This window comes from Billgrantia hypersalina (assembly GCF_052584175.1).
On record NZ_JBMIQI010000018.1, the window covers coordinates 291,875 to 349,545 of the forward strand.

Annotated in this window: 45 protein-coding genes (1 of these 45 cut by a window edge); 19 read left to right on the top strand and 26 right to left on the bottom strand. The window is 63.6% G+C overall.

Features of this window, described 5'->3' with window-relative positions:
• The 5 genes from ACOJCM_RS15920 to ACOJCM_RS15940 form a co-directional block, all read right to left on the bottom strand.
• Positions 1-2,137: retention module-containing protein (locus ACOJCM_RS15920; protein WP_445213050.1), on the bottom strand; the 2,137-nt coding region annotated here is incomplete at its 3' end.
• Between the two features lie 199 nt (positions 2,138-2,336).
• Positions 2,337-2,951, bottom strand: a complete 615-nt coding sequence (locus tag ACOJCM_RS15925) for a LuxR C-terminal-related transcriptional regulator (RefSeq protein ID WP_445213051.1) — start codon at positions 2,949-2,951, stop codon at positions 2,337-2,339.
• Complete coding sequence (locus ACOJCM_RS15930) at positions 2,948-4,390, bottom strand: HlyD family type I secretion periplasmic adaptor subunit (protein ID WP_445213052.1); 1,443 nt, start codon at positions 4,388-4,390, stop codon at positions 2,948-2,950. The genes ACOJCM_RS15925 and ACOJCM_RS15930 overlap by 4 nt, the downstream gene beginning before the upstream one ends.
• Positions 4,390-6,561: a type I secretion system permease/ATPase gene (locus tag ACOJCM_RS15935; RefSeq protein ID WP_445213053.1), complete on the bottom strand. Its 2,172-nt coding sequence runs from the start codon at positions 6,559-6,561 to the stop codon at positions 4,390-4,392. The genes ACOJCM_RS15930 and ACOJCM_RS15935 overlap by 1 nt, the downstream gene beginning before the upstream one ends.
• Positions 6,562-6,672: 111 nt before the next feature.
• A complete protein-coding gene (locus ACOJCM_RS15940) occupies positions 6,673-8,907 on the bottom strand; it encodes a TolC family outer membrane protein (protein ID WP_445213054.1) in 2,235 nt (744 codons plus the stop codon).
• A 424-nt stretch (positions 8,908-9,331) separates the two neighbouring features.
• On the opposite strand from ACOJCM_RS15940, the gene ACOJCM_RS15945 reads away from it, so the two are divergent.
• The 3 genes from ACOJCM_RS15945 (at position 9,332) to ACOJCM_RS15955 (ending at position 14,558) form a co-directional block, all read left to right on the top strand.
• Positions 9,332-9,616: a hypothetical protein gene (locus ACOJCM_RS15945; RefSeq protein WP_445213055.1), complete on the top strand. Its 285-nt coding sequence runs from the start codon at positions 9,332-9,334 to the stop codon at positions 9,614-9,616.
• Positions 9,617-9,748: 132 nt separating this feature from the next.
• On the top strand, positions 9,749-11,236 hold the full coding sequence (gene thiI, locus ACOJCM_RS15950; RefSeq protein WP_445213056.1) for a tRNA uracil 4-sulfurtransferase ThiI: 1,488 nt from the start codon (positions 9,749-9,751) through the stop codon (positions 11,234-11,236).
• A gap of 142 nt (positions 11,237-11,378) precedes the next feature.
• Positions 11,379-14,558, top strand: a complete 3,180-nt coding sequence (locus tag ACOJCM_RS15955) for a transglycosylase domain-containing protein (RefSeq protein ID WP_445213057.1) — start codon at positions 11,379-11,381, stop codon at positions 14,556-14,558.
• A 29-nt stretch (positions 14,559-14,587) separates the two neighbouring features.
• Here ACOJCM_RS15955 and ACOJCM_RS15960 read toward each other — a convergent pair whose 3' ends face one another.
• On the bottom strand, positions 14,588-17,632 hold the full coding sequence (locus ACOJCM_RS15960; RefSeq protein ID WP_445213058.1) for an efflux RND transporter permease subunit: 3,045 nt from the start codon (positions 17,630-17,632) through the stop codon (positions 14,588-14,590).
• Positions 17,633-17,647: 15 nt separating this feature from the next.
• Complete coding sequence (locus tag ACOJCM_RS15965) at positions 17,648-18,703, bottom strand: efflux RND transporter periplasmic adaptor subunit (protein ID WP_445213059.1); 1,056 nt, start codon at positions 18,701-18,703, stop codon at positions 17,648-17,650.
• A gap of 281 nt (positions 18,704-18,984) precedes the next feature.
• Here ACOJCM_RS15965 and ACOJCM_RS15970 point away from each other — a divergent pair, with 281 nt between their 5' ends.
• Entirely contained in the window at positions 18,985-20,142 is a 1,158-nt protein-coding gene (locus ACOJCM_RS15970) for an LBF_2804 family protein (protein ID WP_445213060.1), read from the top strand.
• Here the strand turns inward: ACOJCM_RS15970 and ACOJCM_RS15975 are convergent.
• From ACOJCM_RS15975 to ACOJCM_RS15990, 4 genes are all read right to left on the bottom strand, one after another.
• Positions 20,124-22,505 carry a DNA polymerase II gene (locus tag ACOJCM_RS15975; protein ID WP_445213061.1) on the bottom strand — a complete coding sequence of 794 codons (2,382 nt, stop codon included), beginning with the start codon at positions 22,503-22,505 and terminating at the stop codon, positions 20,124-20,126. The two genes, ACOJCM_RS15970 and ACOJCM_RS15975, sit on opposite strands and share 19 nt — an antisense overlap.
• A 70-nt stretch (positions 22,506-22,575) precedes the next feature.
• Positions 22,576-23,409 (bottom strand): penicillin-insensitive murein endopeptidase, encoded by an 834-nt coding sequence (gene mepA, locus ACOJCM_RS15980; protein ID WP_445213062.1) that lies wholly within the window; start codon positions 23,407-23,409, stop codon positions 22,576-22,578.
• A gap of 29 nt (positions 23,410-23,438) precedes the next feature.
• Positions 23,439-24,650: an alpha/beta hydrolase family protein gene (locus tag ACOJCM_RS15985; RefSeq protein ID WP_445213063.1), complete on the bottom strand. Its 1,212-nt coding sequence runs from the start codon at positions 24,648-24,650 to the stop codon at positions 23,439-23,441.
• Positions 24,651-24,737: 87 nt separating this feature from the next.
• The gene (locus ACOJCM_RS15990; RefSeq protein ID WP_445213064.1) at positions 24,738-25,292 is read right to left on the bottom strand and encodes a DUF421 domain-containing protein; all 555 of its coding nucleotides are present in this window, start codon (positions 25,290-25,292) and stop codon (positions 24,738-24,740) included.
• Between the two features lie 149 nt (positions 25,293-25,441).
• Between ACOJCM_RS15990 and metG the strand changes: the two genes are divergently transcribed.
• The 6 genes from metG (at position 25,442) to ACOJCM_RS16020 (ending at position 32,720) form a co-directional block, all read left to right on the top strand.
• Entirely contained in the window at positions 25,442-27,484 is a 2,043-nt protein-coding gene (gene metG, locus ACOJCM_RS15995) for a methionine--tRNA ligase (protein ID WP_445213065.1), read from the top strand.
• A 177-nt stretch (positions 27,485-27,661) separates the two neighbouring features.
• On the top strand, positions 27,662-29,248 hold the full coding sequence (locus ACOJCM_RS16000; protein ID WP_445213066.1) for a diguanylate cyclase domain-containing protein: 1,587 nt from the start codon (positions 27,662-27,664) through the stop codon (positions 29,246-29,248).
• 101 nt (positions 29,249-29,349) lie between these two features.
• Positions 29,350-30,150, top strand: a complete 801-nt coding sequence (locus ACOJCM_RS16005; protein WP_445213067.1) for an RnfABCDGE type electron transport complex subunit B — start codon at positions 29,350-29,352, stop codon at positions 30,148-30,150.
• 13 nt (positions 30,151-30,163) lie between these two features.
• On the top strand, positions 30,164-30,802 hold the full coding sequence (gene nth, locus ACOJCM_RS16010; RefSeq protein ID WP_445213068.1) for an endonuclease III: 639 nt from the start codon (positions 30,164-30,166) through the stop codon (positions 30,800-30,802).
• A gap of 101 nt (positions 30,803-30,903) precedes the next feature.
• Positions 30,904-31,965: a hypothetical protein gene (locus ACOJCM_RS16015; protein ID WP_445213069.1), complete on the top strand. Its 1,062-nt coding sequence runs from the start codon at positions 30,904-30,906 to the stop codon at positions 31,963-31,965.
• 11 nt (positions 31,966-31,976) lie between these two features.
• Positions 31,977-32,720, top strand: a complete 744-nt coding sequence (locus tag ACOJCM_RS16020) for a YdcF family protein (protein ID WP_445213070.1) — start codon at positions 31,977-31,979, stop codon at positions 32,718-32,720.
• 4 nt (positions 32,721-32,724) lie between these two features.
• On the opposite strand, the gene ACOJCM_RS16025 is transcribed toward ACOJCM_RS16020, so the two are convergent.
• From ACOJCM_RS16025 to ACOJCM_RS16035, 3 genes are read right to left on the bottom strand one after another with little or no spacing between them, the layout of a single operon-like run.
• Positions 32,725-33,732: an ArsA family ATPase gene (locus ACOJCM_RS16025; RefSeq protein ID WP_445213071.1), complete on the bottom strand. Its 1,008-nt coding sequence runs from the start codon at positions 33,730-33,732 to the stop codon at positions 32,725-32,727.
• A 45-nt stretch (positions 33,733-33,777) separates the two neighbouring features.
• Positions 33,778-34,080 (bottom strand): cory-CC-star protein, encoded by a 303-nt coding sequence (locus ACOJCM_RS16030; RefSeq protein WP_445213072.1) that lies wholly within the window; start codon positions 34,078-34,080, stop codon positions 33,778-33,780.
• Between the two features lie 14 nt (positions 34,081-34,094).
• Positions 34,095-35,768 (bottom strand): carbon starvation CstA family protein, encoded by a 1,674-nt coding sequence (locus tag ACOJCM_RS16035; protein ID WP_445213073.1) that lies wholly within the window; start codon positions 35,766-35,768, stop codon positions 34,095-34,097.
• 309 nt (positions 35,769-36,077) lie between these two features.
• Here ACOJCM_RS16035 and ACOJCM_RS16040 point away from each other — a divergent pair, with 309 nt between their 5' ends.
• The 5 genes from ACOJCM_RS16040 (at position 36,078) to ACOJCM_RS16060 (ending at position 41,884) form a co-directional block, all read left to right on the top strand.
• The gene (locus ACOJCM_RS16040; RefSeq protein WP_445213074.1) at positions 36,078-36,365 is read left to right on the top strand and encodes a hypothetical protein; all 288 of its coding nucleotides are present in this window, start codon (positions 36,078-36,080) and stop codon (positions 36,363-36,365) included.
• A gap of 132 nt (positions 36,366-36,497) precedes the next feature.
• Positions 36,498-36,869, top strand: coding sequence for a response regulator transcription factor (locus ACOJCM_RS16045; protein ID WP_445213075.1), 372 nt, complete (start codon positions 36,498-36,500; stop codon positions 36,867-36,869).
• On the top strand, positions 36,869-38,932 hold the full coding sequence (locus ACOJCM_RS16050) for an exonuclease domain-containing protein (protein ID WP_445213076.1): 2,064 nt from the start codon (positions 36,869-36,871) through the stop codon (positions 38,930-38,932). The genes ACOJCM_RS16045 and ACOJCM_RS16050 overlap by 1 nt, the downstream gene beginning before the upstream one ends.
• The gene (locus ACOJCM_RS16055) at positions 38,929-39,129 is read left to right on the top strand and encodes a hypothetical protein (RefSeq protein WP_445213077.1); all 201 of its coding nucleotides are present in this window, start codon (positions 38,929-38,931) and stop codon (positions 39,127-39,129) included. The genes ACOJCM_RS16050 and ACOJCM_RS16055 overlap by 4 nt, the downstream gene beginning before the upstream one ends.
• A gap of 4 nt (positions 39,130-39,133) precedes the next feature.
• On the top strand, positions 39,134-41,884 hold the full coding sequence (locus tag ACOJCM_RS16060) for an ATP-binding protein (protein WP_445213078.1): 2,751 nt from the start codon (positions 39,134-39,136) through the stop codon (positions 41,882-41,884).
• Between the two features lie 19 nt (positions 41,885-41,903).
• On the opposite strand, the gene ACOJCM_RS16065 is transcribed toward ACOJCM_RS16060, so the two are convergent.
• The 3 genes from ACOJCM_RS16065 to ACOJCM_RS16075 all read right to left on the bottom strand — a co-directional run bounded on the left by ACOJCM_RS16065 (position 41,904) and on the right by ACOJCM_RS16075 (position 44,861).
• Positions 41,904-43,031 (bottom strand): DUF294 nucleotidyltransferase-like domain-containing protein, encoded by a 1,128-nt coding sequence (locus tag ACOJCM_RS16065; protein ID WP_445213079.1) that lies wholly within the window; start codon positions 43,029-43,031, stop codon positions 41,904-41,906.
• Positions 43,032-43,040: 9 nt separating this feature from the next.
• Positions 43,041-43,340, bottom strand: a complete 300-nt coding sequence (locus ACOJCM_RS16070) for an HlyU family transcriptional regulator (protein ID WP_445213080.1) — start codon at positions 43,338-43,340, stop codon at positions 43,041-43,043.
• Positions 43,341-43,640: 300 nt separating this feature from the next.
• Positions 43,641-44,861, bottom strand: a complete 1,221-nt coding sequence (locus ACOJCM_RS16075; RefSeq protein ID WP_445213081.1) for an argininosuccinate synthase — start codon at positions 44,859-44,861, stop codon at positions 43,641-43,643.
• Between the two features lie 200 nt (positions 44,862-45,061).
• On the opposite strand from ACOJCM_RS16075, the gene rnt reads away from it, so the two are divergent.
• Positions 45,062-45,727, top strand: coding sequence for a ribonuclease T (rnt, locus tag ACOJCM_RS16080; protein ID WP_445213082.1), 666 nt, complete (start codon positions 45,062-45,064; stop codon positions 45,725-45,727).
• A 46-nt stretch (positions 45,728-45,773) separates the two neighbouring features.
• On the opposite strand, the gene ACOJCM_RS16085 is transcribed toward rnt, so the two are convergent.
• Both ACOJCM_RS16085 and ACOJCM_RS16090 read right to left on the bottom strand, forming a co-directional pair.
• Entirely contained in the window at positions 45,774-46,418 is a 645-nt protein-coding gene (locus ACOJCM_RS16085; protein WP_445213083.1) for an HPF/RaiA family ribosome-associated protein, read from the bottom strand.
• 211 nt (positions 46,419-46,629) lie between these two features.
• Positions 46,630-46,980, bottom strand: coding sequence for a Grx4 family monothiol glutaredoxin (locus ACOJCM_RS16090; protein WP_445213084.1), 351 nt, complete (start codon positions 46,978-46,980; stop codon positions 46,630-46,632).
• A 161-nt stretch (positions 46,981-47,141) separates the two neighbouring features.
• On the opposite strand from ACOJCM_RS16090, the gene argF reads away from it, so the two are divergent.
• Positions 47,142-48,062: an ornithine carbamoyltransferase gene (gene argF / locus ACOJCM_RS16095; protein ID WP_445213085.1), complete on the top strand. Its 921-nt coding sequence runs from the start codon at positions 47,142-47,144 to the stop codon at positions 48,060-48,062.
• Positions 48,063-48,089: 27 nt separating this feature from the next.
• Here the strand turns inward: argF and ACOJCM_RS16100 are convergent, their stop codons facing one another.
• The 3 genes from ACOJCM_RS16100 to ACOJCM_RS16110 are packed head-to-tail and all read right to left on the bottom strand — an operon-like array spanning position 48,090 to position 51,419.
• Entirely contained in the window at positions 48,090-49,892 is a 1,803-nt protein-coding gene (locus tag ACOJCM_RS16100; protein ID WP_445213086.1) for a putative bifunctional diguanylate cyclase/phosphodiesterase, read from the bottom strand.
• A gap of 41 nt (positions 49,893-49,933) precedes the next feature.
• Complete coding sequence (locus ACOJCM_RS16105; protein ID WP_445213087.1) at positions 49,934-50,608, bottom strand: OmpA/MotB family protein; 675 nt, start codon at positions 50,606-50,608, stop codon at positions 49,934-49,936.
• Positions 50,601-51,419 carry a motility protein A gene (locus tag ACOJCM_RS16110; RefSeq protein ID WP_445213088.1) on the bottom strand — a complete coding sequence of 273 codons (819 nt, stop codon included), beginning with the start codon at positions 51,417-51,419 and terminating at the stop codon, positions 50,601-50,603. The genes ACOJCM_RS16105 and ACOJCM_RS16110 overlap by 8 nt, the downstream gene beginning before the upstream one ends.
• Positions 51,420-51,646: 227 nt before the next feature.
• Between ACOJCM_RS16110 and ACOJCM_RS16115 the strand changes: the two genes are divergently transcribed.
• Positions 51,647-52,423: an EAL domain-containing protein gene (locus ACOJCM_RS16115; RefSeq protein WP_445213089.1), complete on the top strand. Its 777-nt coding sequence runs from the start codon at positions 51,647-51,649 to the stop codon at positions 52,421-52,423.
• Positions 52,424-52,510: 87 nt separating this feature from the next.
• Positions 52,511-53,713, top strand: coding sequence for an EAL and HDOD domain-containing protein (locus ACOJCM_RS16120; RefSeq protein ID WP_445213090.1), 1,203 nt, complete (start codon positions 52,511-52,513; stop codon positions 53,711-53,713).
• Here ACOJCM_RS16120 and ACOJCM_RS16125 read toward each other — a convergent pair.
• The 4 genes in view from ACOJCM_RS16125 to flhF are tightly spaced (at most 5 nt apart) and all read right to left on the bottom strand, a layout consistent with a single transcriptional unit that may run on beyond the window.
• Entirely contained in the window at positions 53,710-54,414 is a 705-nt protein-coding gene (locus ACOJCM_RS16125) for an RNA polymerase sigma factor FliA (protein ID WP_445213091.1), read from the bottom strand. The genes ACOJCM_RS16120 and ACOJCM_RS16125 overlap by 4 nt on opposite strands.
• Complete coding sequence (locus ACOJCM_RS16130; protein ID WP_445213092.1) at positions 54,389-54,883, bottom strand: flagellar protein FlhE; 495 nt, start codon at positions 54,881-54,883, stop codon at positions 54,389-54,391. The genes ACOJCM_RS16125 and ACOJCM_RS16130 overlap by 26 nt, the downstream gene beginning before the upstream one ends.
• Before the next feature lie 5 nt (positions 54,884-54,888).
• On the bottom strand, positions 54,889-55,482 hold the full coding sequence (locus ACOJCM_RS16135; RefSeq protein ID WP_445213093.1) for a hypothetical protein: 594 nt from the start codon (positions 55,480-55,482) through the stop codon (positions 54,889-54,891).
• Positions 55,483-57,671, bottom strand: partial view of a flagellar biosynthesis protein FlhF gene (flhF, locus tag ACOJCM_RS16140; protein ID WP_445213490.1) — the 3' portion only. 4 nt of this gene lie beyond the right edge of the window; the window shows 2,189 of its 2,193 coding nt (coding positions 5-2,193); the start codon falls outside the window, past its right edge; its stop codon occupies positions 55,483-55,485. It abuts the gene before it with no gap.

The following is a 57,671-nucleotide window of genomic DNA, read 5'->3' on the forward strand; positions in this document are numbered from 1 at the left end:
TGGTCTCGCCGGCAGTGGCCAGGTTCTCGAATTCGCTGCCGCTGTCGCTGAGCACGGCGTCGATGCTGTTGACCAGGGCGGCCTGTCCACCGGCGAAGGCGTCGTCGGCCGCGGTCACGGTGGTGCTGCCGCTGATTTCACCGGCGGCGATGGTAACGATGGAGCCGTCGGCCAGACGGAACTCGAGACCGTCGTGGCCAGTGAGGTCGGCGCCGTCCGGACCGGTCAGGGTCACGGTGTAGGTGACCGTGCCACCTTCGGCGACGCTGTCGGTGTTCGCGCTCAGCGTGGCGGTGACGGTGTCGATGGTGTCGACGATCTGGGCTTGTGCTGCCTCGCCCAGCGTGAGGTTCTCGAACGCGGTGCCGTCAGCGGCCGTGGCGCCTTCCAGCGCGACCGTGACGGTCTCGCCGTCCTTCAACACGTCGTCGCCTTGCGGCACACGGGTGTAGGTGGCTTCCGTCTCGCCCGCCTCGATGGTGACGGTGTTGCCGCCGTCCAGAGTGATGGTCACGTCGCGGTCCACTGCTTCGCTCAGGCTGACCTTGAAGGTCTGCTGCTGGGCTTCGGTGAACTGCTCCGAGGTCGCCGCGATGCTGACGGTGATCGGGTCGCCGCCGTTGGGCGTGCCCGGATTCCCCGGGGTACCTGGCTCGTCAGTCACGGTCACCGTGGTCTCGCCGGCAGTGGCCAGGTTCTCGAATTCGCTGCCGCTGTCGCTGAGCACGGCGTCGATGCTGTTGACCAGGGCGGCCTGTCCACCGGCGAAGGCGTCGTCGGCCGCGGTCACGGTGGTGCTGCCGCTGATTTCACCGGCGGCGATGGTAACGATGGAGCCGTCGGCCAGACGGAACTCGAGACCGTCGTGGCCAGTGAGGTCGGCGCCGTCCGGACCGGTCAGGGTCACGGTGTAGGTGACCTGGCCGCCTTCGGCGACACTGGTTACGTCGCTGCTCAGCGTGGCAGTGACGGTGTCGCTGTCGTCGACCACATCGACCGTGGCTGTGCTGCTGGTATCCAGGGCTTCGTAGTTGCCACCGTCAGTGTCGGTGATGCTCAGCTCGAGCGTACCGGTGCCTTGTGCGTAGGCATCATCGGCGCGGCTGTCGAAGCTCACGCTGCCGCTGGTCTCGCCCACGGCGATGGTGATCTGCTCGCCATTGGAGAGTTCGATTACCAGCGGACTGCCCTGCGGGGCGTTGTTCACCGTGGCGGTGACGCTGATCTGGCCGCCTTCGGTGACTTGCGATGGCGCGCTCAGGGTGATGGTGGTCGCGTCGCTGTCGTCAACGACAGTAACCGGGGAAATATCGCCTACTGTCAGCTCATCGTAGCCGCCACCCTCTGTGCCAATTACGGTAAGTGAAATCTGCTCCAGCCCCTGGACATGCGGGTCATCCGGGCGAGTCTCCAGTACGACCGAACCTGAAGTTTCCCCCTCGGGGATAATAATCACCTGCCCATTAGAAAGGATAATAGTTAATGGACCACCGACCGGGGGTGAACTGACTGTAGCAACGACAAGGAACGAGTTGCCTTCATAGAAGCGTCCTCCTTCACCCTCAACTTGACCGGGGTTCGGAGACTGCCCATCTTCAAGGAGCTGAATTTCAAATAGCACTTCGCCTCTGACCGGCTCTGGACTTGCTTCTTGAACGAGCAGAAAAGCAGCTCCATCTGCCTCAGGCAAACCACTCGAATCAGTCATGCCATACTCGAACGCCAGCGGATCCGTCTCTTCGGCAATCCGCGCCAGGCGCACGAAGGTATGCCCACCATCTGCCGCGCCACCAGGGCCGGCGCCGGCCGCTGTCGCATCGAGCACGTCGAGCAGGTCGGTGTCTTCATCGTCGAGGGCGGAGAGCAGCGCCTCGAGGTCCTCATCGAGCGCGGCGAACTCGGACGGGTCGGCAGGTTCATTGGCATCGAGCTCAGGCATCATGACCACCTGCTCGCCACCTTCGATAACCGCTGCTGCCAGCCCGTCTCCAAAGTCGAGCTGAGCGCTTCCGTTGTCGGAGGTAACCAGCACCTCGCCCTCCTGAAGCGTATCTCCCACGCGCAGCTCGCGTACGTTGCCTTCTTCGTCGCGCGCCCAAGCCCGACCAGTGATTGCGATAACGGTGGCGATGGCCATGTCCTGTCTCCCGGGGATGGTAATTCTTGTGTTGATGCCGCACGCGCCGCTGCGCCATTACGGTTCATGGCATCACAATAAGTTACCTGGGGATACGAAAAGTATTGTACCGATGGACAGGGTACGAACGAGCTACCGTCTAACTGAGAACGGCTTGCCATTTGCTGGCAAGCCGTTTGTTAAAAAAGCCACTCGTTACTCAGGCGAGGTTGACATATTGTTTCGCCAGCCGGAGCACCAACTGCATACGATCCCGTACGCCGAGCTTGCGAAATACCGCGCCGAGATGCGCCTTGACCGTGCGTTCGGTAATAGCGAGCTGACGGGCCACTTCCTTGTTGCTGTGGCCCTCCGCAACAGCCAGGGCAACGGCGCGTTCGCGCTCCGTCAGTGTCGCCAGGCTCTCGGGGGGCAGGCCCTCTCGCCCTCCCAGGGTCGTAAAGGCCACCCCGAGCACCTTGCCGAGCAGCTCGGCAGGCACCCAAATGCCCTGGTTGCCGGTCACCAGGGCCACCTGCCCCAGCATCTCGGGAGGCGAAAGCGCATGTACGTAACCCCGCGCACCGGCCTGCAGTGCCATGAGGGCTTCCGCTTCACTCGGCGCCAACGATAGCACCACGATGACGACGCCCTGGGCTGCCAAGGTAGCTGAAAGCGCCGGCCACTGGGGATGATCCGTCATTAGCCAGACGCGGTCGCCGCTGCACGCCATGAGGCGGGACTGCTCGGGCGTGATGCGCCGAATTTCGGGAAAGGCGCTACGCAACCGCGGTATCTCTGCACGCTTCTGACTGACGAACAGGATGGCCATCATCGTTCTCCCATGGAATCGCTCCATGCCCGCAGGACGGGTTTGAGCAGATACTGCATCACGGTGCGTTTACCGGTCATGATGTCGACCTGTGCCGTCATGCCGGGAATGACCTGGATTTCGCTGCCCAGGTCTTCGCCCGCAAGTGTTCGGACGCGCACCAGGTAGAAGGTGTTGTCGTTGTCATCGGTGATGGTATCGGCACTGATATGGTCGAGCTCGGCCGCAAGGCCGCCATAGATGGCGAAATCGTAGGCGGTCAGCTTGATCGTGGCGGGCTGTCCCGGGCGCAGGAAGGCGATATCCTGCGGCGCGATACGCGCCTCCACCAGCAATTGGTCATCGCTGGGAATGATGTCCACCACCTCCTGCCCGGGCTGCACCACGCCGCCTAGGGTATTGATGCTCAGACGCTGCACCACGCCATCCACCGGGGAGCGCACCTCCGCCAGGCGTACCCGGTCCTGGAGACCGGCGCTGGATTCGTCGAGGGCGCTGAGATCGCCCAGCGTCTGGGCCAGGTCATTGCGCCATTCGCTGCGGCGCTCGGCACCAAGCTCGCGCATCTGGGTGCGCGATTCTTCCACGGCTGCCTCGAGACGAGCGACAGCGGCCGATGCCTGGTTGCGCTCGCCAGTGGCACGTGAGACTTCCCGCTCGAGACGCAGGATATCCACCTCCGAGACGGCTCCCGACTGCAGCAGCGGCCGTGTCAGGTTCAGCTCCTGGCTAGCCATGTTGGCTTCACGCTGGGCGGTGTCGCGCCGAGCCTTGGCTTCGTTGAGCTCTTCTTCGCGCTGGCGGATGCGGTCGCGAAGAATGCTCTCCTGCTCGCGCAATTCTTCCCGCCGGCTCTCGTAGACTTCACGCTCCTGGGCAACAATCTCGGGCGCCTCGCTGCGTAGCGTGTCGTCAGGGTTGAAGGGCGTGTCGGTAACCAGGGCGCGAAGCCGCTCCGCCCGTGCGCGAAGCGCCAGCGCCTGCGCGCGGTTCTCGCGAAAATTGGCAATGAAGCGGGTAGGGTCGATACGCATCAGTACCTGCCCCGCCTCCACCAGCTCTCCTTCCCGCACCAGAATCTGCTGCACCACGCCACCGTCGAAGGACTGGACCTTTTGCAGCTGACTTGAAGGAATCACCCGGCCGGTGCCACGCGTCACCTCGTCGATCGACGCGAAGTAGGCCCAGGCGATCAGCGCGCCAAAGGCAAGCAGCACGACGTACAGGAACAGCCGCGCCCGGATCGGGTCCTGCTGCATGCGGGCCCAGTCGGCGTCGCTGGCCCAGTCGCGATTGAGGTGCGCGGAAGTCACACGCTTGGAGAACAACCGATCGATGAAGGGACGGAACGGTTTGCCGCCCACGTCGGAAAAACGCCCGATCGCTTCGAAGCCCTGCTGTTCGGCGCTCTTGCCCTTCGCCCTGGGACTGGAGACCGTCATCAGCTGGCCCTCCCGATCTGACCCTTGCGAAGGGCCTCGACCACCTTGTCGCGCGGACCATCGGCAACGATCTTGCCCGCGTCGATCACGATGATGCGGTCGACCAGCGACAGCAGCGAGGTACGGTGTGTCACCACGATCATCGTCTTGCCCTGGGCATATTCCTTGAGATTGGCCTTGAAGGCTTCTTCGCTAGCGTGGTCCATGGCGCTGGAGGGTTCGTCGAGCAGCAGGATCTGCGGGTCATGGACCAGCGCGCGGGCTATCGCCACGGCCTGGCGCTGGCCCCCCGAGAGCATCTGGCCGCGTTCGCCGACCTGGAGTTCGACGCCGTGCGGGTGGGTGTTGACCAGGCCTTCCAATCCGCTGAGCTTGATCGCGCGCAGCAGCGCCTCGTCGTCGACGCCATCGCTGCCGCCACCGGCGATGATATTGTCACGCAGCGAGCCGAAGAACAGGCTGACGTCCTGGGGCACGTAGCCGAGATGGCGCCGCAACTGGACCGGGTCGAACTGGCGCAGGTCGACGCCGTCGATCATCACCGCTCCCGCCGTGGGCGTGTATAGTCCCAACAGCAGCTTGTTGAGGGTGGTCTTGCCACAGCCGACCCGGCCGAGCAGGGCGACCCGCTCGCCCGGCTCGATCTTGAGCGAGATGTCGCGCAGTGCATCGCGCTCTTCGTCGGGGTAGCGCAGCGTGGCCTTGTCGAAGCGGATCTCGCCACGAATGACCGGGCGGGAGATGAACGATTGGCCTTCCGGCCGCTCCACCGGGCGCTGCATCACGCCGTCGAGTGATTGGAGTGCCGTCGAGGATTGATGATACTGAGCCAGCAACGCCGCTGCCTGGCTGACCGGCGCCATGGCGCGTGAAGACAGCATGTAGGCGGCGATCAGTCCGCCCTGGGTCAGATTGCCGTCGATGATCAAATAGACACCGATCAGAATCACGCCGACCGCTACGGTATGCTGGGCCCACATGGCAACGTTGGAAACCGAGGTGCTGACCAGGCGCAGCTGCGCCGACGTGCGGGAGAGGAAGGCCGTGGCCTTTTCCCAGCTTGCCTGGATGCGGCTCTCGGCGCGCAGGGTCTTGACTGTTTCCAGGCTCGACAGCGACTCGACCAGCGTGGCATTGCGCTGGGCGCCGACGCGCCACGTGGTTTCGGATAGCTCGTGAAGCTTGCCTTGTGCCGCCAAGGCATAGAGCAGCACGAAAACGATGCCGGCAAGTACCGGCAGCACCAGCGGAGCGTCGATCAGCGCGATGACGCCGGCGAACAGCAGCACGAAGGGAAGATCCACTAGCGCTACCACCGTGGCCGAGCCGATGAAGGCGCGTACCGACTCGAAGGATTGCAGCGTCGAGGCAAACGACCCGGTCGAGGCAGGCTTGGCTTCCATGCGCAGCCCTAGCACTTGGGACATGATCCGCGACGACAGCTTGACGTCGGCCCGGCTCGCCGCCAGGTCGACGAAAGCACTGCGCATCAGACGCAGCGCCAGATCGAAACAGAGTACGATGAAGATGCCGGCCGCCAGCACCCATAGCGTTTCGGTGGCGTGGTTGGGCACCACGCGGTCATAGACGTTGAGCACGAACAGCGGCATGGCAACCGCAAACAGGTTGATGACCACCGAGCCGGCGATAACGTCACGGTACAGCCGGCGATTCTCGCGAATGACGCCCCAGAACCAGTGACGGGAACGCTGTTTGCCGACTTCAGGGCCGCGCGCATCGAAGCGAAAACGCGGGCGTACATAAATGGCCTGGCCGCTGTAGCTCTCGGTCAGCCCATCCAGGTCGACCTCGGTCACGGCGTCGCCAAGTTCAGGGAAGATCACCCTGGCACGGCGGGCCTTGAGATCGAGCGCCACGAGTACACAGGCACGCCCCGGCTCCAGCAATAGCACGGCGGGGAAAAGCGCCGAGTTGAGCTGCACGATACGGCTCTTGACGATACGTGCCGTCATGCTGGCCCGGGCCGCTGCACGCGGAAAAACCCCCGGGGTAAGGCGTCCCTCTTCCAATGGCAGCCCCGCGGTCAACGAATCGGCCGTTACCGGATGATCGTGAGCCAGGGCTATGGTCTGCAGACACTCGAGCAGTTCGTCACGAACTGCCGAGCGAGGCGCCTGCTGAGAGGCGTCCAGTACTTCATGCTGCGTCACGGGAACCTCGGGGATGAGGCCCGTCCGGCAGCGCCGGACGGGTGTAGCTGGATAACATTCGCCATCGGCTCACGGGCGAACCCGGAACGAACGGCCTCGATCCCAAGAGGTTCAGCCCTGCACGACGTAGCTGTCGGCGTAACCAAGACGCCTGAGCTCGTCGCGCAGCGCCGTCAGTTCATCCGGATCGCCGATGGGGCCGAGCTGCACCCGATGCAGCTGGGACGTGCTGACCAGACGCATGGGTTGGGCAAAGGTATCGCTGAGCTGGCTGCCGACGCTCTGAGCCTTTCCGGAGTCGCTGAGCGCTACTACTTGCAGGTAGGCCCCCTGCTCCACCACGCGCGCTTCCTGCTGCTCTTGCTGCGCAGCGGCTTGCAGCTCGCCATAGATGCTGGCGATCGGCTGCGCGTCGGCCCACGCCTCGACCACGCTCGTCTCGGTCGTCACATCGTCTGGCTTGCTCGTGGCACCCGGCCATTGCTGAATGGCGCTCAGGTCAAGGTTTTCGCCTACCCGCTCGAGCGTGACCTCGACGCGACGATTCTGGCGACGACCCTCAACCGTATCGTTACCTGCAACCGGCTCACGGGAACCGTAGCCGCGGGTCTGGATCAGGCTGCCATCGACTCCCTGGCTGACGAGATACTCCGCCACGCTATCGGCTCGCCGCTGTGAAAGCGGATCGTTGATGACATCGCTGCCGGTACTGTCGGCATGACCCGCAATGAAGACCCTGGAAAGATCGTTGCGGCCGCGAATCTGGTCCGCCAGTTCGGCGAGTTCCTGGCGCGAATTCGGTCCCAGTTCAGCACTGTTGATGGCAAACAGCGCATCGGCGGAGAGCGTAACGTCGGGCGCACGGGTCGGGGCCGGGGCACTGATGCCACCGGTGAAGTCTGCCAGGGTATAGCCGCCCGGTCCTTCGATCGGGCATAGCGCCTCAGGGTCGAGGGCCAGGCCATCGCTGCCCAGTTCAGCCAGGGTCGGCATATCGTCGCGCATCACGCCCAAAGCCTGCATCAACTGCCCCATGGCGGCGAGAGTGCGCGCATCGGCGAGAGCGATGTCGTACTGGGCATTGGCATAGGCGCGGCTTGCCTCGAAGTATTCGTTCTCGCTGTCGAGCACGTCGAGCAAAGTACGCTGGCCGATATCGAACTGCTGCTGGTAGGCGCCGCGTACGCGATCGATTGACTGGCGGTGCTCGTTGAGATAGCGAATCTGCTCGCGTAGACGATGAGTGTCGTTATAGGCGATCTGTGTGGTCTGGCGCACGTTGGTACAGGCCAGGTCACGCTGATCGATCGCCTGTTCGACACGGTCGCTGGCGGCACGAAACGAGGCCAGGTCGCTGCCGCCGCGATACAGGTTCATGCTGGCGACCAGCTCGATACTGTGGCGATCGCGGCGCCCGAAGCCGTCGTAGCCGCTTTCGTTGTTGTTGGTGCCGGTGCGGCCACGCAGGTCGAGCCGCGGCTGGAACCCTGCGCGAGTCCCCTCCTTCTCGGCCCTTACCGCCTCGATGTTCTCGATGGCAGCGTGGAAATCGGGGTTGCCCTGGAACGCCAGGTCGACGGCCTCAGCCACTGAGGGCGGCAGAAGGTCGTCCAGCTGCGGAGCCGGCGCCAATTCCTCGGCCGGCAGTTCGCCAACGATGCGTTGGTAGCGCACGGTGACGTCGTGCAGGTTGGACGCCTCGGTCATCAGGTTGGACTCGGCCAGGGCCAGGCGACCGCTGATCTGCTCGAGGTCGACCCCACGGCCGGCGCCGGAACGAACCCGATCCTCGATCTGGTTGTAGACGCGCAGATGGTCGGCATAGTTGTTCTGGGCCAGCTGCACCAGTTCACGGTAGCGCTTGACGTCGAGGTAGGCCTGCGTAGCTTCCAGCGCAACGTTCTCGCTGGCTCCGAGCAGCTCGTAATAGCTCACCAGTTTGGCGCGATCGAGGCGCTCGACCTCGTTGCGGGTGGCAAAACCGTCATAGATCATTTGCGACAGGCGCAGTTCGGCGAAGTCGGTATCATAGCTGCCGCGACCGTCACCCTCCCGGTCTTCGAGGCCGACACCGGCCGACACGTCGATGGTGGGGAGATAGTTGCCACGGGCCACGCCGACATCGTGGCCTGCCGCGCTCAAGCCGTTCCAGGCAGCCTTGACCTCGGGATTGGTGACCAGGGCCTGGCGAACCACCTGCTGGATATCGGTAGCGCCCGGCGCCGCCAGACCGGGCGGCAAGGTCTGAGCCACCGCAGCGGCAAGGGGAAGAAGCGCAAGCGAAGACCCCACCATGACGGCCTTGGCCAGCCGGTGGGTACGAGAAAAGTCAGTAGCATTTGTCATGGGTGTTCCCTTCATGATTCGGATGCCCCGTCTGCACAGGCGCTCCGTCGTGTTGTGGTCATGTTCTTGTTATGGCGGGGCGCATCCGGAGGAGGCCGGATGGTGCATCCATTCCCGATTCCCTTTCGAAACTGACTTAGGCCCGCTCGTCATCTATATGTAACAATTTTGATACTAGTGGCGGGCTTCTTGTGGCATTTTTGTAAGCTAGCGTAAACGAGACGGGTAGAAAGTCCAATAGTTTCTAGTACCGTTATTCAACCTTTCGCATGGGCGTGAACTATATCGAGACTGACGAAGCTGAACCTCTCTGTGGGAACTCCCGCTGCTCATCCTGAGCTGGTCACGATGCTCTTCCGGCCTACACCAAACATGCTATCGTCAGCCCTGACCGACATGGGCTACCAGCACAAGGAGAGACGACATGTCTGCTTCATCCGAGATACAGAAAGCGCGCGTCATCAACGAACTGCGTGGCTTCATCAAGAAATTGCTCCAGGACCCCCAGATCCTCGAGCAATCCTTGACCATCGCTCGCCGACACTACAGCGAAGACAACCCCGAGGATGCCGCGGCCCGCATCGCCAACGAAATCTCCGACACCACGAGCGTGCATATCCCCGAGGATCCGAGCGAACACTCGGAAGCGGACAAGTTGTTCCTGGAATTGCTGAAGGAAGTCATCAGCGAGGAACAAGCGCTTTATTGAGTTCCGGCCCGGGCGGTACGCGCCCGTGGCGGTGACTCGCGCAGCTCGCGGCTGACCGAGACGCACACCGGCCCGGCCCCCTCTGGTATAATGGCAAGCAATTGTTTTTATGTTCATTACAAGTGGCTTGCCATGTATTACCTGCTCAAACTCTTTCCTGAGATCACCATCAAGTCTCGTACCGTGCGTCGCCAGATGACGCGTTGTCTGGTCGGCAACATTCGTAACGTGCTGCGTCCCCTCGGGGATTCGCTACGCGTTCAGGGGGGCTGGGATGCCATCAAGGTTCATCCGCTGGAGGATGCCGACAGTGAATGGGCTCGGCGACTCGAGAAGACGTTGCGTCATATCCCCGGCGTGCATGAGGTGCAGTGCGTCGAGGAGGTCCCCTTTGTTTCCTTTGCCGATACCACCGAACGACTCTTGCCGGTCTGGCGTGATGTCATCGCCGGGCGCAGCTTTCGCATCACGGTAAAGCGCAGGGGGGTTCACGATTTCAGCTCGGAGCAGCTCGAGCGCCACCTTGGCCGTGAACTTCTCGATGCCGCTCCCGGTGCCAGGGTCCAGCTCAAGGCACCGGAGGTGGATGTCAGAGTGGATGTGGTCGAGGATCGGCTGCGTCTGGTGCGCAAGCGCTGGCCCGGGCTCGGGGGCTACCCGATGGGACTCCAGGGGCAGGCTCTGGCCCTGGTATCGGGTGGCTATGACTCTCCTGTGGCGGCCTGGAAGATGATGCGTCGAGGCCTCAAGACACACTTCCTCTTCTTCGAGCTCGGTGGCGCCGGCCACGAGGCTGCCGTACGCGAGGTGGTTCATCACCTTTGGAACACCTATTCGCGCTCCCATCGGGTCAAGTTCATCTCGGTTCCCTTCGAAGGTGTGGTGGCGGAACTGCAGCGCAGCATTCCCGACGGGCTCATTGGCGTGGTCCTCAAACGCATGATGGTGCGTGCCGCCAGCCGCATCGCGACTCGCTCACGCATCCCCATGCTGGTGACCGGCGATGCCATCGCCCAGGTCTCGAGCCAGAGCCTGACCAACCTGGTATTGATGGACGAAGCCAGTGACGTGCCGATTCTTCGTCCGCTCATTGCCGAAGACAAGCAGACGATCATCGATACGGCTCGCCAGATAGGCACGGCCTCTTACGCCGAGGGCATGCCCGAAGTGTGCGGCGCCGTTTCCCAGCGGCCCAATACCCAGGCACGCCACGACAAGGTGGTTGCCGCCGAGACGAACTTCGACTTCAGCGTGCTCGACGACGCCGTGGAGCGGGCCGTTTCGACACGCTCAGACCGTCTCCTCGAGCAGGACGAGGCTATATCCCAGGTAGGAACCTCCCCTGTCGAGGTGGTAACCGACCTCCAGGCGGCGGCCAACGATGCCTCCGTCAGCGTGATCGATATCCGCCCACCCGCAGAGCGTGAGGCCGCACCTCTCGTGCTCCATAATGTGGAGTGTCTGGAAATTCCCTTCTTCGAGCTGCAGACGCGTGCCGAGACACTGCCCGACGACCGCCGCTACCTGCTCTATTGCGACCAAGGCGTGATGAGCCGCATGCAGGCCATGCACCTGCACGATCGCGGGCTGAGGCACTTCGGCGTCTATCGTGCCTCATGAACTGGTGATGGTTACAAAATCTTTTTTAGTAATCCCTTTATCGCCTCGCTGGACTGCGCTAAAACGAAGGCAATAAGGTCGCGGTCGGGTGGAGTGACGTATGGGTACGGGCGGTTCTTCGTCACGCCGGAATTCGACTGACGTGGTGTGGCTGGAAAATGGTAATTCGGTCGAACAACGCTCGCCTCTCATACAGGAGCCGAAGCTCGCACCGCCCGCCCGTAAGGAGCCTTCGCATCGCTACCTTTATCTCGGGCTCGGTATCCTGCTGCTGTTGTTCGGGGTCTCCCTCGCCACGCTGCTCGTGGCCGAGGCCAAGACGTCTCATTTCCAGGCCCAGGAACTATCCCGCTATGCCACGACCCTGAGCTATGCGGTGGAGCCGGGGCGCAGCGATCGCATTCACTATCCGTCCCATGGCCCCTTCGACCAGCGTCTCGGCTATACATTGCTGCCGGAATTCGAATCACGCCTGCTGGCCCGCGGCTATGAGATCAGCGAGCAGGCACGGTTCTCCCCGGCCCTGCTCGACTACACGCGCCGTGGCTTTTTCCCGCCCTATCCGGAAAAGACGCAAGCCGGGCTCATCGTCGAGGAGTGCCGCGGCGAGCCGTTCTATCAGTTCCGCCACCCCCTGCGCCAATACGCCAGCTTCGACACTATCCCCCCGGTCGTGCTGAAGGTGCTGCTGTTCATCGAGAATCGCCAATTGCTGGATGAAAGCACCCCCTACGCCAACCCTGCAGTCGATTGGCCTCGCTTCACCCGCGCTGCGCTATCGCAGGTCGGCCGCGCTCTCGACTTGTCTGCACAATCGGCCGGTGGCAGCACGCTGGCCACCCAATTGGAAAAGTATCGTCATTCTCCTCGTGGCCTGACCTACTCGCCGACGGAGAAGTTGCGCCAGATGGTGTCGGCCAGCGTGCGGAGTTACCGTCACGGGCCGCAGACGCTGACCGCCCGTCAGGAAGTCGCGCTCGACTATCTCAATACGGTCCCTCTCTCGGCCGCGTCCGGTTACGGCGAGGTGCATGGTCTCGGCGATGGGCTGTGGGTCTGGTTCGGCGCCGATTTCGATAGTCTCAATCGGCGCCTGGCGAATGGCACTGATGAGCTTGGCGAGCGTGCAGAGAGGGGGCTCGCATTGCGCCAGGTCGTCGCACTGATGATTGCCCAACGTCGTCCCTCCTGGTACCTGGCGGGCGGCAGGCAGGCGCTGGAGGAACTGACCGACAGCCACCTGCGTTTGCTGCGTCAGGAAGGTGTGGTACCGGCAGAACTTGCTCAGGCCGCACTCGAACAGCGGCTCGTGTTCCGTGACATGGCCACGCAACCCTATGGGCTTAACATCGAGCCGGACAAGGGTATCCAGATGGCGCGTCAGCGCCTGGGCGGCTTGCTGGGCTTGTCATTCTACGATCTGGACCGCCTCGACCTGCGCTCACGCACCACGCTGCATGCCGAGCTACAGCGGGACGTGACCCGCTACTTGCATCGCCTGGCGGATCCCGAGTTCGCCGCCGAGATCGGGCTGCTGGGGGAGCGCATGCTTTCGGCGGAGCGGACACAGGACGTGAGCTACAGTTTCACCCTGTTCGAGCGCGACGAAGACGGATTCAGGGTTCGAGTGCAAACCGACAACACGGACCAACCCTTCGACATCAATGGGAGCAGCAAGCTCGAGCTCGGTTCCACCGCCAAGCTCCGTGTCCTGGCCACCTACCTGGAAATGGTTGCCGAACTGCATGCACGCCACGCCGGCAAGAGCATCGAGGTGCTGCAAGCGGTCGAGACCGATCGCCAGGATGCGCTCAGCCGCTGGGTGCTGGATCGCCTCATCGAGGCACCGGACCTCGCGCTTGGCGAGCTGCTTTCCATGGCCATGGAGCGGCGCTACTCGGCAAGCCCGACGGAAGCCTTCTTTACCGGTGGCGGCCGCCACACCTTCGGTAATTTCCGCCGCGAGGACAACGGCCGCAACCCGACGCTGACCGAAGCCATGCGTGAATCGCTCAACCTCCCCTTCATTCGCCTGATGCGCGACCTGGTGCGCTACAGCATCCATCATGAGACGCATCGCTCGCCGATGCTGGACGACGACAGGGATCCCAGGCGGGAGGATTACCTGCGCCAGTTCGCCGATCGCGAAGGCAGCACTTTCCTGCAGCGCTTCTGGGGCAAGTATCGCCAACATGACAGCGAGACACGTCTCGCCACGTTCCTCGGAAGTATGAAAGCCACGGCGCCCAGGCTGGCCGCGGTGCATCGCTACCTCTTCCCCGAGGCCAGCCTCGACGAATTCAGCACCTTCCTGGACACATGGCTGCCCAACGGTAGCCGGCCGAGCGATCGTGAACTCGCCTCGCTCCATGAACGCTATGCACCGGGCAACTTCTCCCTTACCGACCAGGGCTACGTCGCCGGCGTCCATCCGCTTGAGCTATGGCTGGTGGGGTACCTGTTCGACTACCCGAATGCCAGTGTCGCCGAGGCCACGGCGGCCAGCGCCGACGAGCGCCAGGAGGTCTATGGCTGGCTGTTCCGAACGCGGCATCGCAACGCCCGAGACGTGCGAATCCGTACGATGCTGGAGATCGAGGCCTTCGCCGATATCCACCAGCGCTGGCAACGCCTGGGTTACCCGTTCGGCCACCTGGTGCCCTCGCTGGCGACAGCCGTGGGCTCGTCGGGAGACCGCCCGGCCGCATTGGCCGAACTGATGGGGATCATCCTCAACGATGGCGTCAAGCTGCCCACCCTGCGCATCGACGAGCTGCACTTGGCTGACGGTACCCCCTACGAGACGCGCTTCCTGCCCGCCGTTGGTCAAGGCCAGCAGGTCATGGCGCCGGAGGTGGCCACAACGCTGCGTAATGCGCTATCGCAAGTGGTCGAGGGCGGCACCGCACGACGATTGCACGGTAGCTTTTCTCAGGGTGATGGCACGCCGTTGGTCCTGGGCGGCAAGACCGGCACCGGCAACAACCGCATCGAGACGGTGAGCCGTAGCGGACAGGTGATTGAATCGCGCGCCCGCAATCGCACCGCCACCTTCGTCTTCTATCTCGGCGACAACCACTTCGGGACCTTGACCGCCTACGTGGCTGGCAGCGCTTCGGATGACTTCCGCTTCACCTCTGCCCTGCCGGTCCAGGTGCTCAAGGGCATGGAGTCGATCCTGAGCCCCCATCTCGACCCGGGTGCCGGCAGCTGCTTGCCGGCCACCCGAGACGAGCCCCGAGGCGAATATCATTTCGCCGATGACAGCGAGGTTGATCCGTCCGACGCCGAGGACGCCCCGCCGGATCTCGCTGTACGCTAGCCGAGTGCAGGCGCTTGCGGTATCCCCGGCTAACGCTTGCGATAGGGGATGCCGAAAAATAGCGAGTAGAACACCGGTACCGCGATCAGGGTGAGCAGCGAGGCAAAGGCCAGGCCGCCCATGATGGTGACCGCCATGCTGTTGAAGAAGGCATCGAACAGCAACGGCAACATCCCGAGGATGGTGGTGCCGGCGGCCAGTGTGACCGGTCGCAGTCGGCTGATGCTGGCATCCACCAGCGCATCCAGACGCTCCTTGCCCGTATGGATCTGCCCGTCGATCTCGTCCACCAACACGATGGCATTCTTCATCAGCATGCCCGACAGGCTGAGCATGCCCAGCAGCGCCGTGAACGAAAAGGGCAACCCGGTAAGCAATAGCCCCACGACCACACCGCAGATCGACATCGGCACCACCAGCCAGATGATCAGGGGCTGGCGCAACTTGCCGAACAGCAGGATCGATACCACCAGCATCGCCACGAAGCTCAGCGGCAGTTGTTGCGCCAGCGACTCCTGGGCATCGCTGGAGTTCTCGTATTCACCGCCCCACGAGAGGGAGTACCCGGGCGGAAGCTCCATCGCTTCGATGTCCTCGCGTATCGTGGCGTGGGCGGCTGCTGCCGTATAGCCCTGGGCCGGATCGGCCTGTACCGTCAGGGTACGCACACGATTGCGACGATGGATCATGGCCTCCTCGCTCTGGGTCTCGAACCCATCCACGATCTGCGCGATGGGAATGAAGCGCTGCTCGGCATTGCTCCATACCATGCGATCCGCCAGACGCGAGACGTCATGCCGTTCATCCGCCGGTGGTCGGGCAACGATGGGGATCAGGCTATCGCCTTCGCGGTAGGTCCCCGCACGCACACCTGAAGAAGCGAACTGCAGGGTCTGCGCCAGCTCGTCGCGACTGACACCGGCAATTCGCGCCCGCTCCTCGTTGAACCGCGGCGCCACGACGGTTTCCTGTTCACGCCAGTTCTGGCGGATATCGATCAACGCGGGACTGCCACGCATGATCTGCTTCGCCTCTTCGGCCAGGTGGCGCAGCGTCGCCGGGGCGTTGCCATGAAAGCGCGCCTCGACCTGCGCCCCGCCGCCGGGCCCGAACTGGATACGCTGGGTGCGCACCCGCGCGTCGGGAAAAGCCGCCTGCAGCGCCGAGTAGACTTCCGGATCAAGGGCGTCGATGCGCTCCAGGCTCTCCGCCCGCACGATGAACTGGGCATAGGCGGGATCTGGCTGCTCGGGAGCATAGGTCAGCATGAATCGCGTCGCTCCACGCCCGATGAAGGTCGACACCGACTCGACACCCGCCTTGTCCTGCAGGTAGGCTTCGATCCGCTCGGCATCGCGCCGGGTAGCGCGAATGTCGCTGCCCTGGGGCAGCTCATAGTTGACGTAGAATATCGGTGTATTCGAATCGGGAAAGAACGATTGCGAGACAAAGGTAAAGCCCCAGGCACAAGCTGCCGTAATTCCCACTAACAAGGCGACGGTCAGCACGCGAAGGCGAAGCGCCTGCGCCAGGAAGCGGGCATACAAGCGGTAGATGAGACCGCCGTGGGGGTCCTTGTCGCTGCCGATCTGGGCGCCGCGGAACAGGTAGTAGCCGAACAATGGCGTGACGGTGATGGCCAGCACCCAGCTCAGCAGCAGCGAGATCGCGATGACCGCGAACAATGAGAACAGGAACTCGCCGGTGACGTCGTCGGAAAGCCCAATGCCGGAGAACGCCAGGATACCGATCACCGTGGCGCCGAGCAGCGGAATCTGCGTGCGCCCGGCGGCATCGCTGGCGGCCTCCTTCACCGGCCTGCCACGCTGCATGTTGATCAACATGCCCTCGGCCACCACGATGGCGTTGTCCACCAGCATCCCCATGGCGATGATCAAGGCGCCGAGCGAGACACGCTCCATCTCGATATCGAATATCCACATGAAGAACAGCGTGCCGAGTACCGTCAGCAGCAACGTTGCACCGACCACCATGCCGACGCGCCAGCCCATGAACAAGCACAGCACGCCGATGACGATGGCCACCGACATGGCCAGGTTGACCAGAAAATCGTTGATCGCCTCGTCGACCACGCGATGCTGTTCGTAGATGGGATGCAGCTCTACCCCCAGCGGTATGCGCCCCTCCAGCGATTCGAGGTGACGCTCCACGGCCTCCCCCACCTCGACGATGTTGGCCTCGGCCACGCCGGCCACGGCCAGCGTGAATGCCGCCTCGCCATTGTGGCGTATCAAGTGATCCGGCACCTCCACCGGCTTGCGGGTCACGGTGGCGATATCCACCAGCGAGATCTGCTCGGTGGTGCCGGGACGACCGATGCGGATCGCCTCGATATTGGCCACGCTGTCGACGCCGGCACGCACCACGATACGCACGTGATCGTTCCCAATGCGCATTGAGCCGGCATCGGTGACCTGGTTCTCGGTCTGGACGGTGTTGATGACATGGTCGACGGGTATGCCCAGGGTGGTGAGCCGCTCGTTGGGGATCTCGATATAGATCGCCTCCTCGCGCTCGCCCGCCGTAGCGACCCGAGCCACGTTGGGTACCGTGAGTATTTCGCGCTGGAGAAAGCGCGAAATGTCGTCGATCTCGTCTTCCGCGTAACCCGGCGCAGTCACCCCAAAGAAAATACCGTAGACCTCGCCGAAATCGTCATTCACTTGCGAAGACGAAGCCCCTTCCGGTAGCGCACCCTGCGTGTCGTTGATCTTGCGTCGCAATTCGTCCCAGATTTGCGGCAGCTCATGGCTGCGATAGCTGGAAGCCACCTCGACCTCGATCTCGGAGTGTCCTGGCATCGAGAGCGACTCGATGATGTCGATCTGCTGGAGCTCCTGGATGGCCATTTCCAGGCGCTCGGTTACCTCTTCCTCGACTTCCTCGGCGGTTGCCCCCGGGTACGGTGTATTGATGATGGCATTCGGGATGGTAAACGAAGGATCTTCGAGCTTGCCCAGGTTGTTGAAACCCCAGAGGCCCCCCAGCAGGCAGATGACGATCACGAGCCAGGTGAAGACCGGTCGCTCGATGGACGACTTGGCGATATCCATAACCTGCTCCTGGACCTAGAGGGACGCATCCATGGGCCGTACGCGGGCGTTCTCGTGCATCAGGTGAGCACCCGCGGCGACGATCTGCTCTCCCTGGCGCAGGCCGGTCAGGACCGGCACCGACTCGCCGCCGATCTCGCCGACGAGAATTCGCCGCGACTCGACGCGCTGCTCGTCCGGGGCGTAGACCCAAACTTGGAAATGGCCTTCGTTGTCCTTGTCCAGCGCGGCCACGGGGATACTCAATGCCCCGTGTTCGACGGCCTCGACCAGCGAGACCTCAACGGATACCGTCATGCCGGGCATCGCGCCAACGGAAGCCGGATCGACGATGGCGAGATCCACCTCGTAGGTCTGGGCCACATCATCTGGCTCGGTGACATGCTCGCGATACTCGAGCAAGAAACTTTCGCCGGGTACGGACAGCAGTTCGGCTTCGATCCGAAAACGCTCGGGGTCGGTGACATGACGCACCAGGGTCTCGGGAACGTTGATCTTCACGCGCAGTTCGGTCACATCCTGTACCCGCACGATGGGCGTGTTGGGTTGCACGTTGCTGTGATTCTCGACCAGCCGGCGTGTTACCAGCGCATCGAACGGCGCTTCGATGGTGGTGTAGGAGAGATCCTGACGTGCGCTGTCACGTTGCACTTCGGCAAGTTCATAGCGGGTCCGCACCTCGTCGAAGGCAGATTGGGAAACCGAATTGTTGTCAAGCAGGTGCCGAGTGCGTTCCATCTCGCGGCTGGCCAGCTGATACTCCGCCTCGGCCCGCCTTTCGGCCAGTTCATAATCGGTGGGGTCGAGCCGCGCCAGCGTCTCGCCTTCGGGAATGACTTGCCCCTGGCGTGACGGCATCTCAACCAGTTGCCCGCCCACGCGAAACGACAGGTCGACCGTTCGTACGGCCTCTACCCGGCCGACGAAACGCCGACTTGGTACCAGGGTCTGTTCGCCCACTTCCATGAGCTTCACCACCCGCGCTGTCGGCTCCACCTCGCCCGTCTGACGTTGGTCGCAGCCGACCAGCGCCATGCCAAGAAACGCCAACAGCCATGCAGCCCGCGTCATCGCCGACCTCCCTGTGAAAACCACATGCGCAGCAAGGCTGTGGCAAAGCCCCACTGCCCGAACGACTCACCTTAGACCATACAGCGATGTAGGTAAGCTACACAGGCTTATGCCGGAAATTCAAGCACACGTTTGATTTGGATCGACTCGAGGGTCTGGGTGAGCAGAGAAGGGAATCTGGCTGGAGCGGGCAGGTTGGCGCGTTTATCTTGCCGTTCGAACCTAAGGGTCACTCCGGCTAAGCTGGAACTGACAAACACAAGGAATGTGGTAGACGTTTCATGGCCGAAACAAGACCGGACCGGGAATACTCACCTCAGCCCAGCACCATCGAGCAATGGGCGGGGCGTTACCTGAAATATCGCAATCGACGTAGCGACATGCCACGTCAAGCGTGCCACCCGGGGGATATTGAAGGTATCAAGCAAGCCTTTCACCGCAGTGTGGCAATGGCCACGCTGGCGGGCATAGTGTCGGGTGGCGCCATCGGGGGTATGGAATGGTACATGCGCCAGGGGATGCTTGATGGTATGCAGGGCATGACCCTGAAAGAGCAGTTGCCCTATTGGACCGGTTTCTTTGCTGTTGCCGGCGTGGTCAGCGCAGTGGAAATCGCATTCCTCTATTGGAATGCGCTGCGTGGCGTGGCGACCATCAGCGAACGAGCCCGGGCGCCATTGCACGGCAGCGCTCATGCCAGGCTGACCCTGCTGGGATTGAGTCGCGTTGCACTTGAATTCCCCAGCCCGCGCCACAGGATCTACGGCATCGACCCCTACGCTCGGATGAGCCGCTGGAAACTCACCGCCATGGCGGTCATGTATCGCATGAAGGTAGGCGTCAGCAGTTTCATGCTGCGCATCTTGCTGCGCCGCGTGCTGGGCCGCGTCGCCCTGCGCGGCCTGCTTCCCCTGGTGACCGGCCCGCTCTATGCCTTGTGGAATGCGATCATTACCTGGCGGATCATGGGCAAGGCCAGGGAGCAGGCGCTGGGTCCCTTTGCCATCGAGGCGATGGTCGAGCCGTTGAGACATTCCCCGCTGAGCGAGCGCGCGCAGCGCGTCGTGCTGCATGCGCTTGGCGCCCTGATCATGGCCAACCAGGATGCCCATCCCAACCATGTCTACCTGCTTTCATGCCTGCTCGATGTCTTCGACACAAGCGAGCAGTCCATCGACGTGGATTGGCCCCAGCAGCGCTTCGTGCTCAACCGACTGGAACGACACGAGAAGTACCGGGTTCTCGAGCTGCTGGCCGCTGCCACGGTGATGGCCGGAAGATGCAAAGGCAAACGTAAACGCTTTCTTGAAGAACTCTATGATGCCTGCAACCTGGCCTACCCGGACCAGAAGGCCCGAACCTGGCGACGTCGCTTCATGGAGGGGAAGCCGATCGTGGAGACCGCACTGCACCCAGCGAATCAGAACAGCCCGAGCTGACGATCGATCAGGCGGGCAAAGTCGTCACCGACGAAAGGCAAAATGGCATCGGCCACCGGCTGGAGCTGCCGGGAGAGATAATGCTGATAGTCGATGGCGGAGCGCCGCAGCTCGAGCGGCTCCGGCCCCGACACGGTGATCACGTAGCGAATCCAGCCGCCATGCTGATACTGCCGCGGCCGGCCCAGCCGATCATTGAGCTCGTCAGCCATGCGAGCAGCGCGTACGTGGGGTGGCACGTTACGACGATAGTCGTCGAGTCGTCGACGCAGTCGCCGCCGGTAGACCAGGCGCTCGTCGAATTCACCGGCCAGGGTGCGGCTGATATAGTCGCGCACGTAGTCGCGGTAGGCTTCGCCCACGAAGATGCGCCGGTACAGCTCCTGCTGGAATATCTTGGCCAACGGCGTCCAGTCGGCCCGCACCGTCTCCAGGCCCTTGAACACGACGCGCTCGCTGCCGTCGGCATGGCGCACCAGCCCGGCGTAGCGCTTTTTGCTGCCCTCCTCCGCACCCCGGATGGTGGGCATCAGAAAGCGCCGGAAGTGGGTCTCGAACTGCAGTTCCAGTGCGCTCTCGAGGTCAAGCTCCTCCTCGAGGTGCTGCGCCCACCAGCCATTGACGCGCTCTGCCAGTCGCTGGCCGATGGACCGGGCGGCATCCTCCTCGTGGGCGCTACCCAGCCAGACGAAGGTGGAATCGGTGTCGCCATAGATCACCGTGTAGCCCTCTGCCTCGATCAGCTCCCGGGTGCGGCGCATGATGTCGTGGCCGCGCAGGGTGATCGAAGACGCCAGGCGCGGGTCGAAAAAACGACAGCCGCGCGAGCCAAGTACGCCGTAGAAGGAATTCATGATGATCTTCAGCGCCTGGGAAAGGGGCGCGTTGCCTTCGCGCTTGGCGGCTTCACGCCCCTGCCACACCCCTGCCACCATGTCCGGAAGGGCATGCCGAGTGCGCGAGAAGCGAGCGCCGCGAAATCCAGGCACGGTCTGAGGCTCCGGCTCCTCCAGGCCCGCCATCAGCCCTACCGGGTCGATCAGGAAGGTGCGAATGATGGAGGGGTAGAGACTCTTGTAGTCCAGCACCAATACCGAATCGTAGAGCCCCGGCCGGGAGTCCATGACGAACCCGCCAGGGCTGTCCTCGCCCTGACGTACGTCTCTTTCCCGGGGAAGATTGGGCGCGACGAAACCGAGGCGATGCATGCGTGGCAAATAGAGATGCGAGAAAGCCGCTACCGAACCGCCGCTGCGATCGGCCGGCAGCCCGGTGACGCTGGCCCGTTCGAGCAGAAAGTCGATGAGATCGGTTTTTTCGAAGATTCGTGTGACCAGTTCGCAGTCCTTGAGGTTGTAGCGGGCCAGTGCCGGCTTGTCCTCGGCGAACATACGGTTGATTTCGTCCATGCGCTGGTAGGGGTTGTCGATCGCCTTGCCCTCGCCGAGCAGCTCCTGGGCGACGTTCTCCAGGCTGAACGAGGCGAAACGCCAGGTGGCCTGGCGCAGCGCCTCAATGCCGTCGACGATCAGACGGCCGGCAGCGGAGGCGAAGTAGTGGTTGGCATTGCTGCCATGGGCACGCCAGCCTAGCGTCTCGCCGCCGCGCCCCAGCGCCAGGGGCACGCCCAGCCGTTCGGCGTGGCGCAGCAGCAAGCGGAGGTCGAACTGCACCAGATTCCAGCCGATGATCGCATCGGGATCATGGCGGGCGAACCACGCATTGAGCCGCTCCAGCATGACCTCATGAGTGGCGCAGTATTCAAGCGCGAAATCCCGCTGGCGCTCGGCCTCGCCGCCCTGCCCGTTGGCCGGCCCCAGCATGTAGACCTGGCGCTGTTCGCCGCATTCCAGGCCGATGGAATACAGCTCGCCGCGCTCGCTGGTCTCGATGTCGAGCGAGGCGAGTTTGAGCCTTGGCCGATAGCCGTTCACCGGCTTGAGCTGGCCATCGACGAAGTGGCCTGCGGCGGTTTCCCGCCCCGTGAATCTCACCGCGGCGGTAATGAAGCGCTCCATCAGGTAGCGCTCCGGAGGGCGCACATCGGCTTCGAAGACTTCGACACCGGCCTCTACCAGGCGCCGCTCCAACTGCTGCAGCTGACGATACTGGCCGCAGTAAAGGCCGATAACCGGCCGATGGTCGAAGTCCTCAAGCGCCAGGGGACGACACTCCACGCCCCGCTCGGCCTCAAGGACACGTTCGGCCTGAGGCCGCTGCTCAGCGGGCAGGAAGGCTACCGAAGGCTGCGGGGGCAGGCACACGCAACATGGCCCGGCATCGGTCGCCAGCCAGAAACTCACCTCGCTGCCTGCGGGGGTGTCCCGCCAGTGTCGTGTCAGTACGAACCCCAGCCGCTCCACCGCCGCCTCCCGCCCCACTGTCGTGCCGCCATTCTACCCAGTGGGGACGAGACTTGTCGTCGGCGGGCGGCTATCGCTCGAGAATGGCTCGGCAAGCCGGCGGCAGCGAGCGGCTTGGCTGCGGGTAGGTCTCGGGACGTGGCGTCGGCGCAAGCGCCTGGCAACCCTCGCCCGGGGGAGGTGGCGGCTGGTCGATGCACGCCGTCTGGCCCGGCGGGCAGCGTAGCCGAACGTGCAGGTGCTCGTCATGAGAGTGCCAGGGGCGAACCACGCGCAACCAGGAGCGATCGTCCCACTGCCGCTCGCAGAGGTCACGCTTGACGGCGGAATCGACGAAGATACGCGACACCCGCGGGTCCTCGGCAGCCAAGCGAATGAGTTCGGCATGTTGCGCCGTCCAGCGTCCATCGAGACGGTTGGTACGCGGATCGACCAGGATCGGCTGTTCGAGCCCCTCCCTCTCGTTTCGCTCGAGCATAGGCAGGTCGAGGCGAAACCAGAGGTCGACGTCAAGCCCGGTCTGGTGGCTGACATGGCCATATGGCATGGGCCCACCGCGTGGCTGCGCCATGTCTCCCACCAGAATCGGGCCGAAGCCTGCCTCGTGGACGCGACGTCCCAGGCGCTCGATATAGTCGACCAGTGAAGGATGGCCGTAATGTCGGTTACGCTCGAGGTCTACCGCCTGGTAGCCGTCCCCCTCCTTGGGCAGCGGCACGGCACCGGCGATGCAGCCGCCATCGTAAGGCCCGATGATACGCGGCGGGCCCGAGGTGGGTTCACGCAGTTCGGCCCATTCCTCGGCCGCTGTGGCGCTCGTCGTGCCGCCCGTGTAGAGAGAAACCATGGCCAACAACAGGACGCCCACCTTGCGTGGGCGCCGAAACAGAGCATTTCCGTACATCTAGATCTTCCATGCTGGGTGGGTTGTCCTCAGTCACGCTCCTGGAGGGCAAGCCATTCCAGGCCGGGACGATAGAGCATGTCGTGCTCGCCGTCGAACAGCACGAGTTCCGCCGGACCCGACTGCAGGTGCAGCAGCACCGGCGCCTCGGCCTCATCGAAACGAGCGTAGTCACGATCCGTATGCAGCGAGCGCTCGCGCAGCTCGTCGGGCACCTCCCCGTTCTGCATGATCGCTTCGATCTGCTCGTCCGAGAGACGAGCCTCTTCCTCGACCAGATCATTGTAGGCCTGCAGTGCCTGCTCGACCGGCACGGTTTCGTCCTCGATGCCGTGGGCAATCAGCACCCGCATGTCGCCCGCGACTTCGGGAACATGCGTCATGGGGCTACGCCGACGACACTCCTCGTAGGCATCGCTGCCCTCCTCCGGGACACCGCCACAGGCATCGGCGATCTCCTCGGCATACTTTTCGCCCTGCTCATCGTTCCATTCGTACCAGCTCACCAGATCGTAGACCGGCACCCATGCAGCAACGCCGGCGAAAACCTCGGGGTGGCGGCTGGCCAGGTGCAGCGCGTTCATCGCACCGCCGGAGTAACCCAGCAGGTAGATGCGCGACTCATCGACATTGGCATTCTCCCGCGCATACTCCAGCGCATCCTCCATGTCTGAGATGGCGAGATCGGAAGCCGTCGATTCGGGGCGTCCGTCGTTGGCGCCGCGGAAGTCGGGATGCATGAAGACCCAGTCGTTGGCGACGGCAAACTGCCCCAGGGGGATATCGATGTTCTGCAGGTAATCGGTACTCCAGCTATGCAGCACGAGTAGCAACGGCTGCGCTTCCTCGCCCTCGGGTGCGTAGAACAGGGCCGGCTGGTCGTAGTCATCGGCGCTGGCAGAGATTTCGATCGCCTCGATGTCGGGGATGTACTCCTCCCATGTCGAGAGTTCGGCATCGATCAGCGAACCGGGGAAATCGGTTACCACAAGATGCTCACTAGGGTGTTCGAGGCCGGACTCCTCGGGCTCGCTGGACGCTTCGTGCCCTAGCAGGCGTCCCGGCTCGGGTTCCCGTGCCTGCGCTTCGCCGACACCGGCCTGCAGGGTAACGGCGGATACCGCAAGCAGCAGCGTCAGCCCGCCGATACGGGCACCGATGCGGAGCCGCCCGCTGGTCCGTGCGGAAAAGGGAATGTGGGATTCGGCGCTGGGCCGAGCGAAATGGCCTGTGCGTTCCATGGCGTGTCTCCTGACGGGCAGGTTCCTTGTCTTGTGCCTTGAAGTCTAGCTTCAGTGCACCAGGCTGCCAGTCAGCCTTCTCGCCGGTCACTGATCGCGAGGGAGATCCCGGCGCATTCCCGCTCCGGGTATCGTGACGCCGTCGAGGCTCGATTCGCCCTGTGCCTCCTCGTTCCCCACTACACTGAAAGAGCCGTCGGTCTCGAGTATGACGGCGTCGACTCGCGTCACGTCTCCCTTGCCGGCGGCACGTATCGCCGCGCGAACTTCGTCCTGGGTCACGCGTGCCTGGCGCATCGCCGCGGGTAAATAGTCTCCCCGGTAGAACAGAAGCGCCGGCTCACCGGTTACCAACTGGCGTATCCAGCGCGTGCGGACACTGGACCAGGTCACCAGGTACTGCATACCGATCAGCAGGGCGAAAGCCAGCGCGCCCTGCGCCAGGGTTACGTCCTTGCTGAGGATGACGGTCGCCAGCACCGAACCCAGCGCCACGGTCACGATCAGGTCGAAGGCGTTCATCTTCGACAGCGTGCGTCTTCCGGAGATGCGCAGCAGGAACACTAGCGCCACATAGCCGAGCACACCCAACACCGCCGTTCGCAACAGGGCCTGCCATTCGTCGAAAAAAACCGGATCCAAGTCTGCCTCCATTTCGCGTCGTGTCTCGCCATAGCCTAGCGTACTGCGGGCCTCTTGATGCCAGGCTCGATTCCACGCCATCGGATGCAGACGCACGCCAACAGGGATACAATCGGAAGTCTGTTTTTCCTGGGAATATCAGAGCCGATATGTCGAACAACGCAAGCGCCCCGCGCAAGATCCTGGTCACCAGCGCCCTGCCCTACGCCAACGGCTCGATCCACCTCGGCCACCTTTTGGAGTACATCCAGACCGACATCTGGGTACGTTTCCAGAAAAGCCGCGGCAATGAGTGTCACTACGTATGCGCCGACGACGCCCACGGCACCGCGATCATGCTGCGCGCCGAGCAGGAAGGCATTAGCTCCGAGGCCTTGATCGAGCGCGTATCGAAGGAGCACCAGGCCGATTTCGCCACCTTCGGGGTCGCCTTCGACAATTATCACTCGACGCATTCCGACGAGAACCGCTACTTCAGTGAGCTGATCTATACCCGCCTGCGCGATCGTGGCCATATCGCCACCCGCGACATCGAGCAGATGTACGACCCGGTCAAGGGGCTGTTCCTGGCCGATCGCTTCATCAAGGGTACCTGTCCCAAGTGCAAGACCGCCGACCAGTACGGCGACAACTGCGAAGCTTGCGGCGCCACCTATACGCCCGCGGAGCTGATCGACCCGGTATCGGCGATCTCGGGCGCCACGCCCGAAGTGCGCAGCTCGACCCACTATTTCTTCAAGCTGCCGGACTTCGCCGACTTTCTGAAGCAGTGGACCCGCGGCGGCCACGTGCAGACCCAGATCGGCAACAAGTTGCAGGAGTGGTTCGAGTCGGGGCTCAACGAGTGGGACATCTCCCGCGATGCGCCCTATTTCGGTTTCGAGATTCCCGACGCCCCGGGCAAGTACTTCTACGTCTGGCTGGATGCTCCAATCGGCTACCTGGCCAGCTTCAAGAACCTGTGCGAACGCACCGGCATCGATTTCGACAGCTACTGGCGCAAGGAATCCGACGCCGAGGTCTATCACTTCATCGGCAAGGACATCGTCTATTTCCATGCGCTGTTCTGGCCGGCCATGCTGCATGGCGCCGACTTCCGCACGCCCACTGCAGTGAATTGCCACGGCTTCGTCACCGTCAACGGGGCCAAGATGTCGAAATCGCGCGGCACCTTCATCAAGGCCGCGACCTATGCCGAACACCTGAACCCCGAGTACCTGCGCTACTATTTCGCGGCCAAGCTCACGTCACGGGTCGACGATCTCGACCTCAACCTGGAGGATTTCGCCGCCCGGGTGAACGCCGACCTGGTGGGCAAGGTGGTCAACATCGCCAGCCGCTGTGCCGGCTTCGTCAAGAAGCTGGGTGACGGCCGGCTCTCCTCCCACTGCACCGAGCCGGAACTGGTGGCACGCTTCATCGCCGCCGGCGACACCATCGCCGAAGATTTCGAGGCTCGCGAGTTTGGCCGCGCGGTGCGCAAGATCATGGAGCTCGCCGACGAAGCCAACACCTACATCGCCGACAAGGAGCCCTGGGTACTGGTCAAGCAGGAAGGCCGTGAGCAGGAGGTGCTGGATATCTGTTCGGTAGGCATCAACCTGTTCCGTCAGCTGATGGTCTATCTGGCGCCGGTAGTGCCTGCCATGGCCGAGCAGGCCCAGGCGTTCCTCAAGCTCGCTTCGCTCGATTGGGCGAGCCGCCATGAGGTTCTGCTCGAGCACGAGATAGCCAAGTTCAAACCCTTGATGACCCGCGTCGAACGGGAGAAGATCGATGCCATGATCGAGGCTTCGAAGGAGGACCTGGTGGAAGAACAGAAACTCAAGGAGGCCGCCAAGGGACCGCTGGCCGACGATCCTGTCGCTGAGCAGATTGCCTTCGACGACTTCGCCAAGGTCGACCTGCGTATCGCCCGCATCGTCAAGGCCGACTACGTCGAGGGAGCCGACAAGCTGCTCCAGCTGACGCTGGACCTGGGCGGCGAGACACGTAACGTATTCGCCGGCATTCGCTCCGCCTATGCGCCGGAGGCACTAGAGGGCCGCCTGACCGTCATGGTGGCCAACCTGGCGCCGCGCAAGATGCGATTCGGCGTGTCCGAGGGTATGGTGCTGGCCGCAGGCAACGATGACGGTATCTACCTTCTCTCGCCGGATTCAGGCGCCGAGCCCGGCCAGCGCGTGAAATAATCCTCGCAACACCACGTACCGCTCGAGAGCACGGCTTCGGCCGTGCTCTTTTATTACCGTTCGGTCCCGTTTCGATTAAAGATTCATTTACCCCTGCCGACATTGAACTTAGGCGATCACCTGTTTTCGCATCGCTCTCCCCAATGCCGGTGGCGGCACTTGACACAGGCGCACTTCATGACCTCGACGTTCGGCTCACTGCGTAATCGCTTCCTCCTTTCGCTGTGTGCCGTGCTGTGCCTGGCCCTGCTTGCACTGGTCCTGGTCGCGCGCTTCCAGATCATGCCGATTCTGCTGGAAGACGAGGAGGCCTTCGCCAGCGCCGAGCTGGACCGCGCCGAGAGAGCCCTCGGCAGCGAACTCAACCATATGCGTCGTCTGGTCGAGGACTGGGCGTACTGGGATGACACCTACGATTTCGTTCGCGGCGAGCGCCCTGAATACGTCGACTCCAACCTCTACGAGGCAACACTCGAGACGCTCGACCTGCACATGATGTTCTTCCTCGCCGAGGATAATTCCCCCTACTGGATCGTGGGTTACGACGACAACGGCGAGTTCACTTCCTGCCCCGGCATGGCACCACCATGCGACTGGGCCGCCTCCACGGTCGACCTTCTGCGCCCCCAGATAGCACAAGGCCTGGAAGACGCCTCCCATACCATGATGCTGGCCCTGCCGGAGCTGGCTTTGGTCGGCCTGGCACCGATTCACCAGAGCCGCGAGGAAGCGCCTGCGGCGGGCTGGCTGGCCATGGTGAGACCGCTGAGCGAGCCGTGGATCGAGCAGTTGCGCGAAACCACCGGCATCCAGATGGAACTGAGCAGCGCAACGCGCCGCGACGGCCCCAGCGAAGCACTGGAACGGGTCTCACCGACGCACATGTCGGCCAGCCGATTCATACCGGCACTGCCCGACAGCAACGCCATACGCATCGACGCCCTGCTGCCACGCCAGCGGTACCAGGCAAGCCTGGAGACGTTCCGCTTTGCCCTGTACTGGACCAGCGGCGTGCTTATCGTCACGCTGCTCACCGTGCTGTGGCTGCTTGAGCGGATGGTACTCTTGCCCCTACGTCGTTTCGCGCGCTACACCCAGCGCCTTCATCGGGAAATGATAGCGCCGGCGATGCCGGAAAGCCTGGCGGCGCGTCAAGACGAGATCGGTACCTTGGCGCGCGAGTTCCGCCACCTGTTGGATCACCAGCGCAAGCAATCCGAGCTGCTGCTGGAAATGAGCCAGCACGATCCTCTGACTGGCGTGGCCAACCGTCGCCTGTTCGATGAGCGCTTCACCGAGACCATGAGCTTTCGCGGCTCACGCGAGCGTATAGCGGTCATGATGATCGATATCGACCATTTCAAGCTCTATAACGACCATTACGGTCACCAGGCCGGCGATGTCTGCCTGATGACCCTGGCGCAGTGCATGGAAGACGCTCTCAAACCCCACGGCTACCTCGTGGCCCGCACCGGCGGTGAGGAATTCAGCGTCCTGCTGCCCGGCACCTCGCTCGATGTCGCCCTTGACCATGCGCGTGCACTTCTGCATGCCATCAACGAGCTTCGCTTGCCTCACGAAGTCTCCCCGACCGGGGCCAGCGTGACGGTAAGCATCGGCGTGGCGGCCCACCAGCCGGATCTGACCTCACCGACCGACATCATGCGCGCCGCCGACCAGGCGATGTATCGGGCCAAGGCGAACGGTCGCAACCGGGTCGAGGCCTGCCAGCCTCTTGCCCAGCCTAGCCCCGTCGACCGCTAAGCCTTCCTGGCCCGACCGTGCTGGCCCAGCGGTATGCTCAGGCCAAGCCAGGGTTTATAATGTCGCGCCACGTTGATACCCGCAGCCCAACAGGAGCACAAGTGACGGCCGAGCCAGCGTTGATCGAGGCCATCGATGCCCTGCTGCCGCAAACCCAATGCGGCAAGTGCGGCCATGCGGGCTGCCGGCCCTATGCCGAGGCCGTGGCAGGCGGCGAGGCGATCAACCGCTGCCCGCCCGGCGGCGAGGAAACCGTCGCGCGTCTCGCCGAGCTGACCGGCCAACCGGCCCAGCCTCTGGAACAGCCGACCCAGCTTCCGCTGACCGCCGTGATTCGTGAAGCGGAGTGCATCGGATGCACCAAGTGCATCCAAGCCTGCCCGGTCGATGCCATCCTCGGCGCCAGCAAGCGCATGCACAGCGTGATCACCGCCGAGTGCACCGGCTGCGAGCTGTGCGTTGCGCCCTGCCCTGTAGACTGTATCGATCTGGTACCGCACCCCGAGTGGCAGGCCGCCAGCCATGAAGCCGAGCGACGAGCCTATCTGGCAAGGCGTGCCCGGCTGGGCCGTAAACGCCACCGGGCACGCCAGCAGCGGCTGGCCCGCCTGGAACGCCAAAGGCGACTGGAGCGTCAGCGTCGCAGGATACGGCAGGGCACGCGGACCTCTGCCACGAGCGCGGGCACCGGCCTGCAGCAGCGTCAGCGCCAGATGGCGGTGAAGGCTGCCCAGCAAGCGGTAAGACGGGCCCGACTGCAGCTCGAGAGCGCCCAGCGCCGCAACGACCCGGAGGCCTGCCGTCTGGCCGAGGGGCAGCTCGAGCAGGCCACTGCTTTGCTCGAGGAGGCTCGCGCATCGCTGGAGGCGAACTCGCCGCAAGGAACTCGACCCTCGCAATGAGCCCAATCCGTTCATGAATGCCCAGAAACGCTACGAGATTTTCGCCCGCCTGCGCGAAAACAACCCCGAACCGACGACGGAGCTGCACTGGGGCACGCCCTTCGAGCTGCTCACCGCCGTGCTGCTCTCCGCTCAGGCCACCGACGTGGGCGTGAACAAGGCCACCGCAAGCCTGTTCCCGGTGGCCAATACGCCGCAGGCCATCCTCGACCTGGGCCTCGGGGCCCTCAAGGAGCACATCAAGACCATTGGCCTCTACAATACCAAGGCCGAGAACCTGATGAAGACCTGCCGAATCCTGGTCGACAAGCATGGCGGCGAAGTACCGCCCACCCGGGCCGAGCTCGAGGCGCTGCCGGGCGTGGGGCGCAAGACGGCCAACGTGATCCTCAATACCGCCTTCGGCGAGCCCACCATTGCCGTGGACACGCATATCTTCCGCGTCTCCAACCGCACCCGCATCGCGCCCGGCAAGAACGTGGCCGAGGTCGAGCAGAAGCTGCTGCGTCACGTGCCCAGGGAGTTCCTTCGCGATGCTCACCACTGGCTGATCCTGCACGGGCGCTACACCTGCGTCGCCCGCCGGCCACGCTGCGGGAGCTGCGTGATCGAGGACCTTTGCGAATACAAGGAGAAGGTCGAACCGGCTTGAGCGCCAGTCACCGTGCCTCACGATGCGACTAATGAGGGCTTTGCATCGTTCGGCACAGTCGTGGACGATAAGCGGTAGATAATAATAACCCGAGCCGCACCATGCCGTTACACGAACGCCCCATCGAAGAGCGCATCGAAGCATTGCTCGCCCTGTCTCGCGCCCATGCCGATACCTTCTGCAGCCCCTCGGCGTGGCTGGCTCGCGAGCGTTACCTTGCCGCCCACCCTACCCGCATTTTGGCCTTGAAATGCATGGACGGTCGGATTCATCTCCCCCACGCCACCCAGACCCCGCTGGGGATCATCACGCCCTTTCGTAATCTCGGGGGAATCTTCCACCTGGGCTGGCCCTACCTCGGCGAGATGCTGACGGAAGCGGTCGACGATGCGATCCATGGCGGCCATGGTGTACTGCTGATCATCAGCTACCATTTTTCCCGCGGTGACCGAGCCCGAAGCTGTGCCGGTTTTGCCTGCGACACGCAGGCTGCGATGGCGCATGCCAACGAGATCCGCGAGCAGGCCGAGCGGATCTTCGGCCGGGACCGCCGCAACGTCTATCCCCTCGTGTGCGGCTTCGAGACCGATAGCGATGCGCTGATCCTTCATGGTGCCGAGGACACAACGCTCGACATCGGCCAGCTCGAGCCCGACGCGCTGGGTGACCTCGAGCGCCGCGTTGCCGGCCTATGCCCCGACATGCCTGCTGACATCCGCCGCGATCTGCTGCCTTTGCTTCAGGGCAATCGTCGCCATGTCGATTCGCTGCGAGGCACCGCCCGGGCATTGGATATCGAGCACCGCGAATGGGTCATCTGCATCGGCCGGGGCTTCGATTTTCTTCATCTGCCCAACACGGCATTGATCGTCGGCCCCTACAGTCCTGACCTTTCCGAGCCCATCGCCACGGCAGCGGCCATTATCGAGGCGAACATGAAGGCCGGACGCATCCCAGACGACGGTTTCCTGCTGCTGGCCTCGACACCCTTCGAAGCGATCGGCGTGGATCGCGCTCGCGCCGAGCTCAAGTCGCGCTTCCTGTCGGAATTCGCGGCACGCGTCATCGCTAAAGCCCACCCTCGGCTCGCCGCACGGATGCTCTCGCGTACCGCTGTGGTGCATTGGCCCAGCCGCCGACTGGATCTTCTCGAACACGCTTGACCGGGGAAACCATGAACTTGTTCAAGATTCTGATGCTGCCACCCACTCTCAACGTGCTGCTGGTGCTGCTCGGCCTATTGCTCGGCCCGAAACGATTACGAGGTGCCGCATTGATCGTGCTGGGGCTCGCCGGGCTATTACTGCTGGCCACGCCGTGGGCCAGCCACACCCTGCGCCAGGGGCTGGAGCCCTATTCGCCGCCGGCACGCGCCCAACTGGAAAGCGCCGAGGCTATCGTCATCCTGGGCGGTGGCCGTGACTACGTTGCACCGGAGTTCGGCTGGGGCGATGCGCCGGCCAATGCTACCTGGCGACGCTTGGCCTACGGCGCCCTCCTGCATCGTCATAGCGAGCTGCCGATTCTGGTCAGCGGTGGCCGCGTACACGGCGAGGACGCCGCCGAGGCCAGCCTGATGGCGGCCGCCCTGCACGACGTCTTCGACGTGCCGGTCCGCTGGCGAGAAGGCGAGAGCCGTACCACCACTGAAAATGCCCGCCTCAGTGCCGACATCCTCCGCACGGAAGGCATTACACGCATCGCGCTGGTGTCGCAGGCATGGCACCTGCCGCGCGCCGTTGCAGCGTTCGAGGCACAGGGAATCGCGGTGGTGCCCGCTCCTACCGACTTCACCAGCCCGGCGCCCGAAGGGCTCGAGGCCTGGCTGCCCCGCGCCTACCACCTCAATCAAAGCACACGGGCGCTGAACGAGTGGCTGGGCCGCGTAGCCTTGCGGCTGCGTGACTGGCTGCCCTAGGCGTCTAGAAACCGGCCTGCTCGAGCCGGTAGGCAAGATCTTCCAGGATGGGGATGCCCTGAACGTCGCTCGGCAACAGCGGCAGCCGCGGTCGAGGCAGATGAGCGAAATGCTGGTCGATGCGCGCCAGGTAGGAGGCCTCCTGCTCGCGCCGGGCACGCAGGAAATCGCCGTCGGCTTCGTCGGGTATCACCCGATTGACCAGGGTACCGGCCACGGGGATGCTAACCTCCTCAAGGGCTTCGACGGCACGCACCGTCTCGAGGATCGGCAGCCGCTCGGGGGTCATCACGAACAGGAAACTCGACTCCTCAGCATTTTCAATGCGCCGCCGGGCACGATGGAACAGCCTGCGCCTCTCGATCAACGTTCGTGCCACGCCTTGGGTTCGCTCGTCGAGATCATTGAGGGGGTCCTCGCGGGGGTCGTCGAAAGGCGTGGCCACGTCTCGGCCACGCTTGGGCGTCAGGTGAGAGAGAACCTTGCCCAGTTCCTCGGACTTGCGATTGTGCGCCAGCAGGCCATCGACCCAGGCCGCCATGGCTTCGGGCAGGGTCAGCAGACGCAAGGTGTGACCGGTGGGTGCGGTATCGAAGATCACCAGGTCGTAAGGCGCGCCATCATCCGTGACGATGCGAGACAGCCGCTCCAGCAGGGCGGCCTCCTGGGCGCCCGGCGATTGGCGGGTCAGGCGCATCTGGCGCTCGAGTTCCTGCATCATCTCGGGGGCGGCGTAGCGGCGCATCTGCTCCGTGACGCGAGCCAGGTGGGCCTCGACCTCGGCGTCGGGGTCGATCTCCATGGCGTCCAGGTTGGGCAGCATGCGCCGTGGCACATCGCCCAGCTCACGGTCGAAGACATCCCCGAGGCTGTGGGCCGGATCGGTGGAAACCACCAGCACGCGGCGCTCGCGGCGTGCCGCCAGCACCGCCAGCGAGGCAGCGACCGTGGTCTTGCCCACGCCACCCTTGCCACCCACCCAGAGCAGGCGTTTGTCGAGTAACTGTTTCATGTCATTTCATACCCTACTGGCATGGCGAGCATTGTGGCCCGGCTACTAACAACACCTGAAATGCTCCAGAGGCGAGCGCTCCATCCCCATGCGCCGATGCCAATCGTGAAAGCGTTCGAGCAGCAGCGGCTGCAGCTCCAGCGTGTAATAGGCGGCGGGATTGGGCACCCCCATCATTTCAGAGAATACCAGCAGCATGAATAGGTCGTCCTCGTCGCGCCGTGCGCGGGCGATGGCGCCGCGATAGCGCGCGCTATAGAACTCCTCGGCGACGAAACGGGCCTGGCTCAGCCAGGCCCGAATGCGTTCGCGACGAGCGTCCTGCGCCTTGTCACGATTGTCTCGCATTGCTGTCTCCGTCGTTACTCCTGCTTGGCCATCTGTGCCCGGGAGCGCTTGAGCGCCGAGGCACATTCCATGGCCACCAGAATGGCAGCGATCAAGACCACGATATCAACGAACAGCAGGAAGTAGTTGCCTTCGTTGAAGAAGGTCCGCAGCTGGATGAGCAGCGCGGCGATGGTCATCACCAGCAGGAAGCACAGCGGCGCCAGGGTGTACCACATGGGGCGGCGCTGGCGCACCAGCATGACCGTGACCACCAGCAGCGTCAGGCCCGCCAGCAGTTGGTTGGTAGTGCCGAACAGCGGCCAGATGATCATCCCACCGGTGCCGTCGGCACCGCCCGCACCGAAGGCGAGCAACAGACAGCTGCCCACGGCCAGCAGCGTCGCCGGCACGTTCTTGGTCATCCACCTGAGATTATAGATCTCGCCCCACTCCTGAAAGATGTAACGCTGCAAGCGCAAGCCGGTATCCATGGTGGTGCCGGCAAAGAGGGCCGCCATCACGGTGAGCAGGGTCGCCGCGGTGGCTTCGGGCAGGCCGAGGCCGTTGTGGATCATGTAAGCGCCGCCCTCGACGAAGGCATTGACGCCGCCGGCGCCGAAGGCGGTGTAGACGGCCTGCCAGTCAGCAAAGGTGGCGAAGCCTGCGGTGGCGGCCAGGATGGCCGCAAGGGCCAGCATGCCCTCGCCCACGGCACCGAAGTAGCCGACGAAGCGAGCGTCGGTTTCCTTGTTGAGCTGCTTGGAGGTGGTGCCGGATGATACCAGGCCATGAAAGCCGGAGATGGCGCCGCAGGCGATGGTGACGAACAGCAGCGGCAGCATCGACGGAGTACCCGCCGGCAGGTCGCCGTTGACCATCGGTGCGACCACGCTGGGGTTGAGCAGCACGATGGCGCCATAAAGCACGATCAAACCGATGAACAACTGCAGGCCATTGATGTAGTCCCGCGGCTGCAGCAGAACCCACACCGGCAGCATCGAGGCGATGGCGGCATAGCCGAACAGGATCAGGATCCACACGGCATTGCCCGAAAGGGCGCCCACCTCGGCCGGCATCTGGAGCGGCACCGAAGGGCCGATGAAGATCAGGACATACAAGGCGATGACGCCGAGGATCGACACGACGGGCAGGCTCAGGATACGGCGGTAGATCAGCTGACCGATGATCAACGCGACCAGAATGGCGCCCCACACCGGCACCACGGCGCTGGAGAAGTTCATCATCAACCCGGCGATGACCACGGCAAAGACCGCATTGACCATCAACAGCACCAGGAAGATGACGATCATGAAGATGCTGCGCGCCCGGGCGCCCACCACGTCGCCGGTCAAGGCGCCGACGGACTTGGCCTTGTTGCGCACACTGGCCCAGATGGCGCCGGAATCGTGTACGCCGGCAAAGAATACGGTGCCGAGCACGACCCACAGGAAGGCTGGCAGCCAGCCCCAGATGACGGCGATGGCAGGCCCGACGATGGGCGCGGCACCCGCCACCGAGGTGAAGTGATGCCCCCAGAGGATATAACGGTTGGTCGGCACGAAGTCGACGCCGTCCTCGAATTCGTGGGCGGGGGTCTTGAAGTCGGGATCCAGGCGGTAGATCTTCGCGGCAATGAAGCGGGAGTAGAAGAAATACCCCGCGGCCATCCCGGCAAGGCCTAGAACCAGCAGGACGATAGCACTCATTCTGGTCAGCTCCATTTTGAGGAAGGGTCCTTATCTTTCTTATCGGCTCGCATGTTACGCGAAGCGTCGGATCTGCAGCTCGCTTGGCTCTGCACGGCAAGGATGCGCAGAGCGAAAGGGCAAGTCCAATCGGGACTGTGGTTTATCAGCAAATCTCGACCAAAGTCGAACCAACTTCCTCATCATGCCAGCCCCAGCCGGCACTGAGCCGATTTCATGCTGACAGGTACTGGTCCAAGGTCTTACTGTCACAAGCGCGACGTCACGTTACGCTGCCGTAAAATGCCCCGCCATGAAGGATACCCCCTCATGCAAGAGATTCTGCTGCAACTCGCCATGGCCGGTGCTTTCGGAGCCTTCATCGGCATGCTGTTCCGCGTGACACGCAAACCGGGCCAGGCACGCGCCTTCATGTTCACCCTGGTGGGCCTGGCCGCCGGCCTTACCGCCTACCTGATCTTCTTCGTGCTGAGCCGCACCACAGGCGCACCGCCCTGGCTGCTGCCGCTGCTGGTATTGCTGCAGGTCTGGCTGTGGCTCGGCCCGCTGGGGCCCAAATTCTGGCGGCTCGAGAAGGACGGCAACGAACCGCGCTGAGAAGAAAGGCTGCCCGTCGTTGCCGTAATGAGCCCGCCCCTCATGCCACTTCTGCCAAGGTCGTCTTTGCCGCCCTTGCCATGCGCACTAGACTGAAGATCAACAACATACAAGTTCCGCAAGGAGTAGCGAATGGCCAAGGTACTGGTGGTGGACGATGAGCCCAATATCGTCCTTTCGCTGGAGTTCCTCATGCAGCAGGCCGGTTTCGACGTGACGACGGCCGTCGATGGCGAAGGCGCCCTGGCCGCGATCGAAGAGGCACCGCCCGACCTGATGCTGCTCGACATCAGCCTACCCGGGATAAGCGGCTTCGATGTGCTGGAGCAGCTGCGCCACGACCCCCGACACGCCCGCCTTCCCATCATCATGCTCACGGCGCATGGTCGTGAGGTGGAACGCGAGAAAGGGTTGGCCCTGGGCGCCGACGACTACGTGACCAAGCCCTTCTCGACCCAGGCGCTTGTCGAGAAGGTCAAATCCCTGCTGGCCGAGGACGCCTGATGCTGGGGCGCAAGCTGCCCAAGCGCCAACGCCTGATCGGCCTCTGGTTGCTGCTCAGCGGAGTCAGCCTGCTGGGAGGTGCCATCTTCGCGGCCTGGCTCGACAGCCTGTTCCAGCCTCAGGGTCTGGCTCGCCTCGTTCTCTGGCTCGGCTGTTTTTCGGGCGGAGGTACCATCTTCCTGGTGGGCTTGCTGCTCGAGCGCATGCTGTTCACCCCGCTGCGTCATCTCCAGGTCCAGCTCGCCAGACTTGTCGCCAACCCTGACGCTCGCGACGACTATCCTCCTGAAGGTTGGCTGCGTGGCCTGGGCCCCGACCTGATGCGTGTGCGCGAAGCCTGGCGCAGCGATCGTACCCGCCTTGCCACGGCGCATGCCGAAGGCGCACGCAGCGCCGCTCGCATTCGCCAGGAGCTCGAGACGCTGCTCCAGGTTCTCGATACGCCGCTGCTGCTCTGCGATCATCACCGCCGCATGCTGCTGTTCAACCAGGCGGCCGAAAGCCTGTTCGACAATCATCCGGGCCTTGGGCTGGGTAAGCGCCTGGACGCCCTCCTTCCGGTATCAAGCCTGCAGGATTCCCTGGGCCAGCTGCCGGAAGATGGCTCGCCGCGCGAACTCCTGATGCCGTGCGACGAGCGCTGGCTGCACGTGGTCATGCGTCGGGTGCCCCAGAGCAATGGCGAGACGCTGTTGACGCTGGCCGATGCCACCACCACCTGGAACAGCGAGATGGGGGTTCGCGCCAGCATGGCCGAACGCATTGCCCCGCTGCGCCAGCACGGTGCGAACCTGGCCAGTGCCGCCGAGGCACTGAGCAGCGTTCGCCATGCCCGGCACATCGACGATACCCTGCGCCAACGCCTGGAAGCGGTCATTGAAGAGGAGAGTCATGCGCTGGGCAACGAGATCGAAGGGCTCGGTAGCCTGATCGAGGACATGCAGCAGCAGGGCGAACGGCTGGCGCCGCTGTGGTCCAACGACCTGTGGCGGTCGCTCAACGAACGCCTCGCCGACAGCCACATCGAGGTGCTTCCCATCGGCATGCCGGCCTGGTTCAAGGGCGATGCGCCCGCGCTGCTGGTCATGCTGGAGGCCCTGCTGGTACGCCTGGGCGAGGAAACCGGCACAACGCAATTCGAAGGCGAGATCCTGCTCGGCAATCGCCGCGTCTATCTCGACCTGATCTGGCCCGGCGAACCACTGCCACAGCGCAAGCTGGCGGTGTGGGCCGAACAGCGGCTCGAGACGCTTCCCCTCTCACCTCGGATCGGCGACCTGCTGAGGCAGCACGCCAGCGACGCCTGGAGCGTGGCCGACGCTGATGACCGTCACGCCCGCCTGCGCCTGCCATTGCCCGCCATGGATCGGGTCGGTGCGCCGCCCGACCAGCTCCCGCCGCGCCCTGAATTCCATGACTTCGGCATCGCCGACCTGCCGCCTCCCGACGCCGAGCTGGCCCGCTGCCCGCTGCGTGCCCTCGAGGTGGTGGCATTCGACACCGAAACCACAGGTCTGGAGCTGCGCCGCGGCGACACGGTCATCAGCCTCGGTGCGTGTCGCATCGTCAATTCCCGCCTGCTGGCAAGCGATGTCTTCGACGTACGTGTCGACCCCGGCAAGCCGATCCCGCCCGCCAGCACGGCGATCCACGGCCTCACAGACGACGACGTAGCCGGCGCCCCGCCGCTGCCCGTCGTGCTGCCGCGATTTCGCGACTATATCGGCGATGCCGTATTACTGGCCCACAACGCGGCTTTTGACCTGCTGGCGTTGCAAGCCCCCGGAACCGGCACCACGCTCGACATGCCGGTACTCGACACCCTGCTGATTTCCCGTGCGCTGGACGAGAGCCTGGACGGTCACGATCTGGATACCCTCGCCGAGCGCTACGACCTCAGCTTTCCGCCCGGCACACGCCATACGGCACTGGGGGATGCACGGGTGACGGCCGAACTCTGGCTGGCACTGCTGCCCAGGCTAGAGGCACGCGGTATCGAGACCCTGGAGCAGGCGCTGGCACTGCAGGCCACCGCCCTCGACAGGGAGGACGCCTGCACATGAACGCCTCCCGCGTTCGGGCCCGGCTGGTCGCCTTGATCGGCCTGACGGCCCTGCTCTTCTCGCCGCCGCTGGTCGTGATTTTCGATCGTCCGCCTGAGGCCGGGCTCTCGTGGTTGCCGCTCTACCTGTTCGCAGTCTGGCTACTGGTCATCGGCCTCGCTGCCTGGCTCATGGAGCGCCGGTGGGAGGACGGTTGAGGCGATGAGAACCGACTCGGTCGTGCTGACGGTCGCGTTCGGCTATCTGGCGCTGCTGTTCGTGATCGCCGCCTGGGGCGACCGGCGAGCCGAGCGTGGCCGCTCGGTAATCGGTTCGCCGACGGTCTACGCGCTCTCCATCGCCGTGTACTGCACCGCCTGGACCTTCTACGGCAGCGTGGGACGCGCGGCGGAGTTCGGCCCCAGTTTCCTGCTGATCTATCTCGGTCCGACGCTGGCCATGCTGATGGCGCCGCTGTTGATTCGCAAGATGGTGCGTATCGCCAGCACGCAGCGCATCACCTCCATTGCCGACTTCATCAGTGCCCGCTACGGCAAGAGTTCAAGCCTCGGCGCACTGGTGGCCTTGATCGCCCTGATCGGCGTCACGCCCTATATCGCCCTGCAGCTCAAGGCGATCACCCTCAGCCATGCCGTGCTGGTCAACTACCCGGAAGCGACCGATTTTCGCCTGGCCGAGGAGAACTTCTGGGTCGACAAGTCGTTCTGGGTCGCGCTGGTGCTGGCGATTTTCATCATCCTGTTCGGCACCCGCCACCTGGATGCCAGCGAGCGCCACGAAGGCATGGTCGCAGCCATCGCCTTCGAGTCGCTGGTCAAGCTGGTGGCCTTCCTCACCGTGGGCGTGTTCGTTGTCTTCGTGTTGTTCAACGGGCCCGGCGATCTGTTTCGCCAGGTAGCCGCCGCTCCCGAGCTGGCCGGGGCCCTGGGTCTTGCATCGGTGCCAGGCGGCGCCATTGGGTGGGTCGGCACCCTGGCGCTCGCCTTCCTCGCCTTTCTGACCCTGCCCCGACAGTTTCAGGTGCTGGTCGTGGAGAACGTCGACGAGCGACACCTGAAGCGTGCCAGCTGGCTGTTTCCGCTCTACCTGGTGGCGATCAACCTGTTCGTGATACCTATCGCCATGGCCGGCCTGCTGCTGCCGATGGGCAACAGCGACCCCGACAGTTTCGTGCTCACCCTGCCACTCTCCGCCGGCATGGAAGGCATACCGCTACTGGTCTTCATCGGCGGACTCTCGGCGGCCACCGGCATGGTGATCGTCGAGACCATTGCGCTTTCCACCATGGTCAGCAACCAGTTGATCATGCCGCTGCTGCTGCGATCCCGGCAGCTGCACCTGAGTTCGCAAGGCGAGCTTGCCGGCTGGCTGCTGGGGATCCGTCGGGTGGCGATCATACTGATCCTGCTGCTGGGCTACCTCTACCACGCCTTGATCGGCGACTCCTACAGCCTGGTGACCATCGGCCTGGTGTCGTTCGTCGGTGCCGCCCAGTTCGCACCGGCCATGTTGATCGGCATGTACTGGCGCGGTGCGACTCGGGCCGGCGCGACCCTGGGTCTGCTTGCGGGTTTCGTCATCTGGATCTACACGCTGCTGTTGCCGGGTTTCGCCCAGTCGGGCTGGCTGGATGCCAGCTTCCTCGAACGGGGGTTGCTGGGCCTGGCGTGGCTACGCCCCTACGCCCTGTTTGGCCTGGAGGGCTCCGACATCTACAGCCACGCACTGTTGTGGAGCCTGCTGGCCAATGTCGGACTGCTGGTCGGCGTCTCGCTGTTTACCCGCCAGAGTCCGGTGGAACAGACCCAGGCGGCACTATTCACCGAGGCCATGAATCCCGAACTCCAGCACACCTCGCTGTGGCGCGGCCAGACCACCCTAGGCGAGCTCAAGAGCCTGCTCCATCGCTACCTCGGTGCCACGGCCACGGCACGGATACTGGCCGATCCTTCTGGCACCCAGGCCGACGATGCCCCCGCGACGCCCACCCTTATCGCGCGCGCCGAGCGAGCCCTGTCGGGAGCCCTGGGCAGCGCGTCGGCGCGGGTGCTGATCAATTCGGTGGTACGCGGCGAGGCGCTGGACCTGGAATCGATCCTCAGCATCCTCGATACCACGTCGCAGACGCTCGAGTACAATCGCCGCCTGGAACAGAAATCCAACGAGCTGGCACGCATCGGCGAGGAGCTTCGCGCGGCCAACGAGCGGCTGCGAGAGCTCGACCGCCTCAAGGATGAATTCGTTGCCATGGTCAGCCATGAGCTGAGAACGCCACTCACCTCGATCCGCGCGTTCGCCGAGATCCTGCGCGACGCCACGGAGCTGCCGGAGGAGAAGCGCCTCCATTTTCTCGAGGTTGTCGTGCTGGAGAGCCAGCGCCTGTCGCGCTTGATCGAGGAAATCCTCGACCTGGCACGGCTGGAGAGCGGACGGCTGACGCTCAACCCCCAGCGTCTCGACCTGGTGGCCCTGATACGCCACAGCGTGGATGCCGTCCACCGGTTGCAGGAGGATCGCGGCGTGGCGCTGGAGGTTGACCTGGAACTCGACGAAGCACCGGTAATCGGCGACCCAGATCGCCTGGAGCAAGTCGTAATCAACCTCCTCGACAACGCCGGTAAGTTCGCCGCTGACGAAGCCCCTCGCGTACGCCTCCACCTGGCCCGCCACAAGCACAACTTCCGGCTCAGCGTGGAGGACAACGGGCCGGGGATCGTGACGGACGAGCGTGAGCGTGTGTTCGAGAAATTCCACCAGATAAAGCGCTACGGTGAAGCCGGCGACAAGGCCCGCGGGCGTCCGCGTGGTAGTGGCTTGGGCCTGCCGATCAGCCGCGGCATTGTCGCCCACTTGGGCGGCAGGCTATGGGTCGACGACGCGCCCACGCTCAATGGCGCCTGCCTGGTCATGGAACTGCCCGAGGCGCCTGCCGACTCCGGGCTGGACGGGTAATGCAGGGGGGAACTAGGCACTACCTGCCGCTGCCACCCTGGGCCGCCCTGACCAGGCCTCGAATGACTTGCATGTCGTGGCGCAGCAGCAGGCGCTGGTCATCCTCCAGGCCTGTCATATCGATCCAGCCGTCGGCGATACCGCCCGCTTTCAGGCTTGCCAGCTGTGCCGTCAGCAGGCGCTCCTGCAGGCGTTCCAGTGCCGCGATGCCGGCCCTCGCCTGACGGGGCCCGAGCGCTTCCTTCACCACTAGCGCCGTCAGTCTCGAGCGGGTATCGGGGACACTTACGCCATGGCGCAGCGCCATCAGACGCACCGCATTGACCAGTGGCAGCAGTCCCCGGCGCTTGAGATCGAGGGCATTCGCGTGTGGTGCCCCTTCATCGCCTCCCGAAAGCCGGCCGAAGCGGTCCAGCGCCACGGGCAGCTCATCGAGCAACTGCGCCATTTCGTCCAGGAACAAACCGGCCCGAGGCATGAGCCGTGCGACGTGACCGGCCAGCTCCTCGGCCAGGCCGGCGTCGCCATAGGCCGGATGGAAGTCGAGCAGGATATTGCTCTGCTGGACGCGCTTCACCCGGCGCTCCTGAGTCCACAGCGAAAGCTGCTCGCGCCACTCCGAGAGACGCTTGCGCCACATCGGCCAGCGCGCCATGACATGGCCGTGACACAGGGGGATGCCAGCCTCATCCAGGCGGTCGGTGAAACGCTCCCCCAGGGCCTGGAAGAAGCCGTCGACCTCGTTATGGCGCGAGTCGGGGTAGTCGGCCACGATCATGGCGTTATCCTGATCGGGCGCCAGCAGGCTTTCGTGGCGTCCGGCGGAACCCAGTGTGAGCACGCAAAACGCGACCGGCGGTTTGCCCCACCCTTGCCCCTGCATTTCGTTGAGCGAGAGCTGGATGGCACGGCGATAGAGCATCTCGTTGTGGTCACTGATCAGCTGGCTAATACGCCATGCCGGCAGGTCGAGTCGCTCGAGGGCCTCGACCAGCTGCGGCTGCCAGGCGTGTGCAGTGGCCATGTCGGGGGCCGGACCCAGCATGTCCAGTGCATCGCACAGGGGGGCCAGCAACGTAGCCGGTTCCGGCAGGCTGTTGCCGGCGAAGAGTTCGCGCCAGGGTGAGGCCCGATGAAGGACTTGCATGTCGTGTCGTCAGCCCGACTTGAACATGTCGTCGCCGATCTGGTCGATGAAGCGCTGCGCCTTGCTCACCATCAGTTGGTCGCAGGCCTCGCGGCCCGGCACCAGGTCGGAGCGCTCGAAGCGGTGCTCGAGAAGCTCGCCAGCCGCCCCCTCCTTGCGAATCCAGCCGCTGACGCGATACTGGCCGCCCTGCTCGGCCGGTTCCGAGACGATCTTGTAGCCGTTGTACTCCACCGGCTCGGCAGCCTTGGCGTTGCCCGGCTTGGCGTCACCGCCACCGAACAGCCCGCCCAAGAATTTCTTCAGCATTGTTCTCTCCTCGAGCTTGCAAACGAGAGCGCCGGCCCTTGGCCGGCGTCGACGAAGACATCGATAAGGGAACGCCTGATTTATGTCGCGAGCGAAGAGAGGTTGGCCGCCACCGGAGCACAGTACCGAGCGAAGCGACAAACAGCCGTAGGCTGGCCCCGGAGGGGCGAGAAGCCGAAGGCTGCGAGTCAACCGGAGCCTATGCGGTACTAGGTGGATTTCGACCGGACTCGCGCACGAGCACCGCTGGCGGCCAGCTCTTCACACAAAACTCGAGTACAGCAATAAATCAGCGTTTCCTTAGCTCTGCTGGCGGCCCTTCCCGGCCGCAATACGCAGACGCAGGGCGTTGAGCTTGATGAAGCCCTCGGCATCCTTCTGGTTATAGGCGCCGGCATCGTCTTCGAAGGTGGCAATCGACTCGTCGAACAGCGACTGCTCCGACTTGCGTCCCACCACGGTGGCGCTGCCCTTGTAGAGCTTCATGCGCACCACGCCGGAAACGTTCTTCTGGGTTTCGTCGATGGCGGCCTGCAGCATGCGGCGCTCCGGACTCCACCAATAGCCGTTGTAGATCACCTTGGCGTACTTGGGCATCAGCTCGTCCTTCAGGTGCGCCTCCTCGCGGTCGAGCGTGATCGACTCGATGGCGCGATGGGCACGCAGCATGATGGTACCGCCCGGGGTCTCGTAGCAGCCGCGGGACTTCATGCCGACATAGCGGTTCTCGACGATGTCGAGACGGCCAATGCCGTTGTCGCCGCCCAGCTTGTTGAGCGTCTCGAGCACTTCGTGGGGCTTCATCGCCTTGCCGTCGATAGCGACGATATCGCCCTGCTCGTAGGTCAGCTCGACATAGGTGGGCGAATCCGGCGCGGCTTCGGGCGACACGCTCCAGCGCCACATATCCTCCTCGGCCTCGGCCCAGGGGTCCTCGAGAATACCGCCCTCGTAGGAGATGTGCAGCAGGTTGGCATCCATGGAGTACGGCGACTTTTTCTTGCTCTTGGAGAAGTCGACGGGAATGTCGTGCTGCTCGCAATAGGCCATCAGCTTCTCGCGGGAGGTAAGATCCCACTCGCGCCACGGCGCGATCACCTTGACGCCGGGCTTGAGCGCATAGGCGCCCATCTCAAAGCGCACCTGGTCGTTGCCCTTGCCGGTGGCGCCGTGGGAAATGGCATCGGCGCCGGTCTCGTTGGCGATCTCGATCAGGCGCTTGGCGATCAACGGACGCGCGATGGAGGTACCCAACAGGTACTCGCCTTCGTAGATGGTGTTGGCGCGAAACATCGGATAGACGTAATCGCGCACGAACTCCTCGCGCAGGTCTTCGATATAGATTTCCTTGACGCCCAGTGCCTGGGCCTTGGTGCGTGCCGGCTCGACTTCCTCGCCCTGACCGATGTCGGCGGTAAAGGTCACCACCTCGCAGCTGTAGGTTTCCTGCAACCACTTGACGATGACGGATGTGTCCAGGCCGCCGGAGTAGGCAAGCACGACCTTCTTGACATCGGACATTCGGGGCTCCTCTCAGGTAAACGTCACAAGAGGGAAAGTATAGCGTGGCTGTCGCCCGGCGAATACCGGCGGCAGGACGTATCGCGGCCGAACTGATAGACTTTTTGCCCATGAGAGCCGGCCCGGCCTCGCCGCTCGTCGCATGAAAGGCGACGTTTCCGGCCATGAGACGAAGAGAGACACATGATGAGGAGAGGCGCATGAGCGAGGCGATCACTCGCGAGTTGATGGCCCAGCGGTTTCGCAGTTTCCTGCCGGTGGTGGTGGACCTCGAGACCGGGGGGTTCAACCCGGAACGCGACGCCATACTCGAGATCGCCGCCGTGACGCTCAGCATGGATCCGGAGGGCAACCTGATGCCGGATGCCACCTATGCCTACCATGTGCAGCCGTTCTCAGGGGCCAACGTCGAGCAATCGGCGCTGGACTTTACCGGCATCAAGCTCGACGACCCGCTGCGCCAGCAGGTCGCCCTCTCGGAAGCCGAAGCGCTCGGGGAAATCTTTCGTCCGGTACGCAAGGCCATCAAGGCCCACGGTTGCACCCGTGCGGTGCTGGTAGGCCACAACGCCGCCTTCGACCACGGCTTCCTCAATGCCGCGGTCAACCGCTGCGGCATCAAGCGCAATCCCTTCCACCCCTTCTCCAGCTTCGATACCGCCAGCCTGGCGGGACTGGTCTACGGCCAGACGGTGCTGGCGCGAGCATGCCGCGCGGCGGGCATTGCCTTCGACAATCAGGAGGCGCACTCGGCGCGCTACGACACCGAACGCACCGCGGAGCTGTTCTGCGCCATCGTCAACCGCTACAAGGATCTGGGGGGGTGGGCGCTGGCGCAGCGCGAGCAGGGCCTCGAAGATCTCTAGAGGCCAATCGGCTCAGTCGGAATCTCCAGGCCCCGCTGCGTCACGCTCAATGGCGGGTGCCGGTATCCTGCTCCCAGCCCGCGGGCATATCGAGATCGTTCTCGCCATCGGCGGAACCGCCGACGCCGGGCTTGTCGATGATCTGAACGGAGCTGGCTTGTAGGCCCTCGTCACCCTCATTGGGCTCGAAGCGTACCCGGGTACCCACGGTCAGCCGGTCGAAGTCGCTGTGCATCACGGCATTGCGGTGGAAGTAGTACTCCTGTCCGCTGATGCTCTTGAGGAAGCCGTAGCCGTCCTTATCGAAAATCCGCACGACGGTCGCCACCGGGGGCAGCGGTTCGTCGTTGTGCTGCTTGACCTTGCCGTCGCGTTTGGCCGTCTGCTTCTTGAGCTGCTTCTCCATCGCCTCGAAGGCATTGCGAATGATGGGACGCAGCTGAACCTGGGGATCGGTGACCTTGTCGCTCTTTTCGGCCACGAGCTCGCCCTTGGCCGGCAGGGTAACCTCGACGAGCGCTCGATAGGGGTTGCCAGTTCTATGGGGGTTCTGGGTCTGCTCGATGACGACCCGGCAGGAAACGATGTCGCGATTGTAGTGCTCGAGCTTGGCCACGCGCGACCTCACGTATTCGTCAATCCATTCGGAGCGTGACACATGCTGGTAAGTGATTTCCAAGGGTGTCTGCATGCTGAACTACCTCCCTGCCTTGAAGCTTCCTTAGCCTGAATCCATTTCCGGCCTTCAAGAACCAGCGTGGTAGCCTGCGAGGTCTATTTCAATCATCCTTGAGCGGGCATTTGGTGTCACTAAGTAACTTCAGTGTTGTCCTCCCCAAAAGACACAAGGCCCGCGAGCCGAAGCTCACGGGCCTTGAGAGGACATGTCTTACGACGTGAAATCAGGCGTCACCGCCCTCTTCCTTGGCCTTGGCGCGTGCCGCCGCGTCCTTGATCAGTTTTTCAAGCTCGCCGCTCTGGTGCATCTCGGCCACGATGTCGCAGCCGCCTACCAGTTCGCCTTCCACCCACAGCTGAGGGAAGGTCGGCCAGTTGGCGTACTTGGGCAGCTCGGAACGAATGTCGGGGTTATCCAGCACGTTGACGAAAGCGAAGCGCTCGCCACAGGACATAAGGGCCTGTACCGTCTGAGCGGAAAAACCGCACTGCGGCAGCTGCGGCGAACCTTTCATGTAGATCAGAATGGGGTTTTCGCTGATCTGGCGCTGGATGTTCTCGATGGTAGTGCTCATGTGCGCTCCCTTTGGATCGTGGTGCCGAGGCCGCCGGATGAAAAATACCCGAGCGCGGCACTCGGCCTTTTACTCATGGCCCCATTCTACTGATGAGGAGCGAATTGCGCATCCCCCACAGGCTGGATAGGATGGTGGTTTTTTCGCGCGGAGAGATCGCCATGGCGACACGCCATTTTCTGACCCTGCTGGATCTGAGTCCCGAAGAATTGCACTACCTCATCCAGCGCGCCATCACGATCAAGAACCGCCTGCGTGCCCAAGGGCCGACCTACGCCCCGTTCACCAACCGCACGCTGGCGATGATCTTCGAGAAATCCTCCACGCGTACCCGGGTCTCCTTCGAGACAGCCATGGCCCACTTCGGGGGTCATGCGCTGTTCCTCTCGCCGCGCGACACTCAGCTCGGGCGCGGCGAGCCGATCGAGGATACCGCACGAGTGCTCGCTGAGATGGTCGATATCGTCATGATCCGTACCTTCTCCCATGCCGGCCTCGAGACGTATGCGGGTGCCAGCACGGTGCCGGTGATCAACGCGCTCTCCGACGATTACCACCCCTGCCAGCTGCTGGCCGACGTGATGACATGGACCGAGCTGCGCGGCAGCGTACGCGGACGCACGGCGGTATGGATCGGTGACGGCAATAACATGTGCCATTCGTGGATCAACGCCGCGCGCCAGTTCGACTTCCAGCTGCGTGTCTGCTGCCCCGAGGGCTATGAACCGCGCCGGGACATCCTCGACGCCGCAGGTGACCGGGTCGCCCTGCTTCGAGACCCCGCCGAGGCGGTGGCCGGGGCCGATCTGGTAACGACCGATGTCTGGGCTTCGATGGGCCAGGAAGAGGAGCAGGCCAGGCGCGAGGCGGATTTCGCCGGCTTCCAGGTCAGCGAGGCACTGCTCGATCTCGCCAAGCCCGATGTTCTTTTCCTGCACTGCCTGCCCGCCCATCGCGGCGAGGAGATCAGCGAGACCCTGCTCGACGACCCGCGCGCGGTCGTCTGGCAGGAAGCCGGAAACCGCCTGCATGCCCAGAAGGCGCTCATCGAATTCCTGCTGCTGGGCCGGGTCGACCACTGACCCTCTTTTCCGCTGCTGCGCCGGGATTCAATGCCCGGCGTTGCAGCGCCGAGCCTCGAGCTGTTCACGGAGTTCCCCCGCTGGCAGTGGACGACCGAACAGGTAGCCCTGGAAGGCATGGCAACCCTGATGTTCCAGCCAGTCGCGATGTTCCCGAGACTCCACACCCTCTGCGATCACCTCAAGCCCAAGGTTGCGTCCCAGGTCGATGATCGAGGCACAGATCACCGCATTGGCGCTATCCTCGAACAGCGGGCGCACGAAAGACTGGTCGATCTTGAGCTGGTCGAGCGGCAGGCGGTTGAGATAGCTCAGCGACGAGTAGCCAGTTCCAAAGTCATCGAGGGCGAAGCGCACGCCGAGCGCCTTGAGGCACTGCATGGTATCGCGCACGGCGTCCGGCTGTTCCATGAACAGGTTCTCGGTCAGCTCCAGCTTGAGCCGTGTCGGATCGGCCCCGGTCCGTTCGAGAATCGTTCCCAGCCGGTCAACGAAGTCGGGCTGCTGGAACTGCATCGGGCTGATATTGACGGCGATGCTCAGGTCCGCGGTTTGCGACCTGTTGGCCCACTCGACTAGCTGACGACAGGCCGTCTCCAACACCCATTCTCCAATCGAGATAATCAGGTAGCTTTCTTCGGCAATGGCGATGAAATCGTAGGGCGTCACCATGCCGTACTCCGGATGTTGCCAGCGCAGCAGCGCCTCGACTCCGGTCACTTCGCCTTGTCGGTCGACCTGAACCTGACAATAGAGCTGCAACTCGTCGCGCCGCACCGCCTGACGCAGATCGCTCTCGAGGATTGCCCGACGCATGGCCTCTGCCTGCATGCTGGGGTCAAAAAAGCGCCAGGTATTGCGGCCGGCCTGCTTGGCCTGGTACATCGCCATCTCGGCCTGCTGCAGGCAGGCCTCAGCATCTTCGGCACCATCATTCAACAGAGTTACACCGATACTGCCCGACAGCAGATGGCGTCGCTCTCCGAGTCGGCAGGGTTCGGCCAGCATCGCCAACAGCCGAATCGCGATTCGTTCAGCCTGCTGAGAGGCAGCCATGATCGTTTCACCCAGCCTCTCGGCCAGAATGACGAACTCGTCTCCTCCCAGTCGGGCCACCAGCTGGATATCACGGCTTGCTTCGCCGATGCGACCGGCCATGATCCGCAGCAACTCATCGCCCGCCTGATGGCCCAGAGTGTCGTTGACCTGCTTGAACCCGTCCAGGTCGACGAACATCAGAACGCCTTGCCGCTCATGGCTATCAGCGCTCTGCATGGCCTGGGTCAGACGGTCGATCAGCATGCGCCGGTTGGGCAATCCCGTCAGCGGGTCGTAGAATGCGAGGCGATGCGCTTCCTGTTCGGCGGCGCGGCGCACCGAGATATCGCTGAGCGTCGCCACGTAACTGCTGACATGGCCGGTCTTGTCCCGTACCGCACTGATCGTGACCCATTGGGGATAGGTATCGCCGTTCTTGCGCCGGTTCCAGACCTCACCCTGCCAACTGCCATGCTCCCGGATGCTATCCCACATTGAACGATAGAAGTCGGCATCATGCCGTCCTGAGTTGAGTATTCTCGGGTTCTTGCCCAGCACCTCCCCGGTGGTATAACCGGTGATGCGTTCGAAGGTGGCGTTCACCTTGCGAATGGCGCCGCCGGCATCGGTGATGAACATACCCAGATGAGTATCGAATGCCAGGGCGGCGATTTGGAGTTCTGGCTGAAGGGATTCGTTGAGCCGATGCAGGGCCTTATCGCTCTGGTGTAACTCTCTTTTGGTATGCGCCAGCAGCATTCCCAGCAGTCCAGCAAACAACCATCCAAGCATGAGCGGCAGTCCTATAGGTGTTAGAGGCCAAGCTAGGCAGCCTAGCCTTGATGAAGCAGCAGCTCGACACGGCGGTTGGAGGCCCGCCCCTCCATTGTTGCGTTGCTCTCCAGCGGCCGTGTCTCGGCATAACCTACCGCCCGCATCCGCGCGGCAGGAAGGCCAAGCTCAGTGAGATAGCGCAGCACGGCAATGGCCCGCCCCGAGGAAAGTTCCCAGTTGGAGGGGAAGCGCGAGGTGGCGATGGGGAGGCTGTCGGTATGCCCTTCCACCGAGATATCGCCCTCGAACGTCTCGAGAACGTCTCGCAGACGGCTCAATACCTCTCGCCCTTGCGCGGTGAGTATCGCTTGCCCACTGTCGAACAACAGATTGTCGTCTATGCGCAGGATAATGCCCTGCTGCCCCTCGGCCACGCTGACCCCCTCGATGGCAAGCCCCGGGAAGCGCGGCTGCAAGCCATCGTGGCGCGGTTTGAGGCCCGCCCCTGCCACCATGCGAGCCGCGGCTTCGGCCTGCGGTGAGACAAGGGCTACGGCTTCGCCGCCGTGCCGGCTGCCCTGGATAGCCAGGCCGTTGCCGGCCAGCGAGAGCAACAGCACGAACAACGTGATGAGCAGCGTCAGCACGTCCAGGTAGCTCACCAGCCAGCTTTCTCCCTCGCCGTCGCCAACCTCGGGGGGAGCCAGCATGTCGCGCATGCTGCGATCAAGCATTCTGCGCCTGCTCGTCGGAATCGCCGCGCCTGGCCACTTCAGGGTCGCGGATCTCATCGTGGTAGCTGGCGACGAAGGAGTTGAGTGTTTCTTCGATGAAGGACGGCAGGCGTCGCTTGGTGATCAGCGATATCCCCTCGAAGACCATGTTCATGGCGATCAAGCGCTCCTCGGTCCGCCGTTCGAGTTTCACGGCAATCGGCTTGAATACCAGATTGGCTAACAGGATGCCGTAGAAAGTGGTGAGGAGAGCTACGGCCATGCGCGGTCCGATCACGTGCAGATCGCCCGACTCCATCACCTCCAGCATGTTGACCAGCCCCACCAGGGTACCGATCATGCCGAAGGCGGGCGCATAGGTCGCCATGGTACGAAAGATCTGCGCCTCGGCATGCTCCCTTGCCTTGAGCCGGGCGATTCGCCAGCGCAGCAGGTCGAAGATCTCATCTTCCTTGGTATTCGCAATAACCAGTTGGATACCGGTACGAAGGAAGGGGTTGCGCGCCTTTTCCAGCGCTGCCTCCACGGCACGCACATCGCCCTTGAACCAGAGTCGGGATATGTCCACCAGCTCCTTGATATCGTCGCGCATATAGGTGTTCTCGCGCCGGAATACCAATCCCACCAGACGCACCACCCGGACGACTTCCTTCAGCGGATAACTGATGAACGTTGCCGCCATGGTGCCGGCCAGCACTATGGCAAGGCCCGGCAGGTTCAAGAAACTCTGGGGCGATTCTGCGGTGAAGAACAGTACGCTGACCAGCAACACGATGCTGGCGAACATACCGATAATGGTTGATGGATTCATTCGGGCTCCTGTGATGCAAGGCATCGAGTCTAGCGGAAAAGATCGGCAACATAAGCGGTCACTTTAGCGATGACTTGATATTGCCGTTGGGTCATTGATTCAGATCAAGTTTTGTACATAGCTTAAGTTCCCCGCCCAGCGGCCGATACGGAAGATAGGGTTCTGACCGGCGGCATGCGACGCACTGGAACGACACCAACCGGACGAACAATCAGAGAGGAGCCGCCATGCATCGATGTGCCGATAGGGAGGGACACTGCGAACGCTGCGAGGGGGTACTGCCGTTCGAGTTCACCATGGCCTTCCAGCCGATCATCGACCTGGCGACAACCCGGATCACGACCTACGAGGCCCTGGTCAGGGGACCAAACGGGCAATCCGCCGCCAGCATTCTGGCGCAGGTGACGCCCCGCCTTCTCTATCGCTTTGACCAGGCCTGCCGCATCCGTGCCATCGAGCTCGCCAGCCAGCTCGGCATGAGCGAAAGCCTTTCGATCAACTTCCTGCCCAATGCCGTCTACGAACCGCAAGCCTGCATCCAGGCGACACTGGCGACCGCAGAGAAGGTTGGCTGGCCGACCGAACGGCTGGTGTTCGAAGTCACCGAAAGCGAAAAAGTGCAGGACCATCAACACTTGCGCCATATCATCCAGGCCTACCGCAGCATGGGCTTCGTTACCGCCCTGGACGACTTCGGGAACGGCTTCGCCAACCTCGACCTGCTGGCGGAGTTGGAGCCGGACCGACTCAAGATCGACCGTGCGCTGGTGATGAACTGCCATCATGACTCTCGTCGTCAGGTGATACTCAAGGCTCTGGTCGGCCTGGCCCACGAGCTCGGCATCGACCTGGTTGCCGAAGGCGTGGAAACACGCGAAGAAGCCCTGTGGCTTGGCCGCCATGGCCTGCTTCAGCAACAGGGTTTCTACTATGCTCGTCCCAGTCTCGAGAGCTTGGCGCCGAACCTGGAGCCAGGCCTCTCGGTACTGCGTCAAGCATTGTAGAAAAAGCGGTTCCATCACGACCGTTACATTGAGAAACATGCGATCATTCCTGGGTGCGCAAAACACTCAGCAGGGGAGCCAAGCAGTATGTCCGAGCAAAGGGACACAGAGCCTTTCACCATCGCCCTCCATCCGGTTCACGATGCCAGCCATCACCATGTGGCGGATCGTCTGGTTTACAGCCAGCACACCGATACCGAAGCCGATGATCTCATGGCCGCCACCGCCAGGGCGCTGGCCAGTGCCGTCTATGAACTAGGCGACAGTGGCCTGCTGGGCGACAGGACATTGTTCGTCGAGCTGCCACTGGAGTGGCTGGATCGCCCCGACCTTCTGCCCACCCCGGCACCGCGGCTGGCGCTCGGCATTGCCGAGGCCCGCACGATCGACGCCGAACTGCTCGCACGCCTCGACGACATCCGTGAACGAGGCTACCGGGTCATCGTGCCGTCGCACCTGCTCAAGCAGGACCTGGAGGCCATGCTCGGGCGCTGCGATATCATCCAGCTCTTTTCCCCCGGCGATCTCGACAATGCGACCCTGGAGAAACTCCCGGCACGCAACATCAAGCTGCTCGTGGAAAACCTGGAGAGCCGCGAGGAACTCGACAGCTATCGGGTAATGGGCTGCGACTACTACAACGGCCACTACCTGGCAAAACCCAGCTATATCGCTTCGCCGCCCCGCGGGCGACATGGCAACCGCGCCGCACAGATCCGCCTGATTCGCGCCCTCTACGAGGACAACAGCGACCTCAACCGGCTGCACGAACTGGTGGTTCAGGTTCCCCACCTGCACGTGGCCATCCTGCGCCGCGCCAATTCGACTTACTTCAATCGCGGGGGGAGAGAGGTCGATCTGCATCGTGCGGTACAGATACTGGGGCTGATCGAGCTACGCCGGTTGATCCTGACGCTGACTCTCGCCAGCCTGCAACCCTCCTCTCGCATCGTGTTGCGCATGGCGCTTATTCGCGCGTTCATGTGCCGCAACCTGGCAGCTCCCTTCCCGTCACTCGACGCCGAAGACGCCTTCACTACCGGTCTGTTCTCGATGATGGATGCACTGCTCGAGGAGGACCGCGCCACCCTGCTCGACCAGCTGCCGCTGGGCGAGCCGATCATCGACGCCCTCAAGCGGCGCGAGGGCCCGCTCGGCGCCGTGCTGACGCTGTGCGAGAACCATGAACGCCAGGTCGAAGAGGCGATCGACGAAGTGCCTGCCGATCGGCTTCACAACTGCTACATGAACGCGCTGGCGTGCACCAAGGCCCTCATGGACAATCTCTAGCTGGCTTCGGCCAGGCGCGCCCGCAACCGGCTCACCGCCTGGCTATGCAATTGGCACACCCGTGACTCGGTGACGCCAAGTACGACCCCGATCTCCTTGAGGTTGAGCTCCTCCTGGTAATACAGCGCCATCAACAGTTTCTCGCGCTCGGGCAATGCCTCAATCCCTTCGACCAGCTGCTGGCGCTTCTCTTCATCCAGCAGGTTATGGAATGGCGTATCGATGGAGGCATCTTCGATCCCCGGCTCGACGCCTTCGGCCATGAGCGCCTCGAAGGGCAGCAGGTGGCCGCTGTTGGTGTCGCTGAGCAGCTGACGATACTCCTCAAGGGCCATATCGAGTTCGGTGGCAATCTCGTTCTCTTCCGCCGGCCTGCCCAGCTTCTGCTCCAGCCGCCGCACGGCCTCGTCGACCGCACGTGCGTTGCGCCTTACGCTGCGCGGCAACCAGTCACGGCTGCGCAATTCATCGAGCATGGCGCCTCGGATGCGCTGGCTGGCAAAGGTAGCGAAGCTCGCCCCCTGGGTCGCATCGAAGCGGCCCATGGCTTCCAATAGCCCCACCGTGCCGGCCTGGATCAGGTCATCGAGTTCGATACTGGCGGGTAGCCGCACTTGCATCGACAGCGCCTGACGCCTGACCAACGGCAGGTACTCATCCAGCAGGTTCGCCTGCTCAATCTTGCCTCGTGCTGTGTACATGCTCTTGCTCTCGCGGCTGACGATTCCCTCGATTGTCGAATTTCACGTTCGACGGGACAGGCTCTTGCAGGCTCTCATGATTGACGATGACCTGCAGCCCCTGCAGGGTCACGGCGCGCTGGCGGCGATCCTGCAGTGAAAACTGGAAATAGATTGGCGTATCGGCCGGCATGCCCGCCAGGGAATCTGTCTGCCCTCGCGGCCCCGGTAGCGGCACGCAATCTCCCGCGTGGCAGAGCCAGGCATTCACTTCGCTTCCGCCTGCATGCTGGTACTGCCAGCCGACCCGCCCCATCACCTGCCCCCGGGCCAATTCGGGCGAGGGCGGCAGCATAGCGGCAGACGACATGCGGCGATCGGCCATCACCACCTGCAGGGCAGGCGCCGACGCAATCCAGCTCCCTGCCGCCTGGGTCATACCCGCCCACACGCCACTAGCGGCCAACAGCACCACGAGGCGAAGCATCATGAACGTCATCTTGCCAACACCAGCAGCTCGATGCCGAAATACTCCTCGGCGACGTACTGGAGGTTGGACAGGAGCCCCTGACGCCCGACACCCGGCGGGTGGACCGCGATCAAGCGTTGCGGCCCGCCTTGTTCGGCGATCCGCTTGAGCATGCGGTAGCCCCGGCGGAAGGCTTCCAGATCGTCATCCACCCACAGCGCCCAGTGGGACTGCTGTTCGGCAAGCAGCGGCAGATGCGGGCTGGTGATCGGCAATGCCACGATGCGCCAGGCGCGCGGATCCCCTACCCAACGCCGCCCTTCCCGCGACCAGCTCTCCAGCAGCTCGGTCACCCTTGCCGTGTGTCGCTCGGCGGTGCCCGGCAGACCCAGCACCATCAATGTCAATTCCTGTTCGGAGCGCGCCGGTCGTGACGGCGGCACCGGTGCACGGGCGGCGGCGGGCCTGGTTGACGGCCGCGCAACGCTCTGCGGTGCTACGTCATCCGGCGTCATACCCGAGGCCAGTTCGACCAGCATCTCGGCCACGTGTGTCGGGCATTCATCCTGCGCATTTCCGTTCGCCCATTGGCGCAAGCCTGCGGCCTGGTCCCGTCCCATCTAGCCTGTCTCCCTTTCACCTAGGCCAAGGTGGCGAATGGTATCGCGCACCAGGAAGAGTTGTATTAGCGCTTCGAGCAGCGCCACATCGCGACGGCGACGACGACCGCCACCGAGGCCGAGCAACTCGGCCCTGAGGTCCATTGCCGCATCGTCATCCGACAGGTCCAGGTGGGCCGCCACGGTTGCCAGCCCACTGGCCATGAGCAGGCGGACGTCGGCGCGCAACTCGCCCAATTCGGCGGAATCCAGGCGCTGCCAGGCCCGGCGAGTCAACTGCGGCAGGACATCACCCTGTAACAGCGTAAGTAACAAGGGTTTCGGCTCGTGTCCCAGCCGTGCAGGAGCGATCCAGTAACGCCGAACCAGCGACTTGCCGCTCTCTTCATCGCGAATCTCGCCGAACCAGGCGCTTGCAATGAGGTTCGCCTGATCGCGCCGGCCGCTCCTGAACGTCACGCCGATCGGCAACGTGCCGAGGAACAGGCGCGCAGCGGCTCCTCGAAAGCGGCAACGGATTTCGCCTACGGTTTCGGCGATGCTCTCGAGTCCAGCCAGGCTCTGCCGCTCACCGCCATGCTCGACCCGCAGGCTGCCCCGCACCTGACTGCACCACATCAGCTCCTGGCGCTCCAGCCATTCGCCCGCTTCGCCGTCAGGGAGACCGTTCAACAGGTGCACGCCGATGCCGTGCCGCTCGAAAGCCGCCTCGAGGCGCGCCTGCTGACCCGCCACCTGGCGATGCTGTAACAATGGCAACGCCAGCCAAGTACCCTCGGGGCTGAGTGCCAGATCGGGCATCGCCCAAGGCTCACCGGATACCCGTCGCCGCTCGCTCCAGAGCATGCCGAGTGCCTGACCGGTCCGCGGATAGTCGGCCAGCAACGCATCAAGGCGCTGCTGTTGAATCGACGCAGGCAAGCCAAGCAGGTTCCATACCGACTCCAGACCGTCGAAACCGGGCAGGCGCTGGCGCAACGCCTGCAGTACCGAGGCCAGCCGGCGACCCTGTCCCAGCAAGCCGCCGCCCCGCCCGAACGTCTCCGCCGGGGTTGGAAGGGCCATCGAGCGCGTCAGCGGCACGCGACTGGCAAGACACTGTTCGATCAGGGCAGTGGGATCCGCCAGGGCCATATCCTCCGGTACACGCTGACCGTGCGAGACGAACAGCAGCCGCAGTCCGTGGCGCATCACGATATCCAGCACCGGTGCCAGCCTGCCCGCCTCGTCCTGCTTGGTGATGATACAGTCGAGCAGCTCACCGCCGGCCGCCTGGGCCGCCTGTCGGTAGCGCACCACAACTTCCTCCAGGGTTTCGGGCTGGCTGGCCGCATTGAGCAGCAACACCAGGCGTACCGGTATGTCACCGCCGCGCAAGTGCCCGACCTGCTCGATGACACGCTGGTCGCGCTGGCTCATGCCCACCGTGTCGATGATGATCCAGGACTTCCCTTTCATCCGCTCCAGCAGGTCGGAAACCGGCTGGTCGGCATTGAGCGCGTACATGGGCACGTCCAGCAGCCGCGAATAGATGCGCAACTGCTCGTGGGCCCCGATTCGGAAGCTGTCCGTGGTGACCAGTGCCACCGGGCGAGTGCCGTGGCGCATGACATAGCGAGCCGACAGTTTGGCCGTGGTGGTGGTCTTGCCCACCCCGGTGGGGCCGATCAGTGCCACGATACCGGCACGATCCATGAAGGCGGCTTCGTCCTCGAGCCCTTCAAGCCGCCGGACGAGCTGACGCGTGAGCCAGCTCATGGCGCGGTCGTCCACCTCCGCATGGCTTGCCAGCTCTTCCGGCAGTGCCGACACCACCTCGCCTGCGAGCGTCTGGCCAAAGCCGGCCTCGAGCATCACCTGCACGAGCTGCTCGGCAACCGTGCCGGCCGCTCCCGGCCGGTCATGCCCGCGTGTGAGAAGCGCACGCATGTCGCGCATCTCCTCGAGCAGCCGCGCGCTCATGGCCTCGAAGGCCTGCGCCGGGTCGGATTGGGCAGCTGGTGCCGGCGTAGGCGCAGGCGCAGGCGTCTCGGCGGATAACGCATCGGTGGGCTGCGATGCGGCGGATTCGGCCATCGCCAGGATCTCGACGCCTTGCTCGGTGCGTCGATTGGCCAGGATCAGAGCCTCATCGCCCAGGGCCGCACGCACCTGGCGCATGGCGTCGCGGCTGTTAGCAGCGAGGAATC

What these genes read in the sequence shown, in the direction of transcription:
- ACOJCM_RS15925 (WP_445213051.1), bottom strand. Translation starts at nt 2,951, where the DNA reads ATGATGGCCATCCTGTTCGTCAGTCAGAAGCGTGCAGAGATACCGCGG.
- ACOJCM_RS15930 (WP_445213052.1), bottom strand. Translation starts at nt 4,390, where the DNA reads ATGACGGTCTCCAGTCCCAGGGCGAAGGGCAAGAGCGCCGAACAGCAG.
- ACOJCM_RS15940 (WP_445213054.1), bottom strand. Translation starts at nt 8,907, where the DNA reads ATGACAAATGCTACTGACTTTTCTCGTACCCACCGGCTGGCCAAGGCC.
- ACOJCM_RS15945 (WP_445213055.1), top strand. Translation starts at nt 9,332, where the DNA reads ATGTCTGCTTCATCCGAGATACAGAAAGCGCGCGTCATCAACGAACTG.
- thiI (WP_445213056.1), top strand. Translation starts at nt 9,749, where the DNA reads ATGTATTACCTGCTCAAACTCTTTCCTGAGATCACCATCAAGTCTCGT.
- ACOJCM_RS15960 (WP_445213058.1), bottom strand. Translation starts at nt 17,632, where the DNA reads ATGGATATCGCCAAGTCGTCCATCGAGCGACCGGTCTTCACCTGGCTC.
- ACOJCM_RS15965 (WP_445213059.1), bottom strand. Translation starts at nt 18,703, where the DNA reads ATGACGCGGGCTGCATGGCTGTTGGCGTTTCTTGGCATGGCGCTGGTC.
- ACOJCM_RS15970 (WP_445213060.1), top strand. Translation starts at nt 18,985, where the DNA reads ATGGCCGAAACAAGACCGGACCGGGAATACTCACCTCAGCCCAGCACC.
- mepA (WP_445213062.1), bottom strand. Translation starts at nt 23,409, where the DNA reads ATGTACGGAAATGCTCTGTTTCGGCGCCCACGCAAGGTGGGCGTCCTG.
- ACOJCM_RS15985 (WP_445213063.1), bottom strand. Translation starts at nt 24,650, where the DNA reads ATGGAACGCACAGGCCATTTCGCTCGGCCCAGCGCCGAATCCCACATT.
- metG (WP_445213065.1), top strand. Translation starts at nt 25,442, where the DNA reads ATGTCGAACAACGCAAGCGCCCCGCGCAAGATCCTGGTCACCAGCGCC.
- ACOJCM_RS16000 (WP_445213066.1), top strand. Translation starts at nt 27,662, where the DNA reads ATGACCTCGACGTTCGGCTCACTGCGTAATCGCTTCCTCCTTTCGCTG.
- nth (WP_445213068.1), top strand. Translation starts at nt 30,164, where the DNA reads ATGAATGCCCAGAAACGCTACGAGATTTTCGCCCGCCTGCGCGAAAAC.
- ACOJCM_RS16015 (WP_445213069.1), top strand. Translation starts at nt 30,904, where the DNA reads ATGCCGTTACACGAACGCCCCATCGAAGAGCGCATCGAAGCATTGCTC.
- ACOJCM_RS16020 (WP_445213070.1), top strand. Translation starts at nt 31,977, where the DNA reads ATGAACTTGTTCAAGATTCTGATGCTGCCACCCACTCTCAACGTGCTG.
- ACOJCM_RS16025 (WP_445213071.1), bottom strand. Translation starts at nt 33,732, where the DNA reads ATGAAACAGTTACTCGACAAACGCCTGCTCTGGGTGGGTGGCAAGGGT.
- ACOJCM_RS16030 (WP_445213072.1), bottom strand. Translation starts at nt 34,080, where the DNA reads ATGCGAGACAATCGTGACAAGGCGCAGGACGCTCGTCGCGAACGCATT.
- ACOJCM_RS16035 (WP_445213073.1), bottom strand. Translation starts at nt 35,768, where the DNA reads ATGAGTGCTATCGTCCTGCTGGTTCTAGGCCTTGCCGGGATGGCCGCG.
- ACOJCM_RS16040 (WP_445213074.1), top strand. Translation starts at nt 36,078, where the DNA reads ATGCAAGAGATTCTGCTGCAACTCGCCATGGCCGGTGCTTTCGGAGCC.
- ACOJCM_RS16045 (WP_445213075.1), top strand. Translation starts at nt 36,498, where the DNA reads ATGGCCAAGGTACTGGTGGTGGACGATGAGCCCAATATCGTCCTTTCG.
- ACOJCM_RS16050 (WP_445213076.1), top strand. Translation starts at nt 36,869, where the DNA reads ATGCTGGGGCGCAAGCTGCCCAAGCGCCAACGCCTGATCGGCCTCTGG.
- ACOJCM_RS16055 (WP_445213077.1), top strand. Translation starts at nt 38,929, where the DNA reads ATGAACGCCTCCCGCGTTCGGGCCCGGCTGGTCGCCTTGATCGGCCTG.
- ACOJCM_RS16060 (WP_445213078.1), top strand. Translation starts at nt 39,134, where the DNA reads ATGAGAACCGACTCGGTCGTGCTGACGGTCGCGTTCGGCTATCTGGCG.
- ACOJCM_RS16065 (WP_445213079.1), bottom strand. Translation starts at nt 43,031, where the DNA reads ATGCAAGTCCTTCATCGGGCCTCACCCTGGCGCGAACTCTTCGCCGGC.
- ACOJCM_RS16070 (WP_445213080.1), bottom strand. Translation starts at nt 43,340, where the DNA reads ATGCTGAAGAAATTCTTGGGCGGGCTGTTCGGTGGCGGTGACGCCAAG.
- ACOJCM_RS16075 (WP_445213081.1), bottom strand. Translation starts at nt 44,861, where the DNA reads ATGTCCGATGTCAAGAAGGTCGTGCTTGCCTACTCCGGCGGCCTGGAC.
- rnt (WP_445213082.1), top strand. Translation starts at nt 45,062, where the DNA reads ATGAGCGAGGCGATCACTCGCGAGTTGATGGCCCAGCGGTTTCGCAGT.
- ACOJCM_RS16085 (WP_445213083.1), bottom strand. Translation starts at nt 46,418, where the DNA reads ATGCAGACACCCTTGGAAATCACTTACCAGCATGTGTCACGCTCCGAA.
- ACOJCM_RS16090 (WP_445213084.1), bottom strand. Translation starts at nt 46,980, where the DNA reads ATGAGCACTACCATCGAGAACATCCAGCGCCAGATCAGCGAAAACCCC.
- argF (WP_445213085.1), top strand. Translation starts at nt 47,142, where the DNA reads ATGGCGACACGCCATTTTCTGACCCTGCTGGATCTGAGTCCCGAAGAA.
- ACOJCM_RS16100 (WP_445213086.1), bottom strand. Translation starts at nt 49,892, where the DNA reads ATGCTTGGATGGTTGTTTGCTGGACTGCTGGGAATGCTGCTGGCGCAT.
- ACOJCM_RS16105 (WP_445213087.1), bottom strand. Translation starts at nt 50,608, where the DNA reads ATGCTTGATCGCAGCATGCGCGACATGCTGGCTCCCCCCGAGGTTGGC.
- ACOJCM_RS16110 (WP_445213088.1), bottom strand. Translation starts at nt 51,419, where the DNA reads ATGAATCCATCAACCATTATCGGTATGTTCGCCAGCATCGTGTTGCTG.
- ACOJCM_RS16115 (WP_445213089.1), top strand. Translation starts at nt 51,647, where the DNA reads ATGCATCGATGTGCCGATAGGGAGGGACACTGCGAACGCTGCGAGGGG.
- ACOJCM_RS16120 (WP_445213090.1), top strand. Translation starts at nt 52,511, where the DNA reads ATGTCCGAGCAAAGGGACACAGAGCCTTTCACCATCGCCCTCCATCCG.
- ACOJCM_RS16125 (WP_445213091.1), bottom strand. Translation starts at nt 54,414, where the DNA reads ATGTACACAGCACGAGGCAAGATTGAGCAGGCGAACCTGCTGGATGAG.
- ACOJCM_RS16130 (WP_445213092.1), bottom strand. Translation starts at nt 54,883, where the DNA reads ATGATGCTTCGCCTCGTGGTGCTGTTGGCCGCTAGTGGCGTGTGGGCG.
- ACOJCM_RS16135 (WP_445213093.1), bottom strand. Translation starts at nt 55,482, where the DNA reads ATGGGACGGGACCAGGCCGCAGGCTTGCGCCAATGGGCGAACGGAAAT.